The 46280-nt window shown below is 45.0% G+C and carries 37 protein-coding genes; 13 read left to right on the top strand and 24 right to left on the bottom strand.

What is annotated here, in order from left to right:
• The first annotated feature begins 7 nt into the window (after window positions 1-7).
• Complete coding sequence (locus FFM75_RS14170) at window positions 8-208, top strand: type II toxin-antitoxin system RelE/ParE family toxin (RefSeq protein WP_349731670.1); 201 nt, start codon at window positions 8-10, stop codon at window positions 206-208.
• Between the two features lie 48 nt (window positions 209-256).
• Window positions 257-532 carry a helix-turn-helix domain-containing protein gene (locus FFM75_RS12150; RefSeq protein WP_137629434.1) on the top strand — a complete coding sequence of 92 codons (276 nt, stop codon included), beginning with the start codon at window positions 257-259 and terminating at the stop codon, window positions 530-532.
• A 45-nt stretch (window positions 533-577) separates the two neighbouring features.
• On the opposite strand, the gene FFM75_RS12145 is transcribed toward FFM75_RS12150, so the two are convergent.
• The 3 genes from FFM75_RS12145 to FFM75_RS12135 form a co-directional block, all read right to left on the bottom strand.
• The gene (locus FFM75_RS12145; RefSeq protein ID WP_171001502.1) at window positions 578-1096 is read right to left on the bottom strand and encodes a helix-turn-helix domain-containing protein; all 519 of its coding nucleotides are present in this window, start codon (window positions 1094-1096) and stop codon (window positions 578-580) included.
• 106 nt (window positions 1097-1202) lie between these two features.
• Entirely contained in the window at window positions 1203-1871 is a 669-nt protein-coding gene (locus FFM75_RS12140) for a CPBP family intramembrane glutamic endopeptidase (protein WP_137629432.1), read from the bottom strand.
• 38 nt (window positions 1872-1909) lie between these two features.
• Window positions 1910-2443, bottom strand: a complete 534-nt coding sequence (locus tag FFM75_RS12135) for a TetR/AcrR family transcriptional regulator (protein ID WP_137629431.1) — start codon at window positions 2441-2443, stop codon at window positions 1910-1912.
• Between the two features lie 158 nt (window positions 2444-2601).
• On the opposite strand from FFM75_RS12135, the gene FFM75_RS12130 reads away from it, so the two are divergent.
• The 3 genes from FFM75_RS12130 to FFM75_RS12120 all read left to right on the top strand — a co-directional run bounded on the left by FFM75_RS12130 (window position 2602) and on the right by FFM75_RS12120 (window position 6065).
• The gene (locus tag FFM75_RS12130) at window positions 2602-3975 is read left to right on the top strand and encodes an FAD-dependent oxidoreductase (protein ID WP_137629430.1); all 1374 of its coding nucleotides are present in this window, start codon (window positions 2602-2604) and stop codon (window positions 3973-3975) included.
• 57 nt (window positions 3976-4032) lie between these two features.
• Window positions 4033-4335, top strand: coding sequence for a hypothetical protein (locus tag FFM75_RS12125; protein ID WP_137629429.1), 303 nt, complete (start codon window positions 4033-4035; stop codon window positions 4333-4335).
• A 113-nt stretch (window positions 4336-4448) separates the two neighbouring features.
• On the top strand, window positions 4449-6065 hold the full coding sequence (locus FFM75_RS12120) for a putative polysaccharide biosynthesis protein (protein ID WP_137629428.1): 1617 nt from the start codon (window positions 4449-4451) through the stop codon (window positions 6063-6065).
• Between the two features lie 395 nt (window positions 6066-6460).
• Here FFM75_RS12120 and FFM75_RS12115 read toward each other — a convergent pair whose 3' ends face one another.
• The 8 genes from FFM75_RS12115 to FFM75_RS12080 form a co-directional block, all read right to left on the bottom strand.
• Window positions 6461-6766, bottom strand: coding sequence for a metal-sulfur cluster assembly factor (locus FFM75_RS12115; RefSeq protein WP_137629427.1), 306 nt, complete (start codon window positions 6764-6766; stop codon window positions 6461-6463).
• 9 nt (window positions 6767-6775) lie between these two features.
• The gene (sufB, locus tag FFM75_RS12110; RefSeq protein ID WP_137629426.1) at window positions 6776-8185 is read right to left on the bottom strand and encodes a Fe-S cluster assembly protein SufB; all 1410 of its coding nucleotides are present in this window, start codon (window positions 8183-8185) and stop codon (window positions 6776-6778) included.
• Window positions 8169-8630 (bottom strand): Fe-S cluster assembly sulfur transfer protein SufU, encoded by a 462-nt coding sequence (sufU, locus tag FFM75_RS12105; RefSeq protein WP_137629425.1) that lies wholly within the window; start codon window positions 8628-8630, stop codon window positions 8169-8171. Before sufU ends, sufB begins: the two co-directional genes overlap by 17 nt.
• Window positions 8627-9856: an aminotransferase class V-fold PLP-dependent enzyme gene (locus FFM75_RS12100; RefSeq protein WP_137629424.1), complete on the bottom strand. Its 1230-nt coding sequence runs from the start codon at window positions 9854-9856 to the stop codon at window positions 8627-8629. Before FFM75_RS12100 ends, sufU begins: the two co-directional genes overlap by 4 nt.
• Complete coding sequence (gene sufD / locus FFM75_RS12095) at window positions 9840-11123, bottom strand: Fe-S cluster assembly protein SufD (RefSeq protein WP_223876676.1); 1284 nt, start codon at window positions 11121-11123, stop codon at window positions 9840-9842. The genes FFM75_RS12100 and sufD overlap by 17 nt, the downstream gene beginning before the upstream one ends.
• Window positions 11124-11137: 14 nt before the next feature.
• Window positions 11138-11932 carry a Fe-S cluster assembly ATPase SufC gene (gene sufC, locus FFM75_RS12090; protein WP_137629422.1) on the bottom strand — a complete coding sequence of 265 codons (795 nt, stop codon included), beginning with the start codon at window positions 11930-11932 and terminating at the stop codon, window positions 11138-11140.
• A 232-nt stretch (window positions 11933-12164) separates the two neighbouring features.
• Window positions 12165-12953 (bottom strand): glycyl-radical enzyme activating protein, encoded by a 789-nt coding sequence (locus FFM75_RS12085; RefSeq protein ID WP_137629421.1) that lies wholly within the window; start codon window positions 12951-12953, stop codon window positions 12165-12167.
• A gap of 12 nt (window positions 12954-12965) precedes the next feature.
• Entirely contained in the window at window positions 12966-15311 is a 2346-nt protein-coding gene (locus tag FFM75_RS12080; RefSeq protein ID WP_137629420.1) for a formate C-acetyltransferase, read from the bottom strand.
• Window positions 15312-15491: 180 nt separating this feature from the next.
• Here FFM75_RS12080 and FFM75_RS12075 point away from each other — a divergent pair, with 180 nt between their 5' ends.
• The 4 genes from FFM75_RS12075 to FFM75_RS12060 all read left to right on the top strand — a co-directional run bounded on the left by FFM75_RS12075 (window position 15492) and on the right by FFM75_RS12060 (window position 18432).
• Complete coding sequence (locus FFM75_RS12075; RefSeq protein WP_137629419.1) at window positions 15492-16256, top strand: DeoR/GlpR family DNA-binding transcription regulator; 765 nt, start codon at window positions 15492-15494, stop codon at window positions 16254-16256.
• A gap of 272 nt (window positions 16257-16528) precedes the next feature.
• The gene (locus FFM75_RS12070) at window positions 16529-16996 is read left to right on the top strand and encodes a PTS sugar transporter subunit IIA (protein ID WP_137629418.1); all 468 of its coding nucleotides are present in this window, start codon (window positions 16529-16531) and stop codon (window positions 16994-16996) included.
• A gap of 3 nt (window positions 16997-16999) precedes the next feature.
• Entirely contained in the window at window positions 17000-17326 is a 327-nt protein-coding gene (locus tag FFM75_RS12065; protein WP_137629417.1) for a PTS fructose-like transporter subunit IIB, read from the top strand.
• On the top strand, window positions 17323-18432 hold the full coding sequence (locus tag FFM75_RS12060; protein ID WP_137629416.1) for a PTS fructose transporter subunit EIIC: 1110 nt from the start codon (window positions 17323-17325) through the stop codon (window positions 18430-18432). Before FFM75_RS12065 ends, FFM75_RS12060 begins: the two co-directional genes overlap by 4 nt.
• Window positions 18433-18543: 111 nt before the next feature.
• Here the strand turns inward: FFM75_RS12060 and FFM75_RS12055 are convergent, their stop codons facing one another.
• Window positions 18544-19725: a metal-dependent hydrolase family protein gene (locus tag FFM75_RS12055; protein ID WP_137629415.1), complete on the bottom strand. Its 1182-nt coding sequence runs from the start codon at window positions 19723-19725 to the stop codon at window positions 18544-18546.
• Between the two features lie 212 nt (window positions 19726-19937).
• On the opposite strand from FFM75_RS12055, the gene FFM75_RS12050 reads away from it, so the two are divergent.
• On the top strand, window positions 19938-21113 hold the full coding sequence (locus FFM75_RS12050; protein ID WP_137629414.1) for a hypothetical protein: 1176 nt from the start codon (window positions 19938-19940) through the stop codon (window positions 21111-21113).
• 96 nt (window positions 21114-21209) lie between these two features.
• Here FFM75_RS12050 and FFM75_RS12045 read toward each other — a convergent pair whose 3' ends face one another.
• The 4 genes from FFM75_RS12045 to FFM75_RS12030 all read right to left on the bottom strand — a co-directional run bounded on the left by FFM75_RS12045 (window position 21210) and on the right by FFM75_RS12030 (window position 25776).
• A complete protein-coding gene (locus tag FFM75_RS12045) occupies window positions 21210-21656 on the bottom strand; it encodes a hypothetical protein (RefSeq protein ID WP_137629413.1) in 447 nt (148 codons plus the stop codon).
• 233 nt (window positions 21657-21889) lie between these two features.
• The gene (locus tag FFM75_RS12040) at window positions 21890-23089 is read right to left on the bottom strand and encodes a CPBP family intramembrane glutamic endopeptidase (RefSeq protein WP_137629412.1); all 1200 of its coding nucleotides are present in this window, start codon (window positions 23087-23089) and stop codon (window positions 21890-21892) included.
• Window positions 23090-23205: 116 nt separating this feature from the next.
• Window positions 23206-24828, bottom strand: coding sequence for an ABC-F family ATP-binding cassette domain-containing protein (locus tag FFM75_RS12035; protein ID WP_137629411.1), 1623 nt, complete (start codon window positions 24826-24828; stop codon window positions 23206-23208).
• Between the two features lie 120 nt (window positions 24829-24948).
• Entirely contained in the window at window positions 24949-25776 is an 828-nt protein-coding gene (locus FFM75_RS12030; RefSeq protein ID WP_137629410.1) for a Cof-type HAD-IIB family hydrolase, read from the bottom strand.
• 62 nt (window positions 25777-25838) lie between these two features.
• Here FFM75_RS12030 and FFM75_RS12025 point away from each other — a divergent pair, with 62 nt between their 5' ends.
• Window positions 25839-26027 (top strand): hypothetical protein, encoded by a 189-nt coding sequence (locus FFM75_RS12025; protein WP_137629409.1) that lies wholly within the window; start codon window positions 25839-25841, stop codon window positions 26025-26027.
• On the opposite strand, the gene FFM75_RS12020 is transcribed toward FFM75_RS12025, so the two are convergent.
• The gene (locus tag FFM75_RS12020; RefSeq protein WP_137629408.1) at window positions 26024-27853 is read right to left on the bottom strand and encodes a DUF2207 domain-containing protein; all 1830 of its coding nucleotides are present in this window, start codon (window positions 27851-27853) and stop codon (window positions 26024-26026) included. The genes FFM75_RS12025 and FFM75_RS12020 overlap by 4 nt on opposite strands.
• Before the next feature lie 165 nt (window positions 27854-28018).
• On the opposite strand from FFM75_RS12020, the gene FFM75_RS12015 reads away from it, so the two are divergent.
• The gene (locus tag FFM75_RS12015; RefSeq protein WP_137629407.1) at window positions 28019-30523 is read left to right on the top strand and encodes an excinuclease ABC subunit UvrA; all 2505 of its coding nucleotides are present in this window, start codon (window positions 28019-28021) and stop codon (window positions 30521-30523) included.
• Between the two features lie 140 nt (window positions 30524-30663).
• Here the strand turns inward: FFM75_RS12015 and FFM75_RS12010 are convergent, their stop codons facing one another.
• From FFM75_RS12010 to FFM75_RS12000, 3 genes are all read right to left on the bottom strand, one after another.
• Window positions 30664-31914 (bottom strand): MFS transporter, encoded by a 1251-nt coding sequence (locus FFM75_RS12010; RefSeq protein ID WP_137629406.1) that lies wholly within the window; start codon window positions 31912-31914, stop codon window positions 30664-30666.
• Window positions 31904-33211 carry an alkaline phosphatase family protein gene (locus FFM75_RS12005; RefSeq protein WP_137629405.1) on the bottom strand — a complete coding sequence of 436 codons (1308 nt, stop codon included), beginning with the start codon at window positions 33209-33211 and terminating at the stop codon, window positions 31904-31906. The genes FFM75_RS12010 and FFM75_RS12005 overlap by 11 nt, the downstream gene beginning before the upstream one ends.
• Window positions 33212-33510: 299 nt before the next feature.
• The gene (locus tag FFM75_RS12000) at window positions 33511-34338 is read right to left on the bottom strand and encodes an alpha/beta hydrolase (protein ID WP_137629404.1); all 828 of its coding nucleotides are present in this window, start codon (window positions 34336-34338) and stop codon (window positions 33511-33513) included.
• A 181-nt stretch (window positions 34339-34519) separates the two neighbouring features.
• Here FFM75_RS12000 and FFM75_RS11995 point away from each other — a divergent pair, with 181 nt between their 5' ends.
• Complete coding sequence (locus tag FFM75_RS11995) at window positions 34520-35242, top strand: GntR family transcriptional regulator (protein WP_137629403.1); 723 nt, start codon at window positions 34520-34522, stop codon at window positions 35240-35242.
• Window positions 35243-35628: 386 nt separating this feature from the next.
• Here the strand turns inward: FFM75_RS11995 and FFM75_RS11990 are convergent, their stop codons facing one another.
• The 4 genes from FFM75_RS11990 to FFM75_RS11975 all read right to left on the bottom strand — a co-directional run bounded on the left by FFM75_RS11990 (window position 35629) and on the right by FFM75_RS11975 (window position 46094).
• A complete protein-coding gene (locus FFM75_RS11990; RefSeq protein ID WP_137629402.1) occupies window positions 35629-37890 on the bottom strand; it encodes a mucin-binding protein in 2262 nt (753 codons plus the stop codon).
• Between the two features lie 393 nt (window positions 37891-38283).
• Window positions 38284-41091 carry a mucin-binding protein gene (locus FFM75_RS11985; protein WP_137629401.1) on the bottom strand — a complete coding sequence of 936 codons (2808 nt, stop codon included), beginning with the start codon at window positions 41089-41091 and terminating at the stop codon, window positions 38284-38286.
• 631 nt (window positions 41092-41722) lie between these two features.
• Window positions 41723-43606: a collagen-binding domain-containing protein gene (locus FFM75_RS13995; RefSeq protein WP_171001501.1), complete on the bottom strand. Its 1884-nt coding sequence runs from the start codon at window positions 43604-43606 to the stop codon at window positions 41723-41725.
• A gap of 295 nt (window positions 43607-43901) precedes the next feature.
• Window positions 43902-46094 carry a collagen-binding domain-containing protein gene (locus FFM75_RS11975; RefSeq protein WP_137629400.1) on the bottom strand — a complete coding sequence of 731 codons (2193 nt, stop codon included), beginning with the start codon at window positions 46092-46094 and terminating at the stop codon, window positions 43902-43904.
• Window positions 46095-46280: the final 186 nt, after the last annotated feature.

Below are 46280 nucleotides of genomic sequence, written 5' to 3'. Positions count from 1 at the left end.
CTCGCTCATGTTTATCTGGCTACGGTCTACATTGCCTCAATTTGCATCTTACTTAAGTAGTTTTAAGACGGACCCTAATCTATTTGAGATTAGATCTAAACAAAGTACCAATATCCAACGTGTTATCTATTTTCATTTTTTTGAAAATCATTATGTCATCACACATGCATTCACTAAAAATCACAGAAGACCCCAACTAATGAAATAAAACACGCGATTACCATTAGGACCGAATATTTCAAGAGAGGACCAAGCCATGAGCAAGATCAATGATTACATCGAACAACGACAATTAAATAATCCAGAATTTAAGATTGCCTTTCAGCAAGAAAAAGCTAATCTAGAAGCTGCCTTAGCTATTAGTGACCTTCGTCATAGTTTGCATTTAAGTCAACGTGCGTTTGCCCAGTTGGTCGACAAACCACAATCTACCATATCACGTATCGAACATGGTAATATGAACGTTTCCACTAAAGTGCTCAGTGAAATTGCCACCGCAACACATAAACAACTTAAAATTGAATTCGTTTAATGTTAAAAAAAGCTGACCCAGTTGAGTCAGCTTTTTGTCTTTTTCCTAATGATATGAGTTAATCCCAGCAACGAATCCCATCACAACATCATGCATAATCGGTACCATCATAGCCGCTAACCAAACAATCCCCCAAGCGACTGCCTTTTTTGATAAGGCTTGATTAATCGTTTGCCACTTCGTCGTGATCATTAACCCAATAAAGCCGACAACTTCAACCCCGGCTAACCAGTCACTAACTTGGTTGACCGTAATATTCAATGCCGTTAAAAGCAACAATAACCCAATCCCAATACTTAAACCAATTGTCACGATTTTACCCACTGGGCTAAACCGTTGATCACTTTTCAAATGATTCATCAATGCGACATCCCCTTTAATCAATTCATCTAAACTAATGCCAAATAAGTCGCTAATCGCGACCACGTTCGCAAAACTTGGTAACGCAGTCCCGTTCTCCCATTTAGAAATTGATTGTCGCGAAATATGTAATTCCACGGCTAACTTAGCTTGTGATAATTGACGGGCTTGGCGTTGTTCACGTAGGCGTTCTCCAATCTCCATCTGCATCCCCTCCTGATAGTTTTAGCATACGAATAAGCTGTCAACTAAGCAAGCGCTTGACCCGCACTTATTGGTTGCGGCCTTAGTATGACTGGCTTTCAAGCCACTAATAAGCCATCATAAAAAACATGATTGTCGCAATCAAATTATTCAACATATGCAAGGCCATGTTATAACGGATGTCATTAAAGGCCACATAAGTCAGTGCAAACGCCACGCCCATCATGAGATAAGGGATGGCGCCGATACTGAGTAATGAGGTATGCATACACCCAAAAATCAACGCCGAAATAATGACGCCAACGGCACCAGTTTGCCAGCTGCTAATCGTTGGTAACAGCCAGCGAAAGAATAAGCCACGAAATATCAACTCTTCACAAATCGGTGCGCCGATGACGGTCATTATCGTCATGCCAACCGGTGCTACCCGCATTAGTCGTTCTACCATTGCTTGATTGGTTGAAGTCGGTGTTGGGATTGCTTGACCAACGGCGACAATCAAGATCATCACAACCATAAACAAAATTGACCGGGTCGGTGCAGTGAAGTACCGCTTAATCGGCGGCTGCTTTTGATACGACCGCCACATCCACCAAGCAGCTCCAGCTAACGCTAGGATCCCCACTAAGGTGATCACGACTTGTACGATTACTGTTGGATGTTTGATGAATGCTAACAAAATCATCGGTACTTCTGCCACACTATACACAAGGAAAAAGCCAATTAACACTAGCACCCCTGGCCAGCGTTTTAAGATGCGTTTTAGTCTTGCCATTTTTTCCACCCCATTTGAAATGATTGTACTATAGCAACTTATGATTTGATTTCAAAATGAAACATTTTCTGAAACAGCATATCTAATTCAGCTTCTGAAGCATCAATATTAAAATCGGTCTGCCAATTATAAAAGCTAAATGCATTATTTACTAATGTATATGAGACTAGTTCTTTTGGTAAGCCGACATCGTAAGTGCACAGTTGGAAAGCTTCTACATAATAATTATAGAAATACTGACGATAGACCCATTGAAACGCAATATCATTATTTTGACGTTCAATTATACTTGGTAACGGATCAATAACGACTCTAGGAAAAACTGAGAAAGGTGTTTTGATCAATTGTTTTACAGGAACTTGCGCACTAGGAATCGTTAGATTAGTGAGTAAATCATATAACAAGTCATTCTTATCTTGATAATGCTTATAAAAAGTGACGCGATTAATCAACGATTCTCGACATAATTGCTTAACGGTTATTTTCGAAAACGATAGTTGTGCTAGCAGTGTCGTTAATGTTTGCCTTAAAGTTCGTCTCGTTTTTTGCACGCGTAAATCAAGTTCGTTCAATATTAACCCTCCTTTGCTTAAAGTAAACACATTGCCATGACTGTATGATTAAGTCAACAAACCTTGTGAAATGATGAATAACGCTTCTTAATCTTATGCTAGCATGAAGACGGTTTCAATAAGAGATTAAACTCATATTTTATAAAGGGGCGTTACAAATGATGACAGATAAATTTACAGATGTTTTAGTTATTGGCGGCGGTGGTGCTGGGATTGCTGCTGCACTATCAGCTGATGAACATGGTGCTCAAGTTACCTTAATTGAAAAAGAGTCCGTACTTGGCGGATCAACTGGCATGTCTGGTGGTGGGATTTCTGCTACTAATACCCGTTTTCAACGCGAAGCTGGCATTACGGATTCAAAGGACAGTTGGCTGGCTCTATGGCATGCACGACAAGCCACCTCAAATCCTCATAGTGCCTATCCTGACTATAATTTTGTTAACTACTTTATGGATGAAGCCGTGAAAACAACTGAATGGTTAGTCGATTATGCCGGCCACCATTATCCGGCTATCACTGGTTTCGGCTTAGACCCGGTCCGTCGGATTCACTTTGCGGGTGAAGCAGGTAGCCTAGGTGGCCCTATCCTAATTCAAAATTTAACGCAAGCATTAAAACAACACCACATTCAGGTCCTATTAAATACATCGGCAGTTTCACTTAAAAAACAAACGACGCATTCGATCACTGGTGTCAAGGCAACCTCTCCCGACGGTTCTTTTGTCATTCACGCTAAAGCAGTTATCTTAGCTACCGGTGGCTTTGCTAAGAATAAAGCGATGTTAGCTGAGTACATTCCAAATGGTGACACCCTTTATCAACATAGCTATTCTGGTCCTGGCAATCAAGGTGATGGGATTCAAATGGCAATCAAAGCTGGAGCGGTGCCTTACGATGAACCATGGATCATTGGAGAAGGCATTACAACTAATGTGCCTAAAACCTATCAACTCACCATGGATTGGTCAAAGCTTTACGTTAACGCCCATGGAAAACGATTTATGAATGAACAAAATCACTATGCCGTTGTGACCAACCTGGTCATGCAGCAACCACAACCATGGTTAGTGTTAGATTCTACTACGGCTAATCAAGCGATTATTTCAAAACTAAAATCAGGACTTTCAACTAATGAAGTCGTTCAAGGCGCAACAATCAATGAACTTGCTACCGCTATGAACGTTCCGGTTGAATCACTATCAACAACTATTACAACTTATAATGCAGGCGCCGACTCAGGTAAAGACTCGTTTGGAAAAGCTCAAGAATTCGTCAAAAAAATTCAGCAAGCGCCCTTTTACGCCGTCAAGATTTATCCAATTATCATGGGGACTTTCGGTGGTGTCAAAATAAATCAAAATTTCCAAGTATTAACTAATAGTGGGCAACCATTTGACAATTTATTTGCTACTGGTGAAACGGCTAATAAAGCGATTTATAACCAAGTTTATATGTCAGGAAGCTCGGTCCAATTTGCCTTGACCAGCGGCCGACTTTCAGGACAGTTCGCCGCGCAACACCTTTTGTAAGCTATCCTTTTCCTCTGATATACTTAGTTTAACTACTATAAAATGGAGGAACTGATCATGCCATCACCTTACGATCGCGAAAATCTCATTATTAACGTTTTAAACGAATTCGCCGAGAAGTTACACCTTGCCAATAGTGACTTGGTGTTATTAAGTTATGAATTCACTGCTGACGAAAGCGAACAACTCATCGCCTTTTTAATCAAAACGTCAGTCCAAAAACAACCAGTTACCCAAGCTGAACTAGCCGCCAAGATTGCGACCATCAAGCCAGATGCAGACGGAGTGGACTTTATCAGTGCGGCTTTGATTAACGCCTTTCACGCTGAAGGCCGCTTTCCACAATTGCAATTAGCTTAAATTTACCTAAAAGCGCCCTTAACTTACCCAAACGGGCAGTTAAGGGCGCCTTGAACGTGCTAAGATAGATGATACGTTAAATTTAAGAACCAATACAATGGGTGGGTGAATTTTTGAAAAACAAGTTATTATCAGGCACTTTTTGGATGTCATTTGGCAGTATCTTTTCACGGGTTTTAGGGGTCGTCTACTTGATTCCGTGGCTAATGATGCTCGGTTCACAGCAACATCAAATGACCGCCCAAGCCATGTTCAATGCTGCGTATACGCCATACGCCCTGTTCTTATCATTAGGGACTTCCGGCTTTCCAACCGCAATTTCACGCAAAATCGCTGGGTATAATGCCCAAAACCGCTACTTGGATAGTCAACGGCTCTTTAAAGCGGGACTATTATTTATGAGTATTTCTGGGATTATTTGTGGCAGTCTCTTATTTGGGTTTGCCCCCTTAATTGCCAAGGGCTCGCCAGTCACGGCTTACCGATCAACCACTTTAGTGATTCGGTTCTTAACCCCTGCCCTGTTTATTTTGCCAGTCATGAGTATTATTCGCGGCTACTTTCAAGGTAACCAAGATATGAAGCCCTTTGGTGTCTCGCAATTGATTGAACAATTCGTCCGTGTCGTCGGCATTTTAGTCGCCACCTACGTGAGCTATTGTCTTTTGAGTCAGTCACTAACGGTTGCCATCGGTCTCAGTACATTTGCGACGTTCTTTGGCGCGATCGCTAGTTTGGCCTATCTCGGGCATTACTATCATCAACATCAACCACAATACCAAGCGCAATTACAACAAAGTGCCCCCGCCAGCAAGCTGAATCTCAAAGCTGACTTTATGACGATTATTAAAGAAGCGATTCCATTTGTCTTTGTCGGTGCTGGCATTACGTTATCGCAATTGATCGACCAGTTCACGTTTAAACAAATCATGCTACATGTGACCACTGAATCGGCCACCGCCGTCCAAAATTTATTTACGCTATTTTCGGCTAACCCTAACAAGATTACAACAGTAATTATTTCATTAGCATTAGCCGTTTCAGAAACAACCTTACCAATCTTAGCTAGTGTCCAAGGCGATCGCACGAAGGTCACCAAAGTCATTGTGACTAACTTTAAAATGTTATTCGGCTTAATTGCACCGATGATTATTATCTTGGCCTTGCTAGCGCCACAAATTAACACGGTCTTCTTTGGCTTTGATCATCAAGGTGGGTTGTTGATGCGTTGGGCTATTATCGTTAGCTTACCGCTCGCAATTTTCACTGACATCTTTACGTTGATTCAATCGTTAGGCCAACATCGCCGGGCTGTGACGCTTTTAATCGTCGGCTTAGCCATCAAGTTAGTCGTTCAAGTGCCACTAGTCGCTTGGTACCACGCTAACGGTGCGCTACTGGCAACATTTATCGCCTTCACTAGTATCAGTTTAGCTGGGATGGCGTACTTGCTTAAAGCTTGCGACATTAAGTTGAAGTTCCGCCACTCCGATGTAACAACTATGTTCACCGCGATTGCACAATTCCTAGTCGTGGCAGTCTTGGTCTACGGACTAGGCGACCACCTATTTCCAGTTAGTAACCGGGTGTTAGCCTTTATCTTCGCTGCCATCGAGGGCACAATGATGCTTGCTACTTTCGGTCTCTTCGGTTCATTTTACAGTATTCCCAGCATGGCTTTAAACTTAAAAATTGGCCGTCAATATAAGCAATATAAACATTTTCGTTAATCATTTTGACGCAATTGGATACTAACTCGCGTTAAAAATAAGTCTTCAAACACTTGCTAACTAATTTAAGACTATTATTTGAATAACAGCACAAAAATCCGTCACGCAAAAAATGTGACGGATTTTTATATGCTCATTTGAATGGTATGCTCATTTTAGCTGTAGGTCAGCTGTAATGGAAGTTGCCGTGAAAGTAGTGTTAGTTCGGCGTGATTTTTGCCGGACTTACACTACCGACAGCTTTGAAGATTGGTGGGCTTTACCGAGCTTCAAAGTGAGATTCGAGACCGCTTCTCAGGCTCGAATCGGTCGACATGGCAACTGGAATTACAGCTGACCGGAAGCGACAAACAACCCACAAGCGCTATTTTCATAACACTAATATCGACGCGGCTTTAAACCCCTAACGTCAATCGAGCCGCTCGCGACATGCGGGCAATCGACCAGGCGGGTTCCCACACTAGATTGATTTCAACTTCATTGACCCCTGGTAATGCCTTTAAAGCATCGGTAATCCCGTTAGCCAAAACATCCGTCAACGGACATCCCATCATGGTCAGTGTCATCGTCACTAGACAGTGGCCTTGGTCATCGTTGGTCACATCATAAATCAAGCCTAAGCTGACAATATCGACCCCCAGTTCTGGATCAATGACAGTCTTCAACGCATCCAACCCAGTTTGTTTAAAATCTGTTGCCATCCTGTTCTCCTAACCGATGGATCCTTCCATCTCAAAACTAATCAACCGATTTAATTCCACCGCATATTCCATTGGTAGTTGCTTGGTAAATGGTTCAACGAAACCCATGATTATCATTTCAGTGGCTTTTTGTTCTGAAATCCCACGACTCATCAAATAGTATAATTGGGCTTCAGAGACTTTTGACACCTTAGCTTCATGCTCCATCGACACATTACCGTTTAGAATTTCATTATACGGAATCGTATCACTCGATGATTGATCGTCCATAATGATCGTGTCACATTCCACATGGGCAAACGAGCCGTCAGAATGGCGGCCAAAGCGCACGGTTCCGCGGTAGTCAACGGCCCCACCATCTTTGGCAATCGACTTGGAGACGATTGACGACGTCGTATTCTTGGCATTGTGAATCATCCGCACCCCATTATCTTGGTCCACATTATGACCCGCGACCGCAATCGACAGCATCGTCCCGTGCGCCCCTTGGCCATTCAGGTAAACCGATGGATACTTCATCGTAATCTTTGACCCCAGGTTACCATCGACCCATTCCATGGTGGCATTTTCGAGTGCTTGGGCCCGCTTGGTTTCCAAGCTGTACACATTATTCGACCAGTTTTGAATCGTGGTATACCGACAAGTCGCATTCGCCAAGACGTTAACTTCAACAACCGCCGCATGCAAACTATCCGAATCATAATTCGGCGCAGTACAGCCTTCGACATAATTGACGCTAGCCCCTTCATCAACAATGATCAAGGTCCGTTCAAACTGCCCGGTATTTTCTGCATTGATCCGGAAGTACGCTTGAATGGGGGTCGTCACTTTAACACCTTTTGGCGCGTAAATAAACGAGCCCCCCGACCAAACTGCTGCATTCAAAGCCGCGTATTTATTGGCTTCTGGCCGTACTAACTTACCAAACCACTTTTTAAACAACTCTGGATACTTTTGTAACGCTGTATCAGTATCGGTAAAAATAATCCCCGTCTTGTCAAAGGTCTCACGCATCCGGTGATAGACGACTTCTGATTCATATTGGGCACTGGAACCTGCTAGATATTTGCGTTCAGCTTCTGGCACCCCCAGCCGGTCAAAGGTTTCTTTGATTTTTGGCGGCACGTCTTTCCAATCACGATACTTTTTATCCGTCGCTTTTTGGAAATATTTCATATGCGCCATATCCAGCCCCGATAAATCCGGGCCGAACTTCGGCATCGGTAACTTTTGATAAATAGCATAGGCTTTCAAGCGATAATCTAACATCCATTGTGGTTCATGCTTGGCCGCTGAAATTTCGCGAACAATCGCTTCCGTCAAGCCTTCGCCCGTTGAATAAACCGGGGTCACATCATCGTGGAACCCATATTCATAATTTTGGTTATCACTAACCACTTGTTCAACTTTTTGACTCATTTGTGGGTCCTCCAATCTGTGCTAAACATTGTTCGGCCGCATGCCAAGCTAACATGGCACAACGAATCCGCGTTGGAAATTCCGCAACCGTGCCTAACACTGCTGCATCACCTAACTGTTTTTTGGCGGTTGCGGTGATCGTCTCACCCATGATCAACTGTGAAAAGTCATGTAGCAACTGTTGAGCTTGGGCTGGTGTTTGATGAATTAACACATCGGTCATCACACTCGCTGAGGCCTGAGAAATCGTACAGCCCGTTCCGCTAAACGCAATCTGTTCGATCTGATTTCGTTGCACAGCTAGTTGAACTTGAATCACATCACCGCAAGTGGGATTATTCAACGTCACCCCTGGTACATCAGCTAATTGGCCATGATGATGGGGATGTTGCGCATGGTCTAAAATCAACGTTTTGTATAAATCATTTAACTTTAATAAGCTCATCCTTGGAAGAACTCCTTTACTTCCGTCAGGGCTGCCAACAAACGGTCGACTTCAGCGGTCGTATTATAAAACATCACGCTGGCCCGCACGGTAGCACTGACTTGTAAATATTGCATCAACGGTTGCGCACAATGATGCCCTGCCCGGACTTCGACCCCGGCCATATCTAAACCAGTCGCCACGTCATGGGGATGGACGCCATTCAAATTAAACGCCACCACTGGCCCATGTAACGCGGGATCAAGTGGCCCATAAATGCTGACACCGTTAAGCGCCGTTAATCCGGTTAATAAGTGCTTGGTTAACTGTTGTTCTTGGGCTTGAATCGCTGGCCAACCAACTTGTTGCAAATAAGTGATGGCCGCACCTAAACCGATCACGCCACTAATATTAGGGGTGCCGGCTTCAAAACGTTGCGGAATCGCGGCAAACGTTGTCGTTTGCCAATCGACGTTATCGATCATTTCGCCCCCAAATTGGGCGGGCGTCAATTGCGCTAATAATGAATACTTCCCGTACAGTATCCCAATCCCAGTGGGGCCTAGCATTTTATGACCTGAAAAGGCATAAAAGTCCGCATCTAGCGCTTGTACATCAACCGGCTGATGGGCAACAGCTTGGGCACCATCAACGACGATAATCGCCCCATGTTGATGGGCGAGCGCCGCTAATTGTTGCACCGGGTTAGTGACACCTAAAACATTAGACGTTTGGACCACCGCAACTAGTTTAGTTTTATCGGTAATCAAACGTTTAGCGTCAGCTAAGTCCAATTGACCATCACTCGTCAATTGAATGTAGCGTAACTTGGCCTGCTTACGATGGGCCAATTGTTGCCACGGCACTAAATTACTGTGATGCTCCATGACCGTTAAGACGATTTCGTCACCAGCATGGATATTTTGATTGCCATACGTTTGGACAACCCAGTTTAAACTTTCCGTCGTCGAGCGGGTGAAGAAGACCTCTTCGCGCTTTTTAGCGTGGATAAACGCTGCCACTTGATCGCGAACTGCTTCATATTGATCGGTCGCCTGGGCCGCTAATGTATAGACGCCACGATGGACATTGGCATTACTTGTGGTGTAGTAATGCGTTATCGCATCGATCACGGCTTGGGGCTTTTGCGATGTCGCCGCACTATCGAGATACGTCAACGGTTCCCCGTTAACTTCGGTGGTTAAAATCGGGAAATCAGCCCGATATGGATTAGTTGGTTTGCCCATCAGTCAAGCGCCTCTCAATCACATCATTTAATTCATGTCGGAGTCGTTGCGACCGTAATTCGGTAATCACACCGGCTAAGAAGCCGCGAATCACCAAGCGTTCGGCAACTGGTTTGGGAATGCCCCGACTTAATAAGTAATACATCTGTTGTTCATCGACCCGGCCCACACTCGCTGCATGACCGGCTTCCACATCATTTTCATCAATTAATAAGATTGGATCAGCATCACCACGCGCCTTTGATGATAGCATCAATAACCGGTTTTCTTGGTCCGCTTTGGCACCGTGAGCGCCTTTGATAATGTGGCCGATGCCATTAAAGATCAACGTCGCTTCATCTAAAATAATCCCCCGCTGCACGATGTTCGCAACGGTCTGTTTACCATAGTTAGTGACGCGCGTATCCAATGCTTGGGTCTGAGCTTGGTTTGCAATCGCAATGGTTTTGACCATCGCTTCAGAGCCACGACCTTTTAATTCTGAATCAAAATCGGCAATCACGTTGCCAGCATTCATTTCGGCAAACTCCCAGTCAAGCTTGGCATCTGCGGCCAGATAGCCCCGCCGGTTCAAATACGCCGTCGTCTTGGCTGACATCGTATCGATCCCGGCAAAGTTGACTTGGCTATTGGCTTCGGCAATAACTTCGACTAACATATGCGCGGCATTGGCTTGCTCACCCACCGAAGCTAGTCGTTGAATCACATTGACTTGGCTCCCTGCCGCGGCAATCAACAAGTTGTGACTAAAGTAGTTTTGCGTCGTCCGATTATCAACCACTTGTAAAATCTCAATCGGCGCTTTGAGTTGGACATTTTTAGGCACGTACAAGAAGAACCCATTCGTCATCATGGCCGTATTCAAGGCCGTTAACTTGTCATCACCAACTTTAAGCGCTTTTTGCATCAAGTAGGTTTGTACCAAGTCCCCGTGATGAGCAATCGCTGACCGTAAATCCGATAAAATAACGCCTTGTTGCAACGCGTCCATGGGTAATGTCAATTGAATCGTACTATCGCCAACCGCATAGAACTGTTGCGTCGCAGCGGTTTTAGCCAACACCCCCGTGACTGGTTCACTACGCATTAACTGTGGCACCGTGAAGTCAAATAATGGCCAATCACGATAATTGATCTTTTCAAATTTTGGTAGCGGGAGCGTGGTGTACGCTTGCAACGCTTGTTGCCTAAGTTGTTGCAACCACGCTGGTTCTTGTTGCGCTTGGGCGTAACTTTGAATCCCCGCTAATAACGTTTTAGCATCCAAATTAGGCACCCCCATTACTCAACATCGTCATCCGTCAACGGCACATCTAGACCAAGTTCATCACGTAAGCCAGCATACCCTTCAGCTTCCAACGTGTGGGCTAATTGGGCATCCCCGGTTTTGACGATCCGGCCATCCATCATCACATGCACAAAGTCAGGCACGATATAGTTCAATAATCGTTGATAGTGGGTAATCATCAGGGTGCCAAAATCGGGACCCTTCATTGAGTTAACGCCTTTAGCGACGACTTGTAAGGCATCGATATCTAAGCCAGAATCAATTTCGTCTAAGATGGCAAACTTAGGTTGAATCATCAATAATTGCAAAATTTCATTACGTTTCTTTTCGCCACCAGAGAAGCCTTCGTTCAAGTAACGTTCCGCCATCGCATCTGACATGTTCAAAACGGCCAGTTTATCATCCAGCCGTGCTAAAAAGTCGGTCACCGCAATCGGGTCATCTTTAGACCGGCGAGCATTGATTGCCGCCCGTAAGAATTCAATGTTGGTCACACCTTTGATTTCAGCTGGATATTGCATCGCCAAGAACAAGCCAGCACGCGCCCGTTCATCAACGGTCCGTTGTACTAAATCGTCACCATCTAATAAGATTTGACCGCTAACAATATGGTAGGCTGGATTGCCCATAATCGTTTCGGATAAGGTTGATTTACCCGTCCCATTGGGGCCCATGATGGCATGGGTCTCACCAGTCTTCAAAGTTAAATTAACCCCTTTTAAGATCAGGCGTTCTTGTTCATTTTCTGTAACTGATACTTTTAAATCTTTAATGGTTAACGTTGACATTTGGTCTTCCTCATTTCTCACTAACTTGTCATCTAGGTAAGTCGAACAACGACCCGCCGTGTTTCTGAAACACGCTTGCGTCCTTAGTATACGTTATGAAACGCGTTTCAGGGCAATTGGTTGTAAACAAATTATTGTCCGAGCACCCCACTTTTTTCGTCGTTGCACTACGATCAATTTCAGACACAAAAAGGTGACGGTTGCCGTTTTACTTTCAACCATCACCACTTGATTATTCAAGACCACTAACAATGGCCGTAATTTTTTGATCGGTAAAAAACTGATGAATATCGTCGACTTCTTGTTCGGTTAAAAGCGGCGTCTCCTTCATCGTGTAATTGCGCTTTAAATACTCATATTTTTGACTGCCATATTGATGGAACGGCAAAATATGAATCTCGTTGATGCCGACTTCATGCACGTAATCGGCAATTTGCTGTAAATTTTCTGGCTTCGTCGTGTAACCAGGAATCAGCGGCACCCGGGGCGTTACTTGCGCGGTTTGGGTGGCCAAGGCGGCCTCAAAGCTGGCTTTGACTTGACCGACATCGTCACCAATTACCCGTTTGGCTAAGATTGGGTTCATGATCTTTAAATCGAACATTACATAATCAGTATACGGTAAGACCTTCTTAATCGCTTTTAGCGGCATTGCGCCCGTGGTTTCAATCGCGGTGTTGATGCCGAGCGCTTTGACTTCGCGTAACAAATTGGCCGCAAAGTCAGACTGTACTAAACATTCACCACCAGATAACGTGACCCCACCACCAGAAGTCCGGTAAAAGACCTCGTCTTTTTCAATTTCATCAAGGACCTCATCAATCGTGACCCAATGACTGATGGTTTCAGTCTTGCCATTCTTCGTCCAAGTCAGCGGGCGGACCGCACCTTGTGATTCAGGGTTACTGCACCATGGGCACCGTAACGGGCACCCTTGAAAAAACACGATCGTGCGAATGCCGGGACCATCATGAATCGAATAACGTTGAATATTAAAAATTAAGCCTTTATCAGCTGGCATTCGTCATTCCTCCTATAAGACATGTTCAGCACGCCGGATAATATCATCTTGAATGCGCTTGTTCAGATCAACGAAGAAGGCACTGTAACCAGCCACTCGAACCACCAACCCCGCATAGTTTTCTGGGTGTTGTTGCGCATCGATCAACGTCTCACGCGATTGCACGTTAAATTGCACGTGGCGAATCTTCAACTGGGTAAAAGCCATCAAGAAATCAGCAAATTTGCGAATCCCATTTGCCCCTTTTAACGTGTTCGGTGAGAACTTCACGTTTAATAAACTACCGTTGACCGCTAACGTATTATCGATTTTGCTGACCGATTTTAAGACTGCCGTAGGGCCTAAGTGGTCGCGGCCGACCATTGGTGATAACCCACCATCAGCTAATTGATCATGGGCTTTGCGGCCATCGGGAGTCGCCCCAACATCTTCACCTAATGGGATATGGGCCGAAACCGTATAAGCGCCCGCATTAAATTCACCACCGCGAATATTCTTGTATTTACCTAATTCAAGCGCATAATGACGGAAAATTTTGGCACATTCCATATCCAGTTCCGCATTATCATTGCCGTATTTATCAAAATCATGAATCAGATGTTGCCGTAAAGCCTCCCCATTATCACCGGCAAAATTGTTAGCCAAATGATCCATGAGCGTTTTAAACGTCATTTCATGATTTTCAAAAACAAGTTGTTTTACGGCATACAACGCATCTGCCAAGTTGGGTTCCCCAATCCCTTGCACCCCGGAAAAATTATACCGGGCACCACCTTCAGTGACATCTTGACCATTATCGATACAATCAGCCACTAATGCGGATAAGAATGGAATCGGTGCAAACTCCCGATGACCCAGGTCAACGATATCTGAACCCGCAGTAACGATTTTGACATAATCATCGATTTTATCTAAAATACGCTGCCGTAGACTGGCATAAGTCACGGTGACATCATCACGCAACTCATACATTGCGAGTTCCATGATGCGCATTAAGTTAAAGAGCGCAATGTCGTGCAGCCCATAAGTCTTCCCTGGAATCGTCGTTTCCACACAACCAACGACCGCATAGTCACGGGCATCATCGAGTGATACGCCATTACTTAAAAAGCCCGGGACACAGACTTCATCGTTGAACAGCATCGGAATCCCGGTTCCTAACCGAATCGTTTCACACGTTTTATTTAAAAAGCGGCGTGGAATTTGTTCATTGATACGGACCGATAAGTTCGGTTGTGGCAGTTGAATGTCCTGATAGAGGTCCAACATCTTATTGGAAAGTTCGTTCACTGAATACTGACCGTACTTGTCTAAACCACCTAACGCAACCGTATAACCCGTTGGAAAGCCGGCAAAACATTTGGCACTTTCAGCACTCCGCAATAACACCACATCGTCAGTCTTTAAGTAAAAGTCGCCTAAAACTTCCCACATAAAATCAGCCGGCACCCCATCGGCTTTAGATGCTTGATAGAACGGATACAAATACTGATCCATCCGGCCAAGTGACAATGATGAAGCATTTGATTCATATTGACCCACGATACTGGTCATCCATAAGAGTTGTAAGGCTTCATAAAATGTTTGGGGCTTTTCAGTCGTTAGCCGATGATTCATCGCGGCCATTTCAGTTAATTCTAGCCGCCGATACGTTGGTAACGTTTCATCTTCAGCCATTGTTTGGGCCAAAGCAGCATACCGGTCAAAATGGCGTTGCATCGCTTTAAAGACAATTAAAGCCGCCGCATAAAAATCATTGTCAGATGCCGCTGTTTGCTTGGCCGTTAACTTGGTCACATAGGCACCGACCCCCTGCTGCAAAATGGCCGGGAAGTCCATAATAATGTGGCCCTGCCCTTTATCCGTTTGATTCAGCTTAATGACCAAATCATCTTCTGCCGCTTTGACTTCCGGCGTGATTTTAGCATTGATAAAGTCTTTCATCGACTTACCAGACCAATAAGGTAACAACTTCTCCCGATAGTATTGGCGATCCGTAGCGGTAAATTCAAATTGATCTTGGGGACGGCTACCAATCGTATCAATTTCTTGCATGATCCAATAGGGGTCCATTTCCGGTGACAAAATCCCACTCCGCGGCCGAACGGTTCGATTCCCACAAAGCAGTTCTTCTGGTCGAATACTGATTTGAACATGATCCATAATATAAGCGGTCGCTTTCGCCCGCCGAATAATCGTTGGCTGCCCGACAGTTTGTTGATAACTGGCCGTATAAAGTTTGGCCCGTTCTAAAGAAATCTGTCGTTTTTGTTTGAATAAGTTCTGTTTCATCACGTCTAGTTTTGACGTTGGTCGCGCCGTTTCAAAGGCTGGCCGGGTCGTCGTGGTCATTGTCATCTGTAAAACCCCTCTCGTTAATCTCAAGTTCATTATATAATGTTCAAAGCTTAAATCAATGAAAAGCTTGGAAATCCAAGTAATTGATTGTTTATCGCACAGATGTGCCAAGCTTTTAATTGAATAACGTTGAATTAGCGCTATACTTAACCTAATTAATGAATAAGCGAGGTTGGCTTAATGAAAGCTACTGAGATCCAAGCCCGGCGCAACGCGATTTTGACGTTACTCAAAACTGAACATACCATGACGGTGCAACAACTCGTCCGCCAGTGCCACGTTTCAGATGAAACGATTCGCAAAGACTTACGGGTCTTGAGCCAACAAGGGCTGGTGACCAAAGAATTTGGCAAGGCCTCTTTAGTCACAGCTAGCCCACTGCCCCCCGTTGGCCAACGAACCGACCGCTTCGCTGCCGAAAAGCAGGCCTTGGCACAACGAGCGTTGCAGCTATTGCCCGTCGATCCAGTCACCATTGCGTTGGATCAAGGGAGTACGGTGGCGGCCTTGGCCCATGAACTCAATCAAATGGATAATAAAATTATTGTCACGAGCTCACTCCTGTCGCTCTTAGCGTTACGCAATACGCATAATGAACTTTATAGTACCGGTGGCAAGTACAGTCCCAGCGACATGTCATTTCAAGGCAATAGCCCGCGCGACTTATATCAACAAATCCACGTCGATTTTTGTTTTCTTGGGTCTAGTGGCATTCAGGGACGCCAAGGACTTTGTTCATCTAGTTTTGCCGATGCTGAAATGAAACGCGAAATGATTAACAATAGCGCCATTAAAGTCGCCCTTGTGGATGCATCTAAATTCACGCAGACCTCACTCGTCCAAGTCATGCCTTGGACCGCAATCGATTATGTGATCACCAATATGAATCCCCAGGCGCCGGAATTATTGGCAATTGCGGCCCAGACTAAAGTATTAACAATTTAATTAAAAAGCTTGAAATCAATTTATCTCAATTTGATTTCAAGCTTTTTAATTGCCTTCAGACGGCCTACTTTGGGCATTTTGATGCCAAAATGCACGTTTGTGCTTATCAATAGCAAACGATTACACATCCAAAGTAACGTAATCGCTTACAAAATAAGAATTTCCAGTATTTTTAGTTGGAATGCCAAGTTTTAAAAGATTGTTTTGTGGAATTAGGCCTGGTTAAAATGAATTCATAAATTAATTCAACATTTCACATGGGGGCTTAACAGATGACCAAAATTATTGATACACAACTTGTTGATTTGCAGCTTGACGTGCCAACTAAGGCTGCCGCAATCGCGGCCTTAGGCAAACGTCTGGCCGATGATGACCGTTTAAATGACTATGATGCCTACATTCAAAACGTCACCCAACGCGAAACCTTAACCACAACTGGCATCGGCTTTGGTATCGCCATTCCACATGGGAAAACCGATGCTGTTAAAACCGTTTCTGTGGCTTTCGGTAAACTCGCCCAACCGATCGACTGGGAGTCGCTGGATGGCGAACCCGTAACGATGATCTTTCAACTGGCCGTACCTGAAAGTAGTAAAGGTGACGAACACCTGCGACTAATTTCAGCACTGTCACGCAACCTCATTCACGCTGAGTTTCGTGAGCAGCTCCTGCAAGCTGGCTCAGCACAGGCTGTTATTGATTTAATTGGACAATCACTAAACGCAACTTTGGAGGGATAACTTATGAAAATTGTTGGTGTAACTGCGTGCCCATCAGGTGTCGCACATACTTATATGGCTGCTGAAAGTTTACAAGTCGCCGCTAAAGATTTAGGTGCGGAATGTCACGTTGAGACGCAAGGCCAAATCGGCATTGAAAACACATTAGATGCTGCAACGATCCAAGCTGCCGATGTCGTAATCCTAACCAATGACATTGGCATTAAGAACGAAGAACGCTTCCGGGGCAAACCGGTCTTACGGGTTGGTTCCGGTGATTTGATTAAAAAGTCGGCCATTATTGTCAAGAAACTAGCCGCTAAGTTCGATGGTGGAGGTGTGACGGCATGAGCGAATTTGCAACACTCATGAAAGATACCCGGAAACATTTAATGACTGGGGTTTCTTACATGATTCCATTCGTCGTTGCTGGTGGGGTTTTATTGGCCTTAAGCGTGCTATTTTCCGGCCATTCTGCCGTGCCATCAACTGGTAGCTTAGCTGGATTGGCGAAGATTGGGAGTGCTGGTCTAAGCTTAATGGTGCCAATTCTGTCCGGCTACATCGCTTTTTCAATGGCTGATCGCCCTGGTTTAGCACCTGGTATTATTAGTGGCCTACTGGCAACTCAAATCGGGGCTGGCTTTATTGGTGGGATTATCTCTGGACTGGTTGCTGGTATCGTCGTGTTCTACTTAAAGAAAATTAAAGTGACCAAGAGTTTGCAATCAGTCATGCCAATTTTCGTGATTCCTTTAGTTGGCACTTTAATTGTCGGTGCCCTGATGGTTTGGGTCATTGGCGAACCGATTGCGCTTTTTATGAAATTTTTAAGCACTTGGCTCAGCAGTATGGGAACTGGCAACGTTGTTATTTTAGGCCTGATTCTGGGTGCCATGATTGGCTTTGACATGGGTGGTCCAGTTAACAAAGTGGCCTTTAGTTTTGGTGCCGCAATGGTTGGCACTATCGATAAAGCAACTGGCTTACCAAGTCACGCCGCAATGTTGATTATGGCTGGTATTGGGGTTGCCATTTGTATCCCACCACTCAGTATGGGCTTAGCAACCTTGATTGCCCCGAAGAAATTCAGTGCCGAAGAACGTGATTCTGGCAAAGCCGCCATTATCATGGGGGCCGTTGGCATTACTGAAGGTGCCATTCCTTTTGCCGCTTCCGATCCCTTACGCGTTATCCCAAGTAATGTTATTGGCGCTGCCATTGGTTCTTGCATGGCAATGTTTTTAGGCGCCGGTAATCCTGCCCCTTGGGGTGGTTGGATCGTCGCCTTTGTGGCCCAAAAGCCATTGATTTATATGCTCTCATCATTCGTTGGGATTCTCGTTACGACAACTTTAGTGGTACTGTTAAAGAAACCTGTTGAAACCGATAAGATTGAAACCACATCCGCTGAAGATGATGATTTTGATATCGATAATCTGGAAATCATGAAATAATGCCACATTATCAAAAAACGTCGCCAACCAAACCAGCCTTAAGTGCTGATTCGATTGGCGACGTTTTTGTCGTATTTATCGTTTTGTCCGTGCTAACAACCTAAAGTGCCTTTAATAAACCTGAACGCCATGTTGATAAACTTGCTTGTCGGCTTGTTGGACCGCTTTAACATCGGCTAATGGATTATCATCCAAAACTAAGAAATCCGCATACTTATCAGCTTCCAACGTGCCATAGTCATCAGCAACTTGCATTAAGGTGGCTGAATTAAGATTCGTCTGCAGGGCTTCAAATGGGGTTGCCCCTTGTTCAACCATTAATTGTAATTCAACGGGTGTCATGGTGAAGTCATTAAATGGCGTCCCCGCATCGGTCCCTAAGGTGATTTTCACCCCGCGTTGCCAAGCATGCATGATATTGGCATATAAATCATCCAACGCATCCGCAGCCTTTTTAATTTCCCAATCTGGAATTTTACCATCGCCATATTCTGGAATCGCCCAATCCGCGACAAAAGTTGGGGTTAAATAGGTGCCTTGTTTCAACATCAAATCAATTTCTTTATCATTGACATAAAACCCATGTTCAATCGAATCAACGCCAGCTTTAATCGCATTGTAAATCCCCGGATTACCTTCCGCATGCGCCGCAATAATTAACCCTTTATGGTGGGTTTCATCAACGGCAACTTGCATTTCAGGAACAGTTAATTGTGGATCATCCATAAAGTCCCCCGGTGTCATAACGCCACCAGTTGCCATCATCTTAACGGCCTTAGTTCCTTTCTTTAAGCCAGTCCGCACAGCTTTGCGCATTTCATCGGGCGAATCAACTAAATGACCAAAGTTCGGAAAGTCCCCATGACCACCTGTCATCGAATATGGTCGTCCTGAAGGTAAGATATGTGGGACTTTAGTTAACACCCCTTTAGCCCGTAACGCTTCTAACGTAATATCAATATCAAAAGAGCTCCCACATTCACGAATATATGTAACACCTGATTGCAATAAGTCATGTAAATTATGTACTGCACGAACAGTGGCGGTGACGACATCAGCACCCGTCCCACCATCACCAGCGTTGGGATCCATCGTAATATGCGTATGCGCGTTAATTAACCCTGGCATCACATATTTGCCACCCAAATCAACTTGGTGATCAGTTTTAGGCGCTTGCCCCGTACCGACTTGTTGTAATTTTCCCGTTTCATCGGTGACAAACCAAGCATCACCTTGCACTTGATCATGTTTCCCATCGAACAGTTGAAAATTACTGAAAGTTGTTTGACTCATCGAATCACTCCAATTATTAGAATATGATTAGATTAGTTCAAATCAGTACTTTCGTCAATTCTCCTAATGAATTGTTTATTTTCTTAAGCTATTACCCCCTGGTTAGGTGGTTTGAACTGACCTTTTAGTTAATTAATTAAAATTGACTAAGAAACAAATGAGAGATAGACTAGCAATTGACCTTTTAAAAATTAAATATTTGGAGTGATTAGATGGCTTATATTATTGCTTTTTTCACGGTCATGGTTTTCATGTTACTTGGTGAATGGGTCTCGTCATTGACGCATGCTTACATTCCCTCGGTCTTCATTACCGCCATTCTCTTTATGGTTGGCTTTTGGACCGTGTTACCGAAGAACATCGCCTTGCAAGCTTCCTATGGGACACAGTTCAGCTCGATTTGTGTGACCCTGCTACTTGTTCATCTAGGGACCCTCATGAGTCTCAAAGAACTCCTAGCCCAGTGGAAAGCAGTTTGTATTGCACTACTTGGGGTCTTAGGCACGCTAGCCCTGACCTTGTCAGTCGGCACCATGATCTTCAACTGGCAAACAGTTGTTGCAGCGGTTCCACCATTGACCGGTGGCTTAGTTTCTGCCTTATTGATGACTAGCGGGTTAAAAGCCCAAGGCGTCACAACCTTGGTGGCGCTACCCGTATCAATGTTTGTGATTCACTCAGTGGTTGGGTATCCGTTGACCGCTGTTTTACTTAAAAAAGAAGGTCGCCGACTTAAACACGAGTTCAACACAAATGGCGCCAAAGTCACCACGACTAAAGCTGCCACGACAGCAGCACCAGCAACACAATATCCTTTACATATGCCTGAAAAGTTTCAAACGCCCGCTTTTATTATGGCGCGGGTCGCCTTAATCGGCTTACTTAGTAATTGGGTCGCCAGTCTAATGAATGGTGCCATTAATGCCAACGTGATTTGCTTGATCTTCGGGGTCATTGCCCATCAAGTTGGTTTCTTGGAAGATAATGCCTTAACCAAAGCCGGTGTCTTTCATTGGTTGATGTACGGGCTACTCGCTTACGTCTTCTCACAATTGAGTGTCACAACGCCTAGTCTGATGGGCACAATCATCGTTCAAATCATCGTTTTGATTGCGCTTGGGTTGATTGGGATGTTCTTAGCCTCATGGTTACTTGCAAAACCATTTGGGATGACTTGGTACATGGCTTATTCTTGTTCCTTAACCGCACTCTTCGGTTTTCCTGCCGACTTCATTTTGACTAACGAAGTAGCCTCACAAGTCGCTGACAACGACGGTCAAAAACAATACTTACTCGATCACATGATGCCGAAGATGTTAGTTGGGGGCTTTGCCACCGTTTCGGTCGCATCCGTGATTATCGCGTCCATTTTCTTGAAATTAATTTAACTTAATCTACTATTTATCAAGCACCTGGCACATATCGCCAGATGCTTTTTTGCACAAAAAAAGCCGCCACCCTGACGTGACGACCTTTGAATCAATTTACTTTACCACAATATCGTAGTGGTTGCCGTATGTGCCCCGGTCATGAACTTTACCCATCCCGAGTGGTGTTTTGATCTTCGTTCCAAACTTTTTGTTGTTGGCCAAGATCAAGTAACCATCCTTGTCATAACCGTTCAACGTATAAGTCCCATCAGAGGTAAAACGACCCATCCCATAGATGTTAGAACCGTTTGGCGAATAATATGTATAAACCCGATTGTGCCAGTTAACTCGGCCTTGCATTTTAAAAACTGACTTAGTCATGACGGCGTTTTTAGACACATTAGCTTTAAATAATTGTTTCGAAGACTTCTTAGTGGTGCTCGTTGTCGTCGCAGCAGCAGCCGTATCAGTATGATTCAAATCTGTAATCAGTGAAGACAGGCCAAACGTTAAAACAGTTGCGGCAGCAATGATCAGAATTAGATGTCTCAGTTTTTTCATCGGTTGTTTTCCCCTTTATTTAAAATCCAATTAACATTCCGTTTAACTAATTGACATTAGTATAACCAGCTGGCGTTGCGACTTTGTAACATGAATGTTACAAAGCCATTACGAATTGTATAGACCGCTTAAAGTTGGTTTATTTCGACAAAAAAACGCTAGCCGTCGGTTTAAGAACCGTGCTAGCGCAACGTTTGTACATGACTATTAAGTTAACTAACAGGTTAACTTAACTAACGCAAATACCGATTGACATGGTTTTGAATCACGTGACGACGTGCACCAGTCAATAAGAAGATCGTGATACAACCAAAAATCAAAACCAAAAGCCCCATGCTTTCCCATTCAAACAAGTCTGGACGCGCCATGGTTTCAGTCCCCGACGCCATCATACTCAAACTATCTGTCAACGTATGAATCGCAATCGGGACTAAAAAGCTCCCCGTATATAAATAACTCGTTGCTAAAAAGCCACCTAAAGATGCCGCAAAGACCATTTGCTCCAGTGTCGCTGAGACTGCTTGACCGGCGATAATATTCGAGACATGCCACAAGCCAAACAATAAGCTGCTTAGCCCCACTGCCCAATCGATTTGATACCGATGATGTTTAAAATAGCCTAATAATAACGCTAAAATACCAAAGCGATACAACCATTCTTCCGCAATCCCCGGTTCAAGACCACTTAAGAACATCTTCACGGTCGGCGAGCGTAAACTGAATTGATACTTGGTAAATAACGTCGCCAAGTTCGTCCCGGCGCCAAACGCATTCCAAATCACAAAAGCTATGGCTAATACCGCAATCAGCGTTAAGACCGGCCAACTAGCCTCACGATTTAACCGCCATGTTGGCCAACGGTAACCCCATGCTTGCATGACAACGCCTAACATCAAGACGAAGGCCACTGCGCCAAGGACGCCACTATCGCCAACCATTTTAAAACTCGCTGGCATTGTCAATGTTGGCATGATGATGAACATCGAATGGGCCGCCACCACGCCACTAAAGACAACTGAGATCAATAATAAAATACGCCCGATTAGATTTTGAATTGGTCCTAATAACACGTAACCCACCGGAATCCACATAATGATTAAATACGCAAACGCCATGGCCACGACACCTTGTTCATTAAGTCCGAAATAAGTCACCATCATTAACGCCACATTGGCTAATAGTAATGGCAGGAACGTCATTTGAATAATTACTTGAAAGTAGTGATTGAAGCGTCGAAACCGCGGCCATTCATCCGCCGCCATTTTGCGTTCATAAACGGGTAAAATTGCCCCTAAGCCCCATAGCAACAGGATTGGTCCCAAGAGACTACTCCCTTCACCAATCAACAATAATCGCACTAATATTGCCCCAAACAAAATGGCCAACTGAACGAGGTACCATCGTCGCAACTGTTGGTCAACATAAGTCTGCATACCAAAAATCCCCCAATCTGGTGATAGGTTAATCATACCAGATTGCGGGATTCGGTGGTGCGGATTGTTTAAGTTAGCTTGCGCAGTGCTCGGTTAATCACCGTCACGCGCACACTTTAATATAAATCTTGTACTCGACCTTGCGTCGCTTCATGAGCCAAGTATTCGTCATACGTTGTGTCGCCACGATCAACCACACCTTTAGCACTGACTTCAACGATATGGTTGGCAATCGTTTGAATGAATTCGTGGTCATGCGACGTGAAAATCATCGCCCCTTTGAAATCAATCAAGCTATCGTTTAAAGCCGTAATTGATTCCAAATCCAAGTGGTTCGTTGGGTCATCTAGCAACAAGACGTTGGCTTTACTCAACATCATCTTCGATAACATCCCACGAACTTTTTCGCCCCCGGATAAGACATTGATCTTACGTTGAACATCTTCACCAGAGAACAACATCTTCCCTAAGAAGCCTCGTAAGAAGGTATTGTCACTTTCTTCTTTAGGCGCATATTGGCGTAACCAATCGATAATCGTTAAGCTATCATCGGTAAATTCATCGTTGATATCTCTTGGCAAATACGTCCGTGACGTGGTTTGACCCCAAGTTACTGTACCAGAATCTGGTGCCAAAGCCCCAGCAATAATTTGCATCAACGTGGTGGTTGCCAAGTCACTACGGCTAATTAACGCCGTCTTTTCATTAGGACGTAACGTGAAGCTGATATTATCTAAAATCTTCACGCCATCGATCGTCTTGGATACATTTTCTACCCGAACCAAATCATTCCCGATTTCACGTTCTGGCGTAAACTTAATGAATGGGTATTTCCGTGAAGATGGCTTGATATCATCCAACGTGATTTTTTCCAATTGTTTCTTACGTGAAGTTGCTTGCTTAGACTTCGAGGCATTGGCACTAAACCGCGCCACGAATTCTTGTAATTCTTTGATCTGTTCGGTCTTTTTGGCATTCGCATTTGCTTGCAACTTAGCCGCTAATTGACTCGATTCCATCCAGAAGTCGTAGTTCCCAACAAATAACGTGATCTTACCAAAATCCACGTCACACATATGGGTACAGACTTGATTCAAGAAATGCCGGTCATGGGAAACCACAATGACGGTCTTATCATAGTCAGCTAAGAAGTTTTCTAACCAGCTGATCGATTGGACATCCAACCCGTTGGTCGGTTCATCCAATAACAAGACATCCGGATTGCCAAATAAGGCTTGGCCTAATAAGACTTTAACTTTTTGTGGTTCCGTTAATTCGCTCATCTTTTGATGTTGCATCGATTCATCGATACCCAAAGCTTGTAACATTTGGTCCGCTTCAGATTCAGCGTTCCAACCGTCCATTTCTGCGAATTCGCCTTCTAATTCAGCCGCCCGAATCCCATCTTCATCACTAAAGTCTGGTTTAGCATATAACGCATCTTTTTCTTGCATAATGCTATACAACTTTTGATGACCTTGAATCACCGTTGCCAAAACTTCTTCATCTTCAAAGGCAAAGTGGTTTTGGTTCAAGCTAGACATCCGTTCGTTTGGCCCCATCGACACATTCCCGGTCGTCGGTTGGAGTTTACCTTCCAAAATCTTTAAAAACGTTGATTTACCAGCCCCATTAGCGCCAATCACACCGTAACAGTTACCCGGCGTAAATTTCAAGTTAACGTCGTCATAAAGCTTGCGCGTTGAGAACTGCATACTGACATTACTTACAGTTAGCATTTAAATCCCTCATCTTTCCACTAAAAAAGCCAACTGACCCACTCGGTCGGTTGACCATCCGATTTTTCATCCTAGATGCAGTTTAGCATGCTTGAATCCCTTTTGGCAACTAAAGCACGGTTAATTTTCTGAAAAGACTAAAGCGCTTTTCAAGTTAGGCAAAATTTGCCGTTCCAAATACGTCAGTACCCCGTTTTGATCATTACTAGCCGTTAACGCATTGGCCGCCGCTTGAATCGTAAGCGGCGCATTCGCCATGGCGACACCAGTCCGAACTTGATGCAACATCGTTAAATCATTATCCCCGGCACCAAAAGCCACCATCTCGTGCGCCATGATTCCTAACCGCTTGCCTAATATATGTAAAGCCTTGCCCTTATCACGACCTGGTTGCAGTAAGTCGATCCGACCAGCACCGTTGATGACTGGCATCGCCACGCCGGCTAACTTTGGCGTTAATTCATAAGCCAATTGCGCCGTCATCGTTGGCGCACAGGCCACTTCAATCTTAACGACCGCCTCACGAATCAAACTTAAATCATGGACGGTCCGTACGTTACCGTAATAATGTTGTATGCGGGCAACAAAACTTGGCGTTGCTGTTTTTGACAAGTACACCACTTGCGACCCACAAACCGCAAGCTGTACTTCTGGATAAGCAGCCAACACTTTAAAAAGTTGGTTAACCGCTGGCCGCTTAAAGGTCGTCGCTAACACTTGGGTGCTTGGTTGCATGAGTTCCGCACCGTTACCGCCAATCAGCCACAAATTCGGATACGCCCGAAAATGCGTTGCCATTTCGGTAGCCTGCCGACCACTCGCCATTACGAGTTGAACCCCTAAGCCTTGCAATTGATTATAAAGTTGCGTAAATCGACGTTGATCATAGGTCCCTTGGCTATTCAAGAAGGTCCCATCCAAATCAGTTGCGATTAATTTCACTGTCATGGCCATCATCCATTCGTATAAAATTATGTAAGCGTTTTCTTCAGCTACTAGCTTACCGGTAAATGGGATTGAGTGCAAGCGGTTGCTTAAAAATAATTGGGCCTAAAACAGCGAGTCATCTCAAAAACGACCAAACGACCAGTGCTGGTAAAGCTTGGCCCAGCACTGGTCGTTTGGTCGTTGAGATTACGATTGTCTTAATTGGTACTGGTAACTGTATCAAACTAGGATTAGTGACAAACTTTTTTTAAAACGCGCCGCCACCGGAGCCACCACCAAAACCGCCAGAGCTGCCACCAGAAAAGCCCCCGGAATTGCCGCCAGCTGAACTGGCACCGCTCGATGCACTTAAGGCACCAGATAAACTATCCCCAATCACACCGGACAGATCAAACGTCCCCCCATCACCATAAAAGATTGGGTAATAAATCAACATGCCGTCAGCTAAAGCTGCCGAACCAAAGTCAACTTGTAACTTAGCCGCCACGCGTTGCGCCAGCCCAAATGCCGTCGCATACGGCAAGATTTGTTCCCATAAAATCAAATCGCCGATTTCAGCGGTATTAAAATGACCGATATCTTTCAACATTTGCCGAAAACCGGTAATTTCACCGACTAGAACTAAACCGGCATCTGTATTAATAATAAGTCGTTTACGTTGCATGATTGCCACGATCCAAAACCCGAGGGTGATTAGGCTTGTGACCACGCCACTAGCCAAGGCCATCACTGGGCTAATCAACCCGCCGGCCACCGTGACGATGGCACTAAATACTGTGATCAACACTGCAAAAACCAACCACCGACTGCGCAACGTATAGTTGGCCAAATCTTGATAAGTTGCGACTTGGCGGTCAACTTCATGTTGCCAAGTTTCAAACCATTGATTGAGACGACCTTTTTTATCACGCTTACCAAACTGTTTAAGTTGTTTGAACGTTAGCGTGTCGGTCGTCGTGACTTGGTCAAAACAAGTCGCTAAAAATGAATTCGTCAGTGGCTTTAATTTCGTTAAGACCACATCTGGGTGACGTTTACCAGGAACGGTTTCCAGCTTGATTTCTTTGGCGGCCGCTGCCCGTAAGATTTCAGCCGACAAGGCCTGCGTATCTGGCAAGCGCGTTCGCCATAGCGACTGCGCCACTGCTGGCGCCACCGTTGGTACCTCAAAGTAATGCTTAATTGGCAACGGGCGTTGATGAGGATTCGCTGGATGCCGCCGTAACCACCAATAAATGACCAGCAAAGTCCCGACTAATAACGCCACGGTAACCCCATAAATCACACGTTTAGTTCGCGCATATTGCTGGCGTTTGGCATTCGCTTGCTTGGCTAATGCCGCTTCTTGTTTTTGGACAGCCGCTTTCCGCTTTTTAGTGCTCGTACGTTGATTGGTCGCTGTTACACTAGTCGGAAATAACAAGTGACTTTCCACAAACTGATTCGCTGGATTAGACGCAACGGTCATCACGACCTTACCCGCTTGGCGATCGACTTTGGTTTGACCACTCAATGGCCCGTGCGTCCAGGCTTGCAATGCCTTAATGTGTTTCGCTGGTAATTGAATCGTCAAGCGCACATCATCGAGATCAACATCCCAACCGGTCCCAATCAGTTTCCAATTCAATTCAGCCGTGTCCGCATAATTCGTGACGACCCCACGTAAGTCATATCGATACGTCACTTGCAGGCGATCGATATCACTAACCGCCCGATAGAGTTTAATTCGAAAACGGTCTTGATTTTGCGTCAATTGATACGTATTATTTGCACCACTAGTCGCTGCCGTCGCCGTTTTAACTGCGCCCTGATTAATCCGACTCGTCACTTGTTTAACGGTCGCCCCTTGCAAGCCCCGCAAATCTTGCACATTAAACACCCCGTGATAGTCTTCATCAAACTCATACGTCATCGTCTGCGTCACAACGGCGTTGCCATCTTTTTGGATCGTGACGTGCATCCGATAATGATCGATACTGTAATCAGCCTGGGCCGTCACTGGTTGGCTCACAACGACCACCAACCAGCCACCAATGATGCTCAGCATAAGTAGCCAATACCATTTTATTTTTTGCATCTGATTCCCCCCACTTTCCCGAGTTGTTATTGTCAGTGTAGCATATCTTGCCCCTGAAACCAGTAGTTACAACAAGACCCTTTCAATGTGCAAACACCCTTGATTGTTGTAGCATAGAAACTGTAATTAGAACAATGACTGTTCAACTTGAAAGGAGTCTTCTTCGTGGTAACTAACACCCTGCCAACCCATATTAAAGTTCGGGGCGCACATGTTAATAATTTAAAAAATATGGATGTCGATATTCCATTAAACAAATTCGTCGCCATCACTGGCCGTAGTGGATCCGGTAAGTCCTCCCTTGCCATGGGCGTCTTATATGCGGAAGGGGCGCGGCGATACTTAAACGCGCTCTCAACGTTTACACGCCGGCGCATCAACCAAGTCGGTAAAGCCGCCGTCGATGACGTCCAGTACTTACCTTCAGCGTTAGCATTGCGGCAGCGACCACAAGTGCCGGGCGTCCGCTCAACTGTGGGGACGATGTCAGAAAGTTTAAACATCTTACGCCTCGTCTTTTCACGGCTCGGATCACCCGTGTGTCCAAATGGGCATCGACTCACACCAACATTAGCCATTGCCGAAAATATGGGCCACTTGACTTGTCCCGTTTGTGGCAGTCATTTTACGGCCTATGGCGCTGAAGACTTTGCCTTTAATTCTAACGGGGCTTGTCCGACCTGTGGCGGCTTAGGTGAGGTGCGCCAAATCGACCCTAGTCTGCTCATCGCCGACCCCACACAAACGATTCAAGAAGGCGCAGTTGCATCATGGCACCTACCTGGTCGTAACTTTATGCCAATCGTGGCTAACGCCATTGGCATTCCGGTTGACATCCCGTATCAAGATTTAAGTGCCGCTGATCAGGAAAAAGTCTTGCACGGTCCTAAACAAACGGTCGCGATCAATATTCCTAGTGCTAAAGGCAAAATTTTCCATATGGATAACGCCGTTTACGAGAATGCCTTTGCGGCAGTTGAAGACAGTATGGCCACGACGAAAAACGAGCGGGCCATCAAACGCTTGAATCGCTTTTATACTTTTGATACTTGCCCAGATTGTCACGGCTCACGTTTTAATCCTAAATTACTGACACAATTATTGCATGACCAAAACATTGCGACGGTCAGTGCCATGACTGTCGCTGACTTGCACCAATTCGCTAATACTATCGTTGATTGGCTCCCAACTGACATGCATGACCTCGGACAATCATTGATCGACGAACTGCTATTAAGTTTAAAGCCCATGGAAGATCTGGGGCTTGACTACTTAACCTTAAATCGTCCCGGCGCCACCTTATCCACTGGTGAACTACAACGGATTCAGTTGGGCCGAACTTTACGTAGTGCCACCACTGGTGTCTTGTACGTCTTAGATGAACCTTCTGTCGGGTTGCATCCAGCTAATGTCCATGGCTTGATCAAAGCCTTTCGGGCACTCGTTGCCCAAGGTAATTCTGTGGTCGTGGTCGATCATGACACCAGTATTATCGCCGCCGCTGATGACGTCATCGAGATTGGCCCTAGTGCCGGCAAAGGTGGCGGTCGTATCGTGGACCAAGGGACGGTCGACCATATTCGCCAGCAACCAACGTCACTGATCGCCCCATTTCTAAACGGGACCGCGACGTTGCGCGAACGCCCCGTTTTAGCGGCTAACGATCTCTGGCAAAAAGGCAGCTTAGATATTGAAGTCGCCCATCGCTTCAATATTCAAGATATCACGGCTCATATCCCTAAAAACCGGCTGACGACCATTACCGGGATGAGTGGCGCTGGTAAGACCACGTTGATTTTGGATAGTTTGATCCCAGCCTTGAACGCGACCGCCAAAAAGCAGCCACTACCGTCACATGTTAAAAGCTTTCATAATAATCATATTCGCCACGTCGTCGAGGTTGACTCCGTACCAGTTGGCAAAAACGTCCGGTCAACCGTCGCGACTTACACGACCATTTTAGATAACTTGCGTCGTTTATTTGCCGCTACACCAGCTGCCAAAGCTAAGGGTTGGACTGCCAGTCAGTTTTCTTACAACGTCGCTGCTGGGGCTTGTCCAATGTGTGGCGGGACCGGTCAAATTTCACTAGACGTCCAATATTTACCAGATATTACTGAAGTCTGTCCGCAATGCCACGGCCAACGCTACAATCGTGACGTCTTAACCGTAACTTGGCACAATAAGACTATCGCCGAAATTTTGGCCCTGTCTGTTGATGAAGCGTTGTCGTTCTTTAAAGGCGAAACTAGCATTGAGAACACCTTGCGAATTCTCCAAGCAATGGGCTTAGGTTACTTGTTGTTAGGTGAAAGCACCCCAGCACTGTCTGGTGGTGAGGCCCAGCGGTTAAAGCTGACATCACGCATCGGTAAACGTCAGACTGGCACCCTGTTCGTCTTTGATGAACCTTCCGTTGGCCTACATCCACTCGATATTCAACAGTTGGTTAAAGTTTTCGATCAGTTGATCCAACAAGGCGCAACCGTTATCGCCATTGAACACGACCTCGATGTGATCGCCAACGCTGATTACATCATTGATATGGGCCCGGCTGGTGGTATCAACGGTGGCCATATCGTCGCCACTGGGACACCTACTGAAGTTAGTGAAAATCCAGCTAGTGTTACTGGTCAATATTTACAGCAACATCTAGCTTTGTTTGCTTAAGCCTTAATTCAAGAAAATCTGACTAAAACAAACCCGCCGTAACGTGAAATTTTGACATTTCATGTTACGGCGGGCTTTTAATTTACGATTGAAGCTAACGTTACGCTGGTCGCTTACCAAAACCGGCAAGAACCACCAATCTAGTCAACCTGTTGCTGACCTAATCGGGGCAAGGCTAAGAAAATCAACAAGCCAATTAAGAACAGAATGCTTAATGAAGCTGCCCCAATCGTCGACTTGCCCGTCATTTGTGTGACGACCCCCACTAATACGGGACCCATGACGGCCGAGAATTTGCCTAAAATATTGTAAAAGCCGAAAAATTCACTCCCGGTTTGTTTAGGAATCAAACGCCCAAAATAGGACCGGCTCAAGGCTTGAATGCCACCTTGGCTCGTCCCAACTAAGACCGCCAGAATCCAAAAATCAATCGTTGAATTTAAACGTAAGGCATACAAACAAATCCCTAAATAAATCACAATCCCGATTAAAATCCCCGTCCGGGTTGACGTCTTATTTGCCAGCCAACCATACAATAATGAAAATGGAAAGGCCACAAGTTGAACGACCAACAGCACGATCATCAAGGTCGTGGTTGTAATGCCCATGTCCATTCCAATCGACGTTGCCATCGTAAAGATCGTATCAACACCATCAATATAAAAGAAGTAAGCCACTAAAAACCAGGCCGCGGCACGATATTTGCGGATATGTTTCAACGTTTGCCAAACCCGTTTAAAACTGTCGGTCACTGGATGGGCCGTTGGTTTTAACGCATATACTTGATGAACATTCTTTAAAATCGGAATATAAAAAATAATCCACCAGGCCGCGGCCAACACAAAGCTCCACCGGGCCACACCATAACTGGATAACTGGCCAAAGCCACTCGTTAATTGTAAGACTAAGAAAAGGATAAACGCTAACACGCCCCCTAGATAGCCAAAACCATACCCATATGACGACAATCGATCCATCTGCTTATCAGGCGCCACATCAGTCAAAAAACTATCGTAAAACAAATTACCACCGGAGTACCCGATAATCGATAAGATATAAATTCCGAGTAACCAGCGCCAGGCCGTGGTTGGCGCTAAGCTTAGCCCAAGCGTCATGATCATACCGACAATTGAAAACAGATTCAACAGCCGCTTTTTAGCTTGTGGATAATCTGCTAACGCCCCTAAAACGGGCGCTAAGATTGAGACTAATAACGTCCCGATACTATTGGCATAGCCCCAATAAGCGGTCGCATTGGCTGGGGTCACCCCATTACCTTGCGCGATTGCCTTAAAGTAAACCGGCAAGACCGCCGTGGTCACAATAATGCCGTAGCCGGAGTTGGCCCAATCATAAAAGATCCAGCTCCACTGCTGCTTGTTAAACTTCATCAACTGCCTCCTTAAACACGCCATCTAAACAATGTCCCGCTAACGGCTCTGGAAACGATAGACCTAATAAGCGCGCAAAGGTTGGGGCCTCATCGACCAAGTTGGCCCGTTCGATTCGGGCACCGGGCTTGATTGCGGGGCCATTGAAAACTAACGTCGTTTGATAATCTGGTTTAGTTGGATCATAGCCGTGAACCCCATGATACCGGTCAGGTTGACCAAGCGTATCGGGATGCACCGGTTCAACGACTAATGGCCGCCGACTTTCATCAGTAAAGTAATAGCCAGCTTTAGCTTCAACCATCAACGCACATGCTGGGTCAGCCCCCCGTTTAGCCGCAGCTTCACCCGTAATCACGGTTTCAACCCCGTCAACTTGGGCAATCAAGGCTTGCAATTCAGCTAACTCATCAAAGCCACGGGTATAAATGTAAGTTGCGCCATCGGCCGTTTTGGCCATGACCGTCCAATCATCTTCAAACGTTTGATCTGGGCGTGGCGTCAACCAGCCTTTTTGCGCAAATAACGTGTTTAAGTGAATCATATGGTCAACGTTGATTTGATAATGGTCGCCTAAGATGACGAAATTCGTATCCGCAAAGGTTCCCGCAACTTTGGTTGCCTGAATCAACTGCCCGACGTGCTGATCTAGTCGTTTCAAGCCTGCCATCGCTTCTTTAGACCGTACCCCGTACCGATGACGCATACTATCCATATCGACTAAATGAATCATGGTTAAGTTAGGCTTTTGATTGGTCAACGTATCCACCGCACAAGCGGTAATAAATTCATCTAATTGTGGCTGATGGATCCCGTTACGCAAGTGACCATATTTGTGGTTCATTTTGAGTAAGAATAATGGCGAACTAGCCTTTAATGACACCATAACTTGGTTCGTCCAAATTCGGTTGGGGAAAATTTCCGCCAAATTATATGTAATCTTACTGCCCGCCGTAACCGGCCATAAAAAGGCCGCCGTGGTTAACTTTTGTTGGCGTGCTAGGTCGTATAACGTTGGCACTTTGACATCTTTTTGATACCAAAACCAGTCTGGTGACCGGCGTTTAGGTTGTAACTTCGTATTATTCACAATGCCATGTACCTTGGGATATTGTCCCGTAATAATCGTGGTATGTGACGGATACGTTAAAGTCGGATAAATCCCGGTTACCGACTTGACCCAGGCCCCACCAGTCATCAATTGATTTAAGACTGGCAACGAACGTTGATGCTCCCGTAAATCCCGGAACCCTAAGGCATCTAATGAAATGATGACTAAGTGTTGATTGGTCGCCATTTGGAATCACTCCTTCTTTTTTGCTTCATTAAAATAACATAAACTACATGGCTTAAATTATACCGCAGAATTTAAGCAAAATGTCGGGTTGCTATCAAAAAAGTGACTAACTGCTCACTAAAAAAGTAAAAAAGGGTTGGGACAAAAGTCTTCAATTGTTGACGACCAACAGATTAACGTGTTTCCGGGATATCATCGTTTAATGACACTTATTATTTAAACAACACGACTAAGAAGCCGTCACTAACAATAGCGGCAGCTCCTTAGTCGTGTTTGAATGATCAGCTTACTTTAATTGCTTATTCTGATGCCAATAACCCTTGAGTCTGTAGCCAATGTAACGCTAATGGCACCCATTGAGCTGCTTGCTGATTCAGATACTTCGCCTTATTAGGTTTGGCCGTTACATGATTGGCTAACGATAGACCGTGAATCCCCGTCCCAAATAAATGATATTCTGTTGGCACTTTCAACCGCATCAAGGCTTGCACATAAAGCATCGAGTTCATGGCTGGCACCAACTCATCGGTCACTGTCTGCCAAACGAAACTTGGTTTAGTGGCAGCGGTGGCCGTCGCTTGGGCTGCCCACAAGTCTTCATCCGTGGTGATGCGTTGTCGATAATCCGCGGTGGTTGGAAAACCAGCTGTTAAGTCAATCACCGGATAGCCCAAGATCGTCGCGGCGTGTTGGCCGGCATATTGGTCCAAATGATACCGCGTCCGTAATGCCGGATTGGTCGCCACACTGTTAAACGTCGCCACCACGTGTCCCCCAGCCGAAAAACCAGCTAAAATGATCCGCTGCGCATCGATATGATGCGTTGCCGCTTGATCATTGATCCAAGCAAGCGTTTGGCCGACTTGTTGTAACGCCGTTGGATAAACGGCTTCCGTCGGTGTCATTAACTGATAATCTAAAACGACTGCATGCATCCCAGCAGCCGCAAAACGTAACGCAATCGGTTCGGCTTCACGATCGGAATGGTACGTAAAACCGCCCCCAGGACAGATCACAATTACTGGATAATTAACTGCCGTTTCAAAATCGGCAATTTGGTCTAACCAATATGCCGTTAGTTTAAACGGCCGGCCCCCCGCCGTTAATGTTTGCTGTTCCACTTGCATTTGACTACCCCCATTTTTATTCAATCAACGCTCTTTGTGTTTACGCTTACATTATAATCAGGGCGCGTCATGCCTGTCAATTTTATTCGAATAAATTTTGAAATTTATTCGCTCTTTTATCCCCTAAAACGCTCACATTTGCTATAATATAAGTATCATAACTATCACGAAGGTGACAAACATGGCAAAAAATACGTTTGAAACAATCTATGAAACCTTGAAGCAACGCATTCTGGCCGGCACTTATAGTATCAAGATGCGCTTACCAATTGAAGACGATCTCATTACTGAATTTGACAGTAGTCGCTATGCCGTTCGTAAGGCGATTAAACAATTAGCCGATGAAGGCTTAGTTTATAGCGTTAAAGGGCGTGGCGTCGTATTGCTTGAACATACCCCACAGACGCAACAATTTAATTTAAACCTCGGGCAGTTATCGGGCATCAAAGCGATGAACGCTGATCGTCAACTGGATTATCGGACTGACGTTGTTAGTTTTAAACAGGTCATCGTTGACGCTGACCTCAGTGAACAAACGGCGTTTGAAATTGGGATTCCAGTCTATGCTATTCAACGGGTCCGTCTCTTCAATGGCCAACATGCCGTCATTGATATTAATTACTTCAATGCCCAGCTCGTTCCTGGCATTACTGCTGAGATTGCCCGTAAATCGATTTATCACTACATCCAAAATGACCTCAACATTAAAATTGCCGTCGTTAAACGGATGTTGCGCGTTGACTCAGCAAACAAAATTGACCGTGAGCATTTAGAACTTGGGGAAAATAATTGTGTCGGCAACATGATTAGCATCGCTTTTAATGATGCGGGACGCCAATTTGAATATACCGAATCACACTTTATTCCAAATGAATTCGTCTTCACCCAACTCATTCGTAACTAAACTTTACCAACTGCACACCACCCTTGGGCAACTTGCCAAGGGTGGTTTTGGTGTCTGCAAATTGACCTAGCATCATGCTTACATCATTGTGGATATTGAATATCCATTATTAATTCAAATATTTTAAACCGATTTATTCGAATATATATTGACTATTTGATGATACTGATTATAATAATGGTTATAAAAGCTAATGGGGGTTAGCCTTTATACCGACTAGACCAATTTGGTCACGGTATGTGATTGCGGGGTCAAGGAATTAGGCGTGGTCATAGGAGTATGTCATAAAATAGCCGAGCAGTTTTTAACAACTGCTCGGCTATTTACTGCGGTGCCACCACCGCATCCAACCGGCATAACAACTATATTTAAGGGGGAAAGCTAATTTAACGTGGTCGGCGTCGGCGCCAACCTAACCGGCTCAAGCCTAAAGTGAGTGCCAAAAGTAACGCCCCCCACCAACCAGTTGACGGTGCCTCAGTAGTCTGTGGTAAATGAGTGCTTGTCACTTTAGAACTCCTGGTTGGTTGCGATAACACAATCGCGACTGGTCGCTTAATTGTACCGGCTACTGAATGTGCAAAAACCAACTGACCAGTTGGCTTTGGCAACACATAGCCTGCACTTGGTTTTAAGCCTTGTGGGGTTGTGCCGGTGTGAACCACCACGCTTCCCGGTCGATAACCTTGCTGTGGTACCGGTACTGGTCGTTGACCTGGAGTGGGTGTTCCAGTTGGTTTAAGCGAGGCTTCCGGCTCTGGCACTTCTGGCGTTGGTTTTTCCGGTGCTGGTTTTTCACCTGGTTCTGGCTTTTCACTTGGCTCTGGTTTTTCACCCGGTTCTGGCTTTTCACCCGGCGCAGGTTTTTCATCTGGTGTTGGTGTCGGTACTGGATTTGGCGTTGGTGTTGGATTCGGCTTTCCAGGCAAAATTAAGACTGGGATATAGTTGAACTGCACAACGATTGGTGTTACACCATACTGTCCTTGCGCATTAGTTGGCAACTGACCATCCCATTCATATCCTGTAATCATTGGTGCACTAACCTGATAATCCGTACCCAATTTACCCGTAAGTTGTTGTGCCGGCGCTAGTTCGGTCGTCGAGCCGGCTAAATAATAAGTTACCGTGACTTGGCCCGTGGTAACGTCACTTTCTTCCGGATGATAAATCACTAACACCTCGCTATCTGGGGTTGCCACGGTCACGGCTGGATCTGCTGGTACAACTTGTGGCTGCGCAACATAACCGCTAATTTCTGGTACTTGATGTGTCGCAAAACTCGTCATAGTGGTCGGAACCCAAGGTTGGTAAGTCACTTCGCCAGTGACCTGATCTTTAATGGCCGTCCGCGTAAACGTTAATTGTTCAACTAACGGTTCAACGGCCAGCTGACCATCTAAATATTGATACCGAATCGTTCGCGTCACGGTATGCGTTAAATCAGCTGGACTAGTTGGTGTACCTGGCACTAGCATCTCGAATTGATGGGCTAACTTCACCACATATTCTGATAAACCATTGGCATCAGTAAATATCCGACCATCAGTGGGGTAATCATCGCTAATTAATTGATACCCTTGCTTTAAGTAAGTCGCAATTGTCGGTACTGTTTGATACGTAGCCACACTGTTAAATGGCCCTGTGAGAAGATCAGTTTTTAAAATTGTTTTCGTCGTGGTATCGAAATACGTGACCAGACTATGAATCGTTTTCGGCGTATAAATCAAAATAACGGTCCCGTCAGTTTCTGGAAACGGCCCATAAGCCGGCAATCCATCTGGACTAACTTCCTTAAAATCATAACCCGCAATTTTAACTGGATTGATTCGATAATAATCGCCAATTTGACCAGCACTCATGACCCGTTCTGGTTTAATCGTTTGACCAGCTTCATCGACATAACGCATATGAACGACGCCTGCAGGGGCTGCTGTCTTTGTGGACTGTAAATGAATGACTTGTGAACTTCCAGTCACAGCATCGCTATTAGCTGCTTCAAAATCAGCTTGTAAGGCTGGTTGTACTTTCGAATCAGCCAAGGTCACAACTGTACTATCCGTTACTGCAGTACTGGTCGCTACACTAGCTTGGCTAATCACAGCCGAATTTGCTAAGCTGGTTGCTGGATTTTCCGATGTTGGTCCACTAAGTGAAGATAACGTATCACTTGGTGCTTCGCTATATGATGGCGCACTAGTCGGAGTGGTTGCGCTAGCTGCTGAACTGACCGTACTTGTTACACTAGCCACTTCACTTGGTGCGTCGCTTAAGGCACCACTTGCAACTGTGGTAGTCGCTGCAGCACTAGTAGTATGACTAGTTTCGCTTGAACTGACAACACTCGCCGACTGACGGTTAACAGCATTTGTCGCGCTAGTCGGCGCTAAACTTGTCGCTGTTTGACTTGTCGCTGTTTGACTTGTCGCTGTTTGACTTGTCGCTGTTTGACTTGTCGCTGTTTGACTTGTCGCAACGACTGCTGTCGACGCAGTCGTTGCTGCCTGAACTGGCTGCCTAACCGTTGCTAACCCCAATAATGTGCCACTAACGATGAGTAACATCGCTGTTTGCCAGTTTTTGCCAGCTTTATATAGTTTATAGCGTTCAGTCACTTTGGACTGACGTTGAAGTTGTTTAATACGCATTTGGTACACTTCCCTCTTAAAAATCCTCCTCTATCTCATTGGCACCTTAGGTTTAGCATGCCAGCTATGCTAGCACCAACTCTGCGGATTACATTGGTCTAAAAGTATGGCGCACCTAGTCACCGACTAGTTTGTTAGTTTTCCAAAATAAAGGGAACGCTACGAAGAAATTTGTATCAACTTTCTTATCAACTCAGCCATTTCACTTAGCTAGTCGCCTATCCCCACAAAGAAATTCATAGCGACGCATGATCAACCAAATCAGTCCGTTGAAATTAAGTTTGCTCAGCCTAAATATTTGTTGACTGTCCTAACCAACTTTGCCTAAAATATCGCCACCTACACAATCATAGGTGGCGACATGCTATATCAGGGATTCATCAATTTAATTGATTATAACTTTTTTCGCCGTAAACCTAATTGGCCAAGTAACCCCATTAAGCCTAGCGTTAATAAGCCTAAAACATTAGTTGGTCCCACTTGGCTTTCATCCGTTTGTGGCAACCGATGATCAGCTGCCAAAGGTGCCACTTTGGCTTTCGTTAAACCAACAGCTTTTCGCTTTAAACCAGTCTTTTTATCAAACGCTGATTGTGTTCTAGGCTTGCCAACTCTCGTTGTGCCAATGATCTCGCCATGTTCGTTATAAACTGGTTGCCCACTTGTTGCTAATTTGTGAAATGCCGGTGTTGCCGAATGGCTGGCTTTCAACAAATGTAACTGCTTCGCCGGTGTTTTTCTCAATGACTTACCCTTTGTAGCGGTCAATTGCTTTTTGCCAGCGGTCTTCGTCTTTTGCTTAGGGGTGGCAACTTTTGATGGTTTCGTCTTGGTCGTCGCTGTTGGCGTTGCACTTGCCGTTGGGGTCGCTAACGTGGTCGTTGGCGCGGCCGAAGTTAGGGTGCTCGTAGGTGTGGTTGACGCAGCACTTGCCGGTGCACTCGTCACTGGAACGTAATAATAGTCAACGGTAGTTGGTGCAGTGGTAAATGTCCCTGCCGCATCACTTGGTGCTAACGCTAATGCATAACCATCAATATCTGGCGCTGAAGTGGCATATGGCGTATCGTATCCTCCAGTTAATTCAGTGCTTGGCGCTAGCGGCGTGGTCGTCCCATTCAAATAGTAGTTAACGGTTGCCGTTTCAGCATCTGGTACATAGTGGACCGTCGTTGCAACATCTGGACTCGTTGCAGTTAGCCCCGTTACAGCAGCTAACTCAGGGGTGGCTGCCGTATAACCAGTAACCGTTGGTGCGGTTACTGCAGCAAAGCCATCAGTCCCCGTCGTACGCCAAGTCCCGTAAGTTGGGGTACCAGTCACTAAATCAACCGTCGCATTCCGCGTAAATAACGCCGTTTGTTTAGTTGGTGTGGCAGCTGATTGACCATCAGGGTATTGGTAGGCCACTGTTTCGGTAATGAAGCGTGATAAGTCTAGCGTACGTGCCCAACCTGCTGGTAATAACGATTTGGCAGTTGTTGGGGTAACAGTGACCGTCTTATGTGCCAAGTCAATTGTATACGTGGCCGTCGTATCTGGTTGATCAAAGATTAATCCAGTCGCTGGGAATGGATCGCTAGTCACCTGATACCCTTGTGATGTATAGCCAGCTAAAGTTGCCGTTGGAGTGTAAGTTGTCGCTGAACCATAAGTCCCCATTAAGTCTTCAGATGACAATGTCTGTTGAGTGGTCGTATCATAATAAGTTACTGTGGCATGAACCACATCCGGTGCATAGATGAAGGTGATTTGTCCCGCTGCGGCTCCTAACGTCCCACTAGTGGCAGCACTACCAGTACCAACTTGTTCACATGTATACCCTGTGATATTTAGCGGCACAATCGTATAAGTCGTCCCAATATCACCAGTAATCTTTGTTGCGGTAGCGACTGGATGACCATCTAAGTCAACATAATTAATTGTTAAACCTCCGGCCACAGCGGATGCACTAGTAGCCGTGGAAGTGGCCGTGGATGACGAAGCACTAGAAGCAGCTGAACTAGCTGTTGATGCTGCACTGGAAGCCGCTGTTGCACTAGAGCTGGCGGTACTGCTTGCACTCGTTGCCGTGGAACTGGCTGGTGTTGCTGCTGAACTTGCCGGCGCTGTTGCGCTTGAACTTGCGGCACTGCTTGCACTTGTTGCCGTGGAACTTACCGGTGCTGTTGCGCTTGAACTTGCGGCACTGCTTGCACTTGTTGCCGTGGAACTTACCGGTGCTGTTGCGCTTGAACTGGCAGCACTGCTTGCACTCGTTGCTGCGGAACTAGCTGGTGTTGTTGCACTTGAACTGGCAGCACTACTTGCACTTGTTGCTGCGGAACTAGCTGGTGTTGTTGCACTTGAACTGGCAGCACTACTTGCACTCGTTGCTGCGGAACTAGCTGGTGTTGTTGCACTTGAACTGGCAGCACTACTTGCACTTGTTGCTGCGGAACTGGTTGACGTTGTTGCACTCGAGCTGGCGGTACTGCTTGCACTCGTTGCCGTAGAACTAGCTGGTGTTGTTGCACTTGAACTGGCAGCACTACTTGCACTCGTTGCCGTGGAACTGGCTGGTGTTGCTGCACTTGAACTTGCGGTACTGCTTGCACTCGTTGCTGCGGAACTAGCTGGCGTTGTTGCACTTGAACTAGCAGTACTACTTGCACTTGTTGCCGTGGATGCTGCTGAACTGGCTGGCGCTGTTGCACTTGAACTTGCGGTACTACTTGCGCTTGTTACCGTGGAACTGGCTGGTGTTGTTGCACTTGAACTAGCGGCACTGCTTGCACTCGTTGCTGTGGAACTAGCTGGTGTTGTTGCACTTGAGCTGGCAGCACTACTTACACTTGTTGCCGTGGAACTAGCTGTCGATGCTGCTGAACTTGCCGGCGCTGTTGCGCTTGAACTGGCGGCACTGCTTGCGCTTGTTGCCGTGGAACTAGCTGTTGACGCCGTACTTGTCGTTGACGCGTCACTAGCGGTCGTTGCCGTTAAGGTTGCCGTATTGCCGGCGCTTGACGTGGCACTTGTTACTAATGGTGCTGTCGTTGTATCAGTCGTCGTAGCTGCATGAATTGGCTTGATTAACGTTTGTGTCCCGATTAGAAGTCCACCAAATGCTAGCACCGCTGATAAGTACCATTGTTTACCTGCTTTATATAATTTATAATGCTCTTTTAAATTTCTGGTTCGCTTTAACTGTTTTAGTCGCATGTTACAGAATCCCCTCTCTTAAATCCATGCAATTCAAAATTGCATCTTAGGTTTACCATGTCGACTATCAGACCACAATTTTGAGATCAGCAAACAGATCGAATCCAACATAAAAGTTATCTCTAGGTGTTAGGAAGCTTACTTTAATAGTTATTACTTATTATGATTTCTCTCATGCCAGCAACTAAAAAAATAGCGGATTAGCTGATTAACAACCGTTCAGATAAATGAATTATTTTATATCAGCTGGTCAATTACGGCATCAAACAAAATGACAGGTTGAAATAATTTATCATTGCCGCTGATATTTTGTTAAGTTTCACAACCTAATTGCATCTAATAAACTGTCTAAATTAGGAAAGCAACCAAACTAAGCCTGCTAGTGTTAGTCATTTAGGTGTAAATCTATCAGTAATAATTGCTGCTAAAATCAATCATCGATATACTATTAATCATGAAAGAGTTAGATTATAAGTATAATAGCTACCAAGCTTTTTCATGGGGTCAAGGAGTCATTTAATATCATATTCGGGGGATTACCATTGTTAGGGTCAACTGCCAGCAATGGTTTTTTTCATTCTCTCAAAAAAATGCCTCTTCATATTCAGAGACATTTCATCAATCACGTTTATTAACGCCGCCGGATTTTCCAAGTAATCGCCACTGTACCTAAGGCAAGTCCAACACCAGCGGTTGCAATCATGACATGTGGTCGCTTAGTTCCGGTCTGCGGTAATGCGGAAGCCAGCAACCCCTGTGTCCGTACTTGCGTTAATCGTGTTGCTTTGATTGGTTGGTTATTGGACCTGGCTTGCGCAATATCATGGTCCAATTGTGATAAGACAACTTGTGTTGCTGTTCGTCGTTGCCTTATTGGTTTAGCTAAGGCGGCATTTAACGCTTTAGATCGTGTCGCGGTTGGTGCTACGGCTTGATCATAATCTTCTGAATAAAAGTAGGCTGGTTCTAGATCATCATCATTAGCCACTGCTAAATCGCCGTCGGTTGACTCATTGATTCCTTCTGAATCCGTTGGCTCCTCTGGGTCAGTCGATTCTTCCGGGTTAATAATTTCTTCTGGGGCTGGGGCTGGGGCTGGCTCTGGCTCTGGCTCTGGCTCTGGCTCTGGCTCCGGTTCTGACTCTGGATCCGGGTCCTCACCATTAGGTTCATCTTGTAAATCCCAGCGGTGCGTTTCACCAGTAGTTGCAACCTTTGCCGCAATCATATTGCCATCTAAATTATGCTTTACTAACAAGGTCGCTTGTGGGGCCGAGACACTGCCTTGAAACGTATTGTTAAACGTAATCGTACCGACAAATGCTTGCTGATTAGTCGTAAAGTTCCATAGCAAATGATTATCACTAAAATAGTCACTTTCATGATTGTGACGCTCGGTGCCATCTGTATAAGCTAACTTAATTTGTGCGTTCATTTGATACGTATCAGCACCGCCAGTATCTACATTAATAATCACCGTCGGACCATCTTGACTTGGCGTTAATCCTTTAATCTTTAATGGTCGGTCCAATGACAAGACGTCAGCAGCTAATTCAATCACAATTTGACCAGCTTTATTGACCGGCAAATCGCTAATATCAATCACACGGTTATTCTCATCCTTAAAATCTGTCTTAGTATATTGCTTTTGACTCGTCAGTTGACATAAGCTTAAGCTTGTCTTGTGCAACTCTTGGAATTCTTGATCAAAATCAATATAGACTTGATTATCTTGATCTTGAAAAACTTCTTTAGCTGATAAATGATCTAGATAAATGCCATTTACTTTTGGTCGCTGGCTTTCGGTTAAATCAATCATCACTGCCTGACCAAAAATAACTTTATTGGTCCGATTGCCACTTGCCGTGACAAATGAACTCGAAAAAATTGACTCAAAATGTTGTAAATATGAAATATCACGTGCAATTAAGCCACTGATATTTTTTGTCCCGAAGTCACTCTTACCATGCAGATTTTGAACAGCCAAATTACCATTCGTATGCACATTTAAAGTCGCTTCCCGGGCAAAAATATGAAACTGTGACGCAATGCCCAGCACATTATTCAGGTTGGGATAGTCATCATAGACCGAGCCACCCGATGGCACCATTGCACTAGCTGACGCCTGATTAGTACTGGTTGCCGCTGCTTTAGTCCGTTGTGTTGATTTAGCTGAACTGGCTGTCTCACTAGTCGCTGATGCCTTCGAAGTCGAATCACTAGTAGTGCGTTGACTTTCTTCAACCGCATACTTTTCAGTCACTTGATAGACTGCATCATCATCATCATCGGTCGTTGTTGTCGCTTTTGATGTTTCGGTATCAGTCGTTTCTTCACTAGTATTAGCATCATCGCTACTTGTCGCTGACTGATCAGTTGTCACTGAGCTGGCTGACTTAGTATCATTAGCCGCCATCCAATCATGCCCATTTGTTACCGCCCAACCACCGACCATCATGAGCACTATCCCCACTAGTAACCAACGCCATAACCGTCGTGCACGTTGCTTTTTCATGACATACACCCCCGCTAACTTTCGTTTATCCTGGGTCTAAATCCAACCTAATCATGGTTGTGCCACATCCTTTCTTTCAACGCATCAATTCAATTGTGATTTTCTTATCGTAATCATAATGTGTCTATGTGATTTTGACAATCAATATGCATTTTTCAGTTTTTGAATTCCTAATTTATCAGTATCCAGATTGATTAAAATTAATTGTCAGTGGAAATAATCGTTTGAAATCCAATTCACATTGTATAAAAAAAGCAACCTGGAATTTAATCCAAGTTGCCTTAAATCATCTTATTTAGTTACGCCGTTTCCGTCGTGCAGCAAAGCCGCCTAACGTTAAGACACTGGCCAAAACCAAGCCCATTAATTGAGCCGTATGATTTTGCGCTTCATCTGTTTGTGGCAAGGTCACTCCAACTGCTTTAAAAGCAGCGATAACCCGGGCCCGTAACGCTTCCAGTTTAGCAACCAAAGCTTGATCACCAGCCGCTTTAGCCTTAGCAATAGCGGCATCTAACTTCGATAACAACGCTTCTTCGGCTTCAAGTTGTTCATCCTTTGGTAATGCCAAAGCTTGGTCTAATTCATTTTCAAATGATTCTTCAACCGCTTTGTCATAATCTTCGGAATACAAGTATTCTTCGTCTTCTGGTGTTTCTTCATTTGGTACTGCCGTATTAGGATCTTCGGAATCTTCTGGTTCTTCAGTATCAGGCGTTTCTGGTTCTTCGGGATCCACTGTCCCTGGGGTTTCCGGTTCTTCAGGATCTACCGTTCCTGGCGTTTCTGGTTCTTCAGGATCCACTGTCCCCGGTGTTTCTGGTTCTTCAGGATCCACTGTTCCTGGGGTTTCCGGTTCTTCAGGATCTACTGTTCCTGGATTCTCTGGTTCTTCAGGATCTGGATCCTTTTCATTATCGGTATTATCTTGTAAGTCCCACCGGTGCGTTTCAGCCTTAACAATAACTTTATCGGCAATAATATTACCATCTAAATTTTGGTTGGCGACCACCGTTGCAGAAGGTGCTAGCACACTACCTTGGAATGGGCGGTTAACTTCGATGGTACCCGTGTATTGCTTGTCGCTGGCAGTTGAATCATAGAAGTTCCAAAGTAAATGGTTATCCCCAAAGTCTTCAGTTTCTTGGTTATTCCGGTCAGAACCATCCTCATAAACAACTTTGATTTGAGAATTGATATTATAAGTTTCTTGGCCTTCGGTATCAACATTGATAATAATCGTATTACCATCTTTATCACTAGAAAGCCCTTTGATGGTCAGTGGTGTGTCCCCATTCAAGACATCAGCTGAAAGGTTAATGACGATTTGACCCTTTTCATTAGGGGTCATATCAGTAACATCAATCACACGATTATTTTGATCTGGGAAGTCACTAGCGGTGTAAGTTGCATTGCTAGTCATTTCGCTTAACGTTTCATTCGTCTTCTTTAATGCGGCGAATTCCTTTTCAAAATCGATATAGACGTTACCATTCTTATCTTGATAAACTTCGCTAGCTAACAAGTGATCAATAGGTGTGCCATTGACAGTTGGTCGGTTAGGATTGCTGACATCGATTTCGATGCCTTCACCAAAGATCACTTTGTTGACCCGGGTATCCCCAGCTGAGACAAATGAACTGCTGGCAATATTGGCAATATTTTGGATATAAGAAATATCTTTATCCAATAATTCTTCAATAATGTTGGTCCCAAAGTTAACATTCCCAGTTAAAGTACCAACGGCAATATTCCCGTTAGTATGGGCATTTAATTCGGCTTCATTGGCAAAAATATGGAATTGTGATGAAATGCCTAAGATATTATTCAAATCTGGATAATCATCATAAACCGATCCACCATCAGCGACCGCGTCATTAGTCGTCGCGCTGACATTGGCCTTAAAACTGCTCTTAAAGGTCTTAAATGTGGTCGTAGCAGAGTTTAAACTAACACTCATTGGTGATACTGATTGAACTGAATCCGTGTTGTCATCACTAGCAACTGTCGTCGTATCCTTAGTGCTGGATGCTGAACTGCTACTGGTTTCAGTCGTTGATGACGTACTGCTTGAGCTGACCGCTGAACTATTCGATGCACTAGCTTGTTTGCTCGTAGCATCGTTTTTGCTTTGGTTAGCTGTATTTTGCGCCGTCGTTGTTTTATTAGCACTACTCGTTTGCGTCGTCCCATCAGTACCAGCTTGTTGGTCCGTAGCCGTACTGCTGCTAGTTTGACTCGAACTACTGCTTTGACTACTGCTGCTTGAAGCAACGCTACTTTGTTTGGTGACTGAACTGCTACTCGAGGCTACCGAGCTTGATTGACTGCTACTAACAACTGAAGATTCACTACTACTGCTGCTATTTGTCGCTGTATCGGCCTTGACGGTCACACTAGCACCGCCGAGAGTCAGTAAGACGGCACAAGCAAAGGCCCATTTGCGGCCAATTTTATACATCTTAAAATGCGTCCGTTTGCTTTCCATACATACACCCCACCTAAAATTCAATCATAATTGCTTAAGATTCCCTTAATTCACCCTCTATTTTCACGCTTTTACATGCAACATTCAACCACTATTAATGATTTTATTTAGGCAAATTCTATAATTAATCCGAACAGAAATTAAAAAGCCCAAAGCAATCACTTACAATGGTAGTAGCTAATTCCA

Origin of the sequence: Lactiplantibacillus daowaiensis, assembly GCF_005405085.1 — a bacterium.
Taxonomy (GTDB): Bacteria; Bacillota; Bacilli; order Lactobacillales; family Lactobacillaceae; genus Lactiplantibacillus; species Lactiplantibacillus daowaiensis.
The sequence above is the reverse complement of the archived record's forward strand: the minus strand, read 5'-3'. Positions and strand labels throughout refer to the sequence as shown.

Excerpts from the sequence above, each read along its gene's own strand:
- FFM75_RS11975 (WP_137629400.1), bottom strand. The coding sequence starts at position 46,094 with ATGGAAAGCAAACGGACGCATTTTAAGATGTATAAAATTGGCCGCAAA.
- FFM75_RS12130 (WP_137629430.1), top strand. The coding sequence starts at position 2,602 with ATGATGACAGATAAATTTACAGATGTTTTAGTTATTGGCGGCGGTGGT.
- FFM75_RS11985 (WP_137629401.1), bottom strand. The coding sequence starts at position 41,091 with ATGCGACTAAAACAGTTAAAGCGAACCAGAAATTTAAAAGAGCATTAT.
- FFM75_RS12040 (WP_137629412.1), bottom strand. The coding sequence starts at position 23,089 with ATGCAGACTTATGTTGACCAACAGTTGCGACGATGGTACCTCGTTCAG.
- FFM75_RS12045 (WP_137629413.1), bottom strand. The coding sequence starts at position 21,656 with ATGAAAAAACTGAGACATCTAATTCTGATCATTGCTGCCGCAACTGTT.
- sufU (WP_137629425.1), bottom strand. The coding sequence starts at position 8,630 with ATGAGCTTATTAAAGTTAAATGATTTATACAAAACGTTGATTTTAGAC.
- FFM75_RS12055 (WP_137629415.1), bottom strand. The coding sequence starts at position 19,725 with ATGAGTCAAACAACTTTCAGTAATTTTCAACTGTTCGATGGGAAACAT.
- FFM75_RS12005 (WP_137629405.1), bottom strand. The coding sequence starts at position 33,211 with ATGGCGACCAATCAACACTTAGTCATCATTTCATTAGATGCCTTAGGG.
- FFM75_RS12070 (WP_137629418.1), top strand. The coding sequence starts at position 16,529 with ATGACCAAAATTATTGATACACAACTTGTTGATTTGCAGCTTGACGTG.
- FFM75_RS11995 (WP_137629403.1), top strand. The coding sequence starts at position 34,520 with ATGGCAAAAAATACGTTTGAAACAATCTATGAAACCTTGAAGCAACGC.
- FFM75_RS13995 (WP_171001501.1), bottom strand. The coding sequence starts at position 43,606 with ATGAAAAAGCAACGTGCACGACGGTTATGGCGTTGGTTACTAGTGGGG.
- FFM75_RS12150 (WP_137629434.1), top strand. The coding sequence starts at position 257 with ATGAGCAAGATCAATGATTACATCGAACAACGACAATTAAATAATCCA.
- FFM75_RS12140 (WP_137629432.1), bottom strand. The coding sequence starts at position 1,871 with ATGGCAAGACTAAAACGCATCTTAAAACGCTGGCCAGGGGTGCTAGTG.
- FFM75_RS12065 (WP_137629417.1), top strand. The coding sequence starts at position 17,000 with ATGAAAATTGTTGGTGTAACTGCGTGCCCATCAGGTGTCGCACATACT.
- FFM75_RS12060 (WP_137629416.1), top strand. The coding sequence starts at position 17,323 with ATGAGCGAATTTGCAACACTCATGAAAGATACCCGGAAACATTTAATG.
- FFM75_RS12000 (WP_137629404.1), bottom strand. The coding sequence starts at position 34,338 with ATGCAAGTGGAACAGCAAACATTAACGGCGGGGGGCCGGCCGTTTAAA.
- FFM75_RS12125 (WP_137629429.1), top strand. The coding sequence starts at position 4,033 with ATGCCATCACCTTACGATCGCGAAAATCTCATTATTAACGTTTTAAAC.
- FFM75_RS14170 (WP_349731670.1), top strand. The coding sequence starts at position 8 with ATGTTTATCTGGCTACGGTCTACATTGCCTCAATTTGCATCTTACTTA.
- FFM75_RS12050 (WP_137629414.1), top strand. The coding sequence starts at position 19,938 with ATGGCTTATATTATTGCTTTTTTCACGGTCATGGTTTTCATGTTACTT.
- FFM75_RS12010 (WP_137629406.1), bottom strand. The coding sequence starts at position 31,914 with ATGAAGTTTAACAAGCAGCAGTGGAGCTGGATCTTTTATGATTGGGCC.
- FFM75_RS12020 (WP_137629408.1), bottom strand. The coding sequence starts at position 27,853 with ATGCAAAAAATAAAATGGTATTGGCTACTTATGCTGAGCATCATTGGT.
- FFM75_RS12085 (WP_137629421.1), bottom strand. The coding sequence starts at position 12,953 with ATGCCAGCTGATAAAGGCTTAATTTTTAATATTCAACGTTATTCGATT.
- FFM75_RS11990 (WP_137629402.1), bottom strand. The coding sequence starts at position 37,890 with ATGCGTATTAAACAACTTCAACGTCAGTCCAAAGTGACTGAACGCTAT.
- FFM75_RS12075 (WP_137629419.1), top strand. The coding sequence starts at position 15,492 with ATGAAAGCTACTGAGATCCAAGCCCGGCGCAACGCGATTTTGACGTTA.
- sufB (WP_137629426.1), bottom strand. The coding sequence starts at position 8,185 with ATGAGTCAAAAAGTTGAACAAGTGGTTAGTGATAACCAAAATTATGAA.
- FFM75_RS12100 (WP_137629424.1), bottom strand. The coding sequence starts at position 9,856 with ATGGGCAAACCAACTAATCCATATCGGGCTGATTTCCCGATTTTAACC.
- FFM75_RS12025 (WP_137629409.1), top strand. The coding sequence starts at position 25,839 with ATGGGATTGAGTGCAAGCGGTTGCTTAAAAATAATTGGGCCTAAAACA.
- FFM75_RS12145 (WP_171001502.1), bottom strand. The coding sequence starts at position 1,096 with ATGGAGATTGGAGAACGCCTACGTGAACAACGCCAAGCCCGTCAATTA.
- FFM75_RS12080 (WP_137629420.1), bottom strand. The coding sequence starts at position 15,311 with ATGACAATGACCACGACGACCCGGCCAGCCTTTGAAACGGCGCGACCA.
- sufC (WP_137629422.1), bottom strand. The coding sequence starts at position 11,932 with ATGTCAACGTTAACCATTAAAGATTTAAAAGTATCAGTTACAGAAAAT.
- FFM75_RS12030 (WP_137629410.1), bottom strand. The coding sequence starts at position 25,776 with ATGACAGTGAAATTAATCGCAACTGATTTGGATGGGACCTTCTTGAAT.
- FFM75_RS12115 (WP_137629427.1), bottom strand. The coding sequence starts at position 6,766 with ATGGCAACAGATTTTAAACAAACTGGGTTGGATGCGTTGAAGACTGTC.
- FFM75_RS12035 (WP_137629411.1), bottom strand. The coding sequence starts at position 24,828 with ATGCTAACTGTAAGTAATGTCAGTATGCAGTTCTCAACGCGCAAGCTT.